Source organism: Bacillus sp. NPDC094077 (assembly GCF_050279465.1).
Lineage (GTDB): Bacteria > Bacillota > Bacilli > Bacillales > Bacillaceae_G > Bacillus_A.
On record NZ_JBNNUF010000020.1, the window covers coordinates 1 to 57,671 of the forward strand.

At 34.5% G+C, this 57,671-nt stretch carries 45 protein-coding genes, 8 pseudogenes and 1 riboswitch; of the genes and pseudogenes, 18 read left to right on the forward strand and 35 right to left on the reverse strand.

Features of this window, described 5'->3' with window-relative positions; all coding sequences use genetic code 11:
* Together ACQKNR_RS26180 and ACQKNR_RS26185 are read right to left on the reverse strand one after the other, a co-directional pair.
* Positions 1–1,509, reverse strand: a 1,509-nt coding sequence (locus ACQKNR_RS26180) for a reverse transcriptase domain-containing protein (protein WP_427321941.1), incomplete at its 3' end; no start/stop codon positions are given.
* Between the two features lie 558 nt (positions 1,510–2,067).
* Positions 2,068–2,440 (reverse strand): annotated as a pseudogene (locus ACQKNR_RS26185) (DNA repair protein); the annotation flags it as partial.
* Between the two features lie 321 nt (positions 2,441–2,761).
* Here ACQKNR_RS26185 and ACQKNR_RS26190 point away from each other — a divergent pair.
* Entirely contained in the window at positions 2,762–3,445 is a 684-nt protein-coding gene (locus ACQKNR_RS26190) for a GntR family transcriptional regulator (protein WP_427321943.1), read from the forward strand.
* Positions 3,446–3,466: 21 nt separating this feature from the next.
* Entirely contained in the window at positions 3,467–4,099 is a 633-nt protein-coding gene (locus ACQKNR_RS26195) for a sterol desaturase family protein (protein WP_427321945.1), read from the forward strand.
* 515 nt (positions 4,100–4,614) lie between these two features.
* Here ACQKNR_RS26195 and ACQKNR_RS26200 read toward each other — a convergent pair.
* The 9 genes from ACQKNR_RS26200 to ACQKNR_RS26240 all read right to left on the reverse strand — a co-directional run bounded on the left by ACQKNR_RS26200 (position 4,615) and on the right by ACQKNR_RS26240 (position 12,976).
* On the reverse strand, positions 4,615–6,129 hold the full coding sequence (locus ACQKNR_RS26200; protein WP_427321947.1) for an FAD-dependent monooxygenase: 1,515 nt from the start codon (positions 6,127–6,129) through the stop codon (positions 4,615–4,617).
* A gap of 428 nt (positions 6,130–6,557) precedes the next feature.
* On the reverse strand, positions 6,558–7,616 hold the full coding sequence (locus ACQKNR_RS26205) for an endonuclease/exonuclease/phosphatase family protein (RefSeq protein WP_427321949.1): 1,059 nt from the start codon (positions 7,614–7,616) through the stop codon (positions 6,558–6,560).
* Between the two features lie 337 nt (positions 7,617–7,953).
* On the reverse strand, positions 7,954–8,553 hold the full coding sequence (locus tag ACQKNR_RS26210) for a DJ-1/PfpI family protein (protein WP_427321951.1): 600 nt from the start codon (positions 8,551–8,553) through the stop codon (positions 7,954–7,956).
* Between the two features lie 96 nt (positions 8,554–8,649).
* Positions 8,650–9,480, reverse strand: a complete 831-nt coding sequence (locus ACQKNR_RS26215; protein ID WP_427321953.1) for a GNAT family N-acetyltransferase — start codon at positions 9,478–9,480, stop codon at positions 8,650–8,652.
* Positions 9,481–9,640: 160 nt separating this feature from the next.
* A complete protein-coding gene (gene arsC / locus ACQKNR_RS26220; RefSeq protein WP_427321955.1) occupies positions 9,641–10,045 on the reverse strand; it encodes an arsenate reductase (thioredoxin) in 405 nt (134 codons plus the stop codon).
* A gap of 25 nt (positions 10,046–10,070) precedes the next feature.
* Entirely contained in the window at positions 10,071–11,111 is a 1,041-nt protein-coding gene (gene arsB, locus ACQKNR_RS26225; protein WP_427321957.1) for an ACR3 family arsenite efflux transporter, read from the reverse strand.
* Between the two features lie 18 nt (positions 11,112–11,129).
* Positions 11,130–11,567, reverse strand: coding sequence for an ArsI/CadI family heavy metal resistance metalloenzyme (locus tag ACQKNR_RS26230; RefSeq protein WP_427321959.1), 438 nt, complete (start codon positions 11,565–11,567; stop codon positions 11,130–11,132).
* Between the two features lie 60 nt (positions 11,568–11,627).
* Positions 11,628–11,954, reverse strand: a complete 327-nt coding sequence (gene arsR, locus ACQKNR_RS26235) for an arsenical resistance operon transcriptional regulator ArsR (RefSeq protein WP_427321961.1) — start codon at positions 11,952–11,954, stop codon at positions 11,628–11,630.
* Between the two features lie 257 nt (positions 11,955–12,211).
* Complete coding sequence (locus ACQKNR_RS26240) at positions 12,212–12,976, reverse strand: SDR family oxidoreductase (protein WP_427321963.1); 765 nt, start codon at positions 12,974–12,976, stop codon at positions 12,212–12,214.
* A gap of 167 nt (positions 12,977–13,143) precedes the next feature.
* Here ACQKNR_RS26240 and ACQKNR_RS26245 point away from each other — a divergent pair, with 167 nt between their 5' ends.
* Positions 13,144–13,584, forward strand: a complete 441-nt coding sequence (locus ACQKNR_RS26245) for an Lrp/AsnC family transcriptional regulator (RefSeq protein WP_427321965.1) — start codon at positions 13,144–13,146, stop codon at positions 13,582–13,584.
* 115 nt (positions 13,585–13,699) lie between these two features.
* On the opposite strand, the gene ACQKNR_RS26250 is transcribed toward ACQKNR_RS26245, so the two are convergent.
* Both ACQKNR_RS26250 and ACQKNR_RS26255 read right to left on the reverse strand, forming a co-directional pair.
* Entirely contained in the window at positions 13,700–14,905 is a 1,206-nt protein-coding gene (locus ACQKNR_RS26250) for a M20 family metallopeptidase (RefSeq protein ID WP_427321967.1), read from the reverse strand.
* A gap of 88 nt (positions 14,906–14,993) precedes the next feature.
* Positions 14,994–15,095, reverse strand: a riboswitch (SAM riboswitch).
* Positions 15,096–15,171: 76 nt separating this feature from the next.
* Positions 15,172–17,481: an AAA domain-containing protein gene (locus ACQKNR_RS26255; protein WP_427321969.1), complete on the reverse strand. Its 2,310-nt coding sequence runs from the start codon at positions 17,479–17,481 to the stop codon at positions 15,172–15,174.
* 111 nt (positions 17,482–17,592) lie between these two features.
* Between ACQKNR_RS26255 and ACQKNR_RS26260 the strand changes: the two genes are divergently transcribed.
* A complete protein-coding gene (locus ACQKNR_RS26260) occupies positions 17,593–17,985 on the forward strand; it encodes a VOC family protein (RefSeq protein ID WP_427321971.1) in 393 nt (130 codons plus the stop codon).
* A gap of 156 nt (positions 17,986–18,141) precedes the next feature.
* Complete coding sequence (locus ACQKNR_RS26265; protein WP_427321973.1) at positions 18,142–18,465, forward strand: hypothetical protein; 324 nt, start codon at positions 18,142–18,144, stop codon at positions 18,463–18,465.
* Between the two features lie 418 nt (positions 18,466–18,883).
* On the opposite strand, the gene ACQKNR_RS26270 is transcribed toward ACQKNR_RS26265, so the two are convergent.
* The gene (locus ACQKNR_RS26270; RefSeq protein WP_427321975.1) at positions 18,884–20,362 is read right to left on the reverse strand and encodes a DHA2 family efflux MFS transporter permease subunit; all 1,479 of its coding nucleotides are present in this window, start codon (positions 20,360–20,362) and stop codon (positions 18,884–18,886) included.
* Between the two features lie 588 nt (positions 20,363–20,950).
* On the opposite strand from ACQKNR_RS26270, the gene ACQKNR_RS26275 reads away from it, so the two are divergent.
* Complete coding sequence (locus ACQKNR_RS26275) at positions 20,951–21,310, forward strand: septum formation initiator family protein (protein ID WP_427321977.1); 360 nt, start codon at positions 20,951–20,953, stop codon at positions 21,308–21,310.
* Between the two features lie 423 nt (positions 21,311–21,733).
* A pseudogene (locus ACQKNR_RS26280) lies at positions 21,734–22,374 on the forward strand (hypothetical protein).
* A gap of 401 nt (positions 22,375–22,775) precedes the next feature.
* On the opposite strand, the gene ACQKNR_RS26285 reads toward ACQKNR_RS26280, so the two are convergent.
* The 3 genes and pseudogenes from ACQKNR_RS26285 to ACQKNR_RS26295 form a co-directional block, all read right to left on the reverse strand.
* Entirely contained in the window at positions 22,776–23,771 is a 996-nt protein-coding gene (locus ACQKNR_RS26285) for a D-cysteine desulfhydrase (protein WP_427321979.1), read from the reverse strand.
* Positions 23,772–24,005: 234 nt separating this feature from the next.
* Positions 24,006–24,308, reverse strand: a pseudogene (locus ACQKNR_RS26290) (DUF4073 domain-containing protein); the annotation flags it as partial.
* A 21-nt stretch (positions 24,309–24,329) separates the two neighbouring features.
* Positions 24,330–24,497: pseudogene (locus tag ACQKNR_RS26295) on the reverse strand (aminopeptidase); the annotation flags it as partial.
* Positions 24,498–24,689: 192 nt separating this feature from the next.
* Here ACQKNR_RS26295 and ACQKNR_RS26300 point away from each other — a divergent pair.
* A complete protein-coding gene (locus ACQKNR_RS26300; protein WP_427321981.1) occupies positions 24,690–25,229 on the forward strand; it encodes a hypothetical protein in 540 nt (179 codons plus the stop codon).
* Between the two features lie 151 nt (positions 25,230–25,380).
* Here ACQKNR_RS26300 and ACQKNR_RS26305 read toward each other — a convergent pair whose 3' ends face one another.
* Positions 25,381–26,301 (reverse strand): class I SAM-dependent methyltransferase, encoded by a 921-nt coding sequence (locus tag ACQKNR_RS26305; protein WP_427321983.1) that lies wholly within the window; start codon positions 26,299–26,301, stop codon positions 25,381–25,383.
* 215 nt (positions 26,302–26,516) lie between these two features.
* Between ACQKNR_RS26305 and ACQKNR_RS26310 the strand changes: the two genes are divergently transcribed.
* On the forward strand, positions 26,517–27,080 hold the full coding sequence (locus ACQKNR_RS26310) for an ATP-binding protein (protein ID WP_427321985.1): 564 nt from the start codon (positions 26,517–26,519) through the stop codon (positions 27,078–27,080).
* Positions 27,081–27,412: 332 nt separating this feature from the next.
* Positions 27,413–28,450 (forward strand): LPXTG cell wall anchor domain-containing protein, encoded by a 1,038-nt coding sequence (locus ACQKNR_RS26315; RefSeq protein WP_427321987.1) that lies wholly within the window; start codon positions 27,413–27,415, stop codon positions 28,448–28,450.
* Between the two features lie 64 nt (positions 28,451–28,514).
* On the opposite strand, the gene ACQKNR_RS26320 is transcribed toward ACQKNR_RS26315, so the two are convergent.
* On the reverse strand, positions 28,515–29,186 hold the full coding sequence (locus ACQKNR_RS26320; protein ID WP_016512575.1) for an ABC transporter ATP-binding protein: 672 nt from the start codon (positions 29,184–29,186) through the stop codon (positions 28,515–28,517).
* Positions 29,186–30,250 (reverse strand): ABC transporter permease, encoded by a 1,065-nt coding sequence (locus ACQKNR_RS26325; RefSeq protein ID WP_427321989.1) that lies wholly within the window; start codon positions 30,248–30,250, stop codon positions 29,186–29,188. The genes ACQKNR_RS26320 and ACQKNR_RS26325 overlap by 1 nt, the downstream gene beginning before the upstream one ends.
* Before the next feature lie 184 nt (positions 30,251–30,434).
* Between ACQKNR_RS26325 and ACQKNR_RS26330 the strand changes: the two genes are divergently transcribed.
* Positions 30,435–31,058 carry an ArsR/SmtB family transcription factor gene (locus ACQKNR_RS26330; RefSeq protein ID WP_427321991.1) on the forward strand — a complete coding sequence of 208 codons (624 nt, stop codon included), beginning with the start codon at positions 30,435–30,437 and terminating at the stop codon, positions 31,056–31,058.
* A gap of 69 nt (positions 31,059–31,127) precedes the next feature.
* Positions 31,128–32,387, forward strand: a complete 1,260-nt coding sequence (locus ACQKNR_RS26335) for an MFS transporter (protein WP_427321993.1) — start codon at positions 31,128–31,130, stop codon at positions 32,385–32,387.
* A 150-nt stretch (positions 32,388–32,537) separates the two neighbouring features.
* Here ACQKNR_RS26335 and ACQKNR_RS26340 read toward each other — a convergent pair whose 3' ends face one another.
* The 3 genes from ACQKNR_RS26340 to ACQKNR_RS26350 form a co-directional block, all read right to left on the reverse strand.
* The gene (locus tag ACQKNR_RS26340) at positions 32,538–33,914 is read right to left on the reverse strand and encodes a sensor histidine kinase (RefSeq protein ID WP_427321995.1); all 1,377 of its coding nucleotides are present in this window, start codon (positions 33,912–33,914) and stop codon (positions 32,538–32,540) included.
* A gap of 1 nt (position 33,915) precedes the next feature.
* A complete protein-coding gene (locus ACQKNR_RS26345; RefSeq protein ID WP_427321997.1) occupies positions 33,916–34,593 on the reverse strand; it encodes a response regulator transcription factor in 678 nt (225 codons plus the stop codon).
* Between the two features lie 477 nt (positions 34,594–35,070).
* A complete protein-coding gene (locus ACQKNR_RS26350) occupies positions 35,071–35,910 on the reverse strand; it encodes a YitT family protein (RefSeq protein ID WP_427321999.1) in 840 nt (279 codons plus the stop codon).
* Between the two features lie 400 nt (positions 35,911–36,310).
* Here ACQKNR_RS26350 and ACQKNR_RS26355 point away from each other — a divergent pair, with 400 nt between their 5' ends.
* Together ACQKNR_RS26355 and ACQKNR_RS26360 are read left to right on the forward strand one after the other, a co-directional pair.
* Positions 36,311–36,886 carry a hypothetical protein gene (locus tag ACQKNR_RS26355; RefSeq protein WP_427322001.1) on the forward strand — a complete coding sequence of 192 codons (576 nt, stop codon included), beginning with the start codon at positions 36,311–36,313 and terminating at the stop codon, positions 36,884–36,886.
* A gap of 242 nt (positions 36,887–37,128) precedes the next feature.
* Positions 37,129–37,848 carry a hypothetical protein gene (locus ACQKNR_RS26360; RefSeq protein ID WP_427322003.1) on the forward strand — a complete coding sequence of 240 codons (720 nt, stop codon included), beginning with the start codon at positions 37,129–37,131 and terminating at the stop codon, positions 37,846–37,848.
* Between the two features lie 86 nt (positions 37,849–37,934).
* Here ACQKNR_RS26360 and ACQKNR_RS26365 read toward each other — a convergent pair whose 3' ends face one another.
* Positions 37,935–38,294: a 4'-phosphopantetheinyl transferase family protein gene (locus ACQKNR_RS26365; protein ID WP_427322005.1), complete on the reverse strand. Its 360-nt coding sequence runs from the start codon at positions 38,292–38,294 to the stop codon at positions 37,935–37,937.
* Between the two features lie 43 nt (positions 38,295–38,337).
* Here ACQKNR_RS26365 and ACQKNR_RS26370 point away from each other — a divergent pair.
* The 3 genes and pseudogenes from ACQKNR_RS26370 to ACQKNR_RS26380 all read left to right on the forward strand — a co-directional run.
* Positions 38,338–38,901, forward strand: a pseudogene (locus ACQKNR_RS26370) (DNA repair protein); the annotation flags it as partial.
* Between the two features lie 274 nt (positions 38,902–39,175).
* Complete coding sequence (locus ACQKNR_RS26375; protein WP_427322007.1) at positions 39,176–39,499, forward strand: heterocycloanthracin/sonorensin family bacteriocin; 324 nt, start codon at positions 39,176–39,178, stop codon at positions 39,497–39,499.
* A gap of 56 nt (positions 39,500–39,555) precedes the next feature.
* Positions 39,556–39,779 (forward strand): annotated as a pseudogene (locus ACQKNR_RS26380) (DNA repair protein); the annotation flags it as partial.
* 140 nt (positions 39,780–39,919) lie between these two features.
* Here ACQKNR_RS26380 and ACQKNR_RS26385 read toward each other — a convergent pair.
* The 10 genes and pseudogenes from ACQKNR_RS26385 to ACQKNR_RS26430 all read right to left on the reverse strand — a co-directional run bounded on the left by ACQKNR_RS26385 (position 39,920) and on the right by ACQKNR_RS26430 (position 54,418).
* Positions 39,920–40,393, reverse strand: coding sequence for an 8-oxo-dGTP diphosphatase (locus ACQKNR_RS26385; RefSeq protein ID WP_427322009.1), 474 nt, complete (start codon positions 40,391–40,393; stop codon positions 39,920–39,922).
* A gap of 813 nt (positions 40,394–41,206) precedes the next feature.
* A pseudogene (locus ACQKNR_RS26390) lies at positions 41,207–41,675 on the reverse strand (polysaccharide deacetylase family protein); the annotation flags it as partial.
* Between the two features lie 736 nt (positions 41,676–42,411).
* Entirely contained in the window at positions 42,412–44,259 is a 1,848-nt protein-coding gene (locus ACQKNR_RS26395; RefSeq protein ID WP_427322011.1) for an FtsX-like permease family protein, read from the reverse strand.
* A gap of 16 nt (positions 44,260–44,275) precedes the next feature.
* Entirely contained in the window at positions 44,276–45,037 is a 762-nt protein-coding gene (locus ACQKNR_RS26400; protein WP_427322013.1) for an ABC transporter ATP-binding protein, read from the reverse strand.
* A gap of 254 nt (positions 45,038–45,291) precedes the next feature.
* Positions 45,292–46,356, reverse strand: coding sequence for a histidine kinase dimerization/phospho-acceptor domain-containing protein (locus ACQKNR_RS26405; protein ID WP_427322015.1), 1,065 nt, complete (start codon positions 46,354–46,356; stop codon positions 45,292–45,294).
* Positions 46,353–47,039 carry a response regulator transcription factor gene (locus ACQKNR_RS26410; RefSeq protein WP_427322017.1) on the reverse strand — a complete coding sequence of 229 codons (687 nt, stop codon included), beginning with the start codon at positions 47,037–47,039 and terminating at the stop codon, positions 46,353–46,355. The genes ACQKNR_RS26405 and ACQKNR_RS26410 overlap by 4 nt, the downstream gene beginning before the upstream one ends.
* 788 nt (positions 47,040–47,827) lie before the next feature.
* Positions 47,828–48,052: pseudogene (locus ACQKNR_RS26415) on the reverse strand (DDE-type integrase/transposase/recombinase); the annotation flags it as partial.
* A gap of 82 nt (positions 48,053–48,134) precedes the next feature.
* Complete coding sequence (locus tag ACQKNR_RS26420) at positions 48,135–49,412, reverse strand: D-alanyl-D-alanine carboxypeptidase family protein (protein ID WP_427322019.1); 1,278 nt, start codon at positions 49,410–49,412, stop codon at positions 48,135–48,137.
* Between the two features lie 706 nt (positions 49,413–50,118).
* A complete protein-coding gene (locus ACQKNR_RS26425; protein ID WP_427322021.1) occupies positions 50,119–50,877 on the reverse strand; it encodes an ADP-ribosyltransferase in 759 nt (252 codons plus the stop codon).
* Between the two features lie 811 nt (positions 50,878–51,688).
* Complete coding sequence (locus ACQKNR_RS26430) at positions 51,689–54,418, reverse strand: EAL domain-containing protein (RefSeq protein ID WP_427322023.1); 2,730 nt, start codon at positions 54,416–54,418, stop codon at positions 51,689–51,691.
* 997 nt (positions 54,419–55,415) lie between these two features.
* On the opposite strand from ACQKNR_RS26430, the gene ACQKNR_RS26435 reads away from it, so the two are divergent.
* Positions 55,416–56,894 (forward strand): Lsa family ABC-F type ribosomal protection protein, encoded by a 1,479-nt coding sequence (locus ACQKNR_RS26435; protein WP_427322025.1) that lies wholly within the window; start codon positions 55,416–55,418, stop codon positions 56,892–56,894.
* Positions 56,895–57,048: 154 nt separating this feature from the next.
* Here the strand turns inward: ACQKNR_RS26435 and hlyIIR are convergent, their stop codons facing one another.
* Entirely contained in the window at positions 57,049–57,654 is a 606-nt protein-coding gene (gene hlyIIR, locus ACQKNR_RS26440; protein ID WP_427322027.1) for a hemolysin II regulator HlyIIR, read from the reverse strand.
* Positions 57,655–57,671 lie beyond the last annotated feature (17 nt).

Sequence of the window (57,671 nt, forward strand, 5' to 3'; positions counted from 1 at the left end):
TTTCTCAGATTTTGCCTGGTATTGAATAGCTAAATGTCCTTTAACCTTATACTTTGTCATCACCTTAGCTACAGACATTTTATGTTTTGCAGCTAGTGTTTTGGCGAAACTATATTTCATAAAGTAGTGGAAACTCTGGAGTGTACAAACGTTTTCTGCAAGGCTGTAATAATTGTACAATCCTCTTATTTCCATGTTGTACGTGTTTAGTATTTCTAGTTCATCGTTATTTAAGAGATAAGTGCGGTGTCGTATTCTCCATTTCCCATCTGCCATTATGCGCAATGCTCCATAATGTTTGAGCTTTTCAATCCATTTTTCCGAAGGAAGATACAGTTTACATCTCATAATTTGATGTCTGGTTAAGAAACCATTTTTATCACGTTTAGTATCTAACTTTCTACTTACCATGATGTCATATCCTAAGAATCTAGCTTTGTTTGAGCTATGCGTGATTAGTGTTTTTTCTTGTGACAATTCAAGTTTTAGCTTGTCTCTTAAGAAGTTCGTTAGATCTTCTTTAACTTTTACCGCATCCGCTTCATTACCAATTATCCCTACAAGAAAATCATCCGCGTATCTGACGTATTGGATTCTCTTGTATGAGTCGTCCATAGGGTCTCCATAAGGAATTTTAAGCGACTCTTTCTTTAAGGATTTATATTTTATAACACCTTGTTTCTTTTCTTGTTCTGTGAGTTGTTCCCAGTTTTCCTTTAGTTGTTTCCTGTGTTTGTATGTTAAGTACTCCTGACGTTTGTAGGATTTTGTGGTTTTCCTTTTATCTCCTTTAGAGAACTCTTTTTGGTACTCCTCCATAAATGTATCTAATTCTGTTAGATAAACGTTAGATAAAAGTGGGCTGATAATCCCCCCTTGTGGGGTGCCACTATAGCTACTTTGATATTTCCATTCTTCTAGATATCCTGCTCGTAGAAATTTCCATATTAGACGAATAAATTTCTCGTCAGTTATCCTTCTTCTTAATAGTGCTATAAGTGTATGGTGGTCGATATTATCGAAGAAACCACTAATATCGCCTTCAACGAACCATTTTACTCCAGTGAACGTTTTACGTACTTTGTATAAAGCAGTATGACAACTCCGCTTGGGACGAAAACCATGTGAACTTTCCTTAAAACTCTTTTCATATATGGCTTCGAGTATCATTCGAATAACTTCTTGTAGAAGTTTATCCTTGAATGTTGGTATACCTAAGGGACGCTTTGAACCATTCTTTTTAGGTATGAAGACTCGCTTGGATGGGTGTGGTTGATAACTCTCATCTTTCAACGATTCTATTAGGATATTTATTTTTTCCAGACTGAAACCATCGATGTTTTTGCTATCTGTTCCTTTTGTCATATTTCCTTGATTAGAACTAATATTTGTATAGGCTTTTAGATAAAAGGCTGGATTGTATAGATTTCTGTAAAGACGGTTATATTTATAGTTTTTATTGTTAGACTTTGTTACTAGACTGCCTAATACATCATCTGGATTTCTCATGAGCCTCACGCTCCTTCCATCGTGTATATAGCTGGATAAGCTGTTCTCCTTCGCCTTGTAATAGGCTTTCCCCATCTCTGACTACTACGAGAACTCCGTTACCATATCAGGTATTCAAGTTCCAGAAAACTATAGCCCTATGGGCTTCCTGATTTAGGTAATCCCCGTTTAGATGTATGTTGACATAGCAATTTGTAATGTCGGATGCGACTTTCACCTTTTATCCTTTACTAGGATTGCCTAATCTATCGTATTGCTGAGATTAGTAGAACTGCATTACTAATTTCCTAAGATTATACAGCGTTTGTAAGTACTTTCCGCTGTAGCCGGCGATGGGACTGCTTGGGTTATCGTTCAAGTAGTATAACTTTCATCCTTGTTTACAAGTCTCATCTCGCCATTCAGTCGTGGCTTAGTACTTAGCCAACTTATGGCTTTCCTAACATGCTACACTCCCCGTTTGGTTTCCCTCTCGGATAAGTTAGGTGATGACAGGCGTTGCAATATATCCTGCTGTCTTGCTATTGACAGATTCAAACATACCCCTTACGGGCGCACTAATTCTTCTCCTATTACACCGAAAGATTGCTTTACATATTTCAAAGGATACTGCGCTAATTCTCCAATTGTATGTATGCCTTTCCGATTCAATTTCATTTCAGTCTTATACGATATACCCCCATGGTCTAATACTACATAACTTCTCGGGTATATCGTCATACGTCCGCTACGCTATTCCATCTTTATTCTTTTTCGCCTCAACATCCATCGCTACTTTACTCAATAATAAGTTTGGACCGATACCAATCGTACTTTCTATTCGCGTACGTTCATATATTTCTCGCTTGAACTTTATTGCGAACTCCTATGGGTTATCCGCAAATAAATGAATACTTGCGGTCATATCCATAAAAAATTCATCGATTTTGAACAGATATTCTAACATACATTCTTATAAATTATGTGGTTGCTAAAACTAATAATTTTCATAAGGTTGAATAAAAAACTCCTTTAGATATGATACGGTTCTCCGTTGTATATCTAAAGGAGTTTTTTTCTCTTTTATAATTACCCTAACAACACATTTAAGCAATTATTTTCCATCCTACTACGTAGTTTACGGGCTTGTTCGATAATTCTATTTATAAAAATTTGCTCCTTTTCATTGACAGAAAATTCAAATTCATTATATAATTTTTGGTATTACCAATGTTTTTAACCTGTATTACCATAAAATAAAGGAGACGATAGCTTGAAAAAAAAGGAACGCTCCTCAGATAAAATTGAGAATGAATTAATTAGATCCATATTGGCTGGTGTTTATTCTGTAGGAAGTACTTTACCGCCTGAAAGAGAGCTTGCGAAAGAATTTGGTGTTGGTCGCCCAACTATTCGGGAGGCGCTTCAACGTTTAGGAAGGAGTGGATGGATAACAGGGAGAAAAGGCATGCCAGCGATTATTAATGATTATTGGAGCAATGGGAATCTAACGACACTTATTAATATTGTTGAGAATCATCATGCCATTACAGATGAATTTATTATGTACTTATTAGAATTTAGAAGTTCGTTGACTCCGACTTATATTCGTGATGCTGTTACGTTTAATCAACCTAAAGTGGTTGCTCTCCTTGCCAATCTTGAGCAGCTTGAAGATAGTGCAGAAAGCTATGCAGCATTTGATTGGGATTTGCAAAAAAGGTGTGCTGGGCTTGCTGCCAATCCGATCTTTCTACTCATTTTAAATAGCTTCGATTCCATTTATGTAGATATGGCGAAAAGATATTTTTCTGTAAAAGATCATCGTGGGTTGTCCTTCAACTATTATCACGAATTATTAAAAGCTGCATTAAAGGGAGATGCAATGGAAGCGGAAAGATTGAGTAAGACAACAATGGAGAAAAGCTTGGCTCTCTGGAAAGATAGAGAAAAATAAAGAAAGCTGGAGGCGTGATAAATGAAACTAAAATATTTTAAAGAATATTTTTCCTACCCTGATATATTGATCATGAGCTGTCTTTTCCTCATTAGCTTTGGATTTATGATTCTACATGTAAACTCTATCGGAATTTGGGGTACTTTTATTTTGGGAATGATTATGTATTCTTTAGCTGAGTACGCTACTCACAGGTTTATTTTTCATCTAAAGCCACCAAAGAATGCATTTTTATTAAAAATGCTTAAGCGCCTACATTATGACCACCATACAAATCCGAATGAATTACATTTATTATTTTTACCCTTATGGTATAGTGTGCCAAACATTGCAATTGCAGGCGCAATTTTTTATTTTCTTTCATCCAGCTTTGTCATGACAAACGCATTTATTGCGGGTATTATGCTCTTTTTATTATTTTATGAGTGGAAGCATTATATCGCGCATCGCCCCCTTCAACCAATATCACCATGGGGGCGCTGGATGAAAAAGGTTCATTTATGGCATCACTTCAAAAATGAAAATTACTGGTATGGTGTTACGAACCCCGCCTATGATTTTCTCATGGGCACCTTTAAAGACCAAAAGGATGTTGCCCAAAGTAAAACTGCTAAAAATTTAGAAAAACGTGGTGATCAGAAAATAGAATTATAAAAAATAATCCATTGTCATCACCCTGGAAATGTCGAATGAATTTTGCAGCTTCGACATTTCTCAGGGCGTGACAGGGATTTTTTCCTATTGTGTAGTAAGCATGGTAATAGATTGCATAAGGCTCGTTTGAAGGTTTTTCTTACCGAAAAATGCATCCGCTTTGTTCTCTATTTCTCTTAACATCGTGTCATTTTCCATATTAATTTAGCGGAACTAATTTCTTTTTCATTCCCCATAACTTTGTTCAATCTCCCTACATTTTAAGTATAAAATCACTAGAAGTATCTTTCTATCTACTTCCTGTTTCACATCCATTTATCAAATAAATGATTACCCTTTCTAACAAATCTACTATTAATAAAGTGAAACTTTAATCAGTGGGGGTTTTGTCCATCCCCCACTGATTATTAGTTGAACCAATCGGGCTTTTACGGGCAGTTAATCTCCCACCTAACTCCCTTGCGGTCGCCGAATTTTGAGGTGGGAGTCTTACTGCCCGCAAATAGCGGGATAAATTAAAATTTAAATTTATTTTTTCTAAGGTACTCTTCCATACTACTTATATTTTGAGTTTCATCTGCCAATGCGATATAACCGTCAGGTCTAATTAGAAAAACAGAACCAAATTTAATACCTGCTTTCTGTACTCCTTGAATATATGGGAATGTATGCAAAAGAAGATTATTATCTTTTGCAAAGTTACTTAAATCAGGAGTTACATCTCCATATACATGTAACTGCCAATCAAAAGATTCAAGTGGTGCAAAATTATCGGTATCCTCAAAAGGAATCCATGGTAAACGATCACCTCCGTGAATTTTACCTACATTCCCTTTAGCGAGCCTACTGTTTCGATAGTTAATCCGTATTTGCGAAACAACTTTAAACATCGTTTTCCTAACTATTGAAAACTTAGTCATCCTAGGGATAATAACTGGAATTAAGTATTTGCGATTGAACTTTTTACATACGCCGTTACCAACAATAGAAGTAAATACTCTATCTGTCGTTGCGACTAAAGTTTTGGCAAATTGTATTCTTTCTTGTTCATAAGAATCTAGAATAGATTCATCAGCTTTTCCTTGAATCACAGCCCCAAGTTTCCATGATAAATTTACTGCATCACCAATACCCGTATTCATTCCTTGTCCTCCTGCTGGACTATGTATATGTCCAGCATCTCCTGCAATAAAAACACGTCCTTTTCTAAAATGTTCACTTACCCTATGGTGTACTTTGTATGTTGAATACCAATTCACTTTCGTAATCTTTAATTCCGTGTTTTTCTTTATATATGGTTCAATTAAAGAAAAACCGGATTCTTTGTTTTCTTCTTTCATTAAATCCTCAGGTATTATTCCAATTAAACGTAAAGATCCAGAAGTACGAATTGGCATAACAATCATCAATCCATCTTCAAAAAGCCTCATTTGAAAACCAATATTTTCTCTGTTTTCAGTTTGTACATCTGCTACATAAAAAGTTTGTTTATATGTGCCACCAGGAAAATTCAAGTCTAATCCTTTTCTTACTGAACTATGTGCACCATCACATCCACACAAATAACTATAAACATTCTTTTCTTCAACACCATTCTGTATTGTAACGACGTTCACATGGTCATCTTTCTGATTAAATGATACAAGCTCAGTATTCCATTCTACATGGACCCCTTTAGCTTCTAACTGTTCAATTAAAAACTTTTCATGTTCATCTTGTGGGAAGCTTAGCATAAAAGGATATCGACTTTGGCCTTCCCCCATATTCTCAAAGTTAAATTTAGCCTTCAATGTTGTATTCCTATAAAATTGCATATTAACAAATTTAATTCCTTTTTGTACGACCTGATCTGCAAACCCAAAGTGACGATAGAACTCTAATGTTCTTGCTTGCACACCCATAGCTCTTGAAGTTTCTCCCGGACCTTGATTTTTATCGATAATTCTAAATGGGATTCCTTGTTTTGTAAGTCCAATAGCTAAAACTAATCCAGTTGGTCCAGCTCCAACAATTAACAATTGATTCTTCATAAACTTCCCTCCTCATTTTCAAGCAAAATAATGAACAACGTGTTGTTTTGTTTTACTTCAAATTATAATCTTGAATAAAACTCCTAACAACAATCAAAAATGATGGATGTGTCGTATATCCGACATTTTTTCTTAATGTGTTGAACAAATTCAGGTGGAATATTGCTTGCGTGATATATATAACGATTTACGAGTCGTTCGTACAAAAGAAGCCATCCGAGATGCATTTGTGGAATTGATGGAAGAAAAAGCCACTGTACCGTGAAGGGTTACCCCATCATTTCAGGAAACTGTGACACAAATTAACCGGCACCTTATACGTAGGGAACCGGTTAATGAAATGAATGAGCCTAGATTATTTATATTGTATAAAAATTCAGACAACATATGGTTACACTCTTCTTACACATAACCCGTTTCTTCCCTTGCTAATTTAACTTCAACACTGCGCTAACCGGATTATGATCACTGTTTTCAAACTTCAAATCATGCCCTTGTACGCTTACAATCTCCACATTTGGAGAGACTAAAAACCCATCAATAATCGTAACAAAGTTCTCATCTTCGACATAGCTCTTCACATTATCACGAACTGTCCAAACGGTATCATCAACAGCCCACTGGAACCCACCATCAGTGAAATCTTCTGGTAACTGTACTAACCACTCTGGCCAGTCCTCTTTAAACCTCGGGTCCTTTAACTGCACATCAGATAATAGTTGATTCCAGTCTCCACCAAGCACGATATAATCGCCATTTATGTAATGTTTATTCATATAATCTTTCAAAAACTCAACTTGCTGCTTTCGAATGTTTCCACCCTTATCATATGCAGATAAATGAACGTTCACCATTCGTAAATATTTTCCGTTATCAACCGGAACCTTATGCTCAACAATCGCTCGATCTACGTCGAATAATTGCCGAAGCCACATTTCTCTTCCAGGAAGCTGATATCTCGTCACTTCTTCTACTTTATATTTTGAAAACGAGCCAAGTCCACTGTTCGTATATCCGTGAGGCTTCTTAATTGGTACCGGCACCCACTGCACATTAAAGTTATCACCAAACGTAGACGCATGATCTTTCAGTCCATCTTGAAACACCTTATACTGATTCACATCAAATGAACGAAGTGACTTCTCATCCATCTCTTGCGTTAATATAAAATCGGAATCTTCCTTTTGTAAGAAAGTCAGCATATTACTAATATTCTTTTCTGTTTGCTCTTTACTACTAGAACGCGAACCTTTCCCTCCGTCTAAGAAGAAATCTTGATCTTTATCTAAACCGCCGTAGCCAATATTAAACGTTGTCACCTTAAACTCTTTTCCAACTTTAAGAACACGCACGTTATTATTGGTCACCTTCAATTTCTCAACATCCTTATGCTTCACATCCTTAATTGCCACATAAGTAATAAATGCTGTGAAAGCACCAAATATCGAGCCTGTCCCCCATAATAAACATTTCATTGTCTTCTTCAATCTCAGGGCTCCTTTATTCTCTTTTTATAGTTTGTATATGTAATATTTTAATATGTTTCTTTGTTTAAAATATATAGCGTAACTCTAAAGGCTTCAAGCACGATAAAAGGGATTAAAACGATTCACGCATTATATAAACGAAGCCGAACGCTGATTTGGTCGCAATTTCAATCGCTTGCTCGTCATAAGAAACAGCTGTGCCGAGAAATAAATATATAATATCCCCTATAGAATAGGCACTGAAAAAAATCTATTCTATAGGGGATTTCTTATGTAATAAGAGGATTCGATTGACTGAAGATACATATATACACTCAGGTCAAAAAAAGAATTCAAATTAACCCCAAACAACACCTCGCCTCTCGTATTCCATTCTATATTCAACGGCAGCTGCAATTTTGGAGCTTGCGAACCTTTCCGTGATCCAAAGTCCCAAATCAAGTCCTGAAGTGACCCCTCTTGCAGTGATAATATTCCCTTGATCCACAATTCTGTGACTAAGAAGCTCTGCCCCGTATTCACTCATTTCATTCTGCGCCAAATGGTGCATCGTCGCCTTTTTACCATTCAATATACCAGAAGTAGCTAGTAACATACCTCCTGTACAAACTCCTGCAACGATTGTTCCTTCATTGTGCATCTCCCTAATCATTTCGGTCAAGGCTCCAATCTCTGCTTGCTTACGTGCCCCATGTTCAGCTTTATGATTCCATCCACCACCAGGTACAATTAACAAATCTGGACGATTATCCATTCGTAAAAAATCATTTAGTTTAACCGTAACTCCAAACGAAGTAGTAATTTCTCGTTTTGGTTCACTTGATATTAGTTCAACCGTAAATGGAGCCCCTTCTTCTATCGCTCTTTTAAGTACCTCAAAAGGTGCGAAAGAAACAAGCTCTCCGAAGCCGTCAAACAATACAATTTGTATTTTCATTTTTGAACACCTCACATGCTTTTTTGGGGGAATCTTAGATATATAAAACAATTCGGCGATTTATTATCAAAGTGAAAATTGTAAGGTACGCCTAAATTATTCAAATAAAAAATAATACCCTACATAGTTAAATACATTTGTAAACCCTACATTTTCTACAACTGAGACAGAAGACTTGTTCAATTCCATACAGTCCCAATATGGAATAATGTCATTCTCCAAACAATCTTTTACAAAACTATGAGCTATCTTTTGAGCTAATTTTCTCCCCTGATGACCTTCTATTGTTTCAATATCTATGCAGTGTATATTTTCAAAGACAAATCCTGAAAAACATACACTTACAATCATATTGTCATAAACAATACAATAGCCTATTCCCTCATTAAAAAAACAATCGGGTGAAGACCAAAACTCTAAAATTTTTGACTGTAAAAACTCAATGTTCTTCAATGAATTTTTATTATTTTCATAAAGAGTTTTGCTCATTTTCAGCACTGTATACCCTTGTTCAATTTTAGATTCATGATTATCTTTATATTCCTCTTTTTTTAGCGTATACACCCTTTGATTCCAACTCTTTAATTGACGATGCTTAAACATCCTTTCGATTGTTTTATTCCACTTCGAATGATTACCGATTGCTTCAAAACAATTGAGTCCAATCTTCTTTGCTTCAGGTACTATCACTTTATCGATAAAATCATTTATTTTGTTATTAAACTCTTCATTTTCTGCATTCCCAATAAAAAAGAAGCCATCATTATTACCTAACCAAATAAGTCCCGAATTAGGAGAAGTAATGTTATCTACAAATATACGACCAGGATTCACTCCTGCAATTACAGCTTTTACTTCTAATTGACCTTGTTCATTTACTAAACTATTACATCTATAAAAATCATTCTTGTTTAATTCAGAAATCATACGTTAAACCGCCTTCCTGAAACTGTTCTATTCTAACTTTATCATTCCGGCAGAATATTCTCTATCTTTTCAATAATTTGTGTAAACCAATGCAGTAGTGACTATGTATAGTAAAAAGAGCCAATCACCTATATAATAGAAGATTGGCTCTTTACTTTATTTATTCACCTGTTTCAGAAAATCGTTTAATCCGTTCACCGATTTCATTACGAACACGTTGAAACTCAGACCACTCTTTTCCTGCCGGATCATCAAATCCCCAATGAACACGATTCACATGCGGAGGTGTAGAAGGACACACAGAATCAGCATGACTACAAAGAGTAACAACTAAATCAGCATGATTTAAAATGTCTGAATCAATCATGTCTGATGTTTGATTTGTTATATCGATATTTACTTCTTCCATCGCTTTAATAGCATTTGGATTTACTCCATGTGCTTCGATCCCAGCGGAATATACATTCCACTTATCTCCTAAATATTGTTTTCCCCAAGCTTCTGCCATTTGGCTTCGGCATGAATTTCCTGTGCATAAAAAGTAGATTGTCTTTTTGTTTTCCATGTTGTTTTCCACCTTTGTTTTAAATTTATACTGATTGATCATTAAAATATTTACGTTTAAACCAAAAAGCGACATTTACAAGTGCAATCATTACAGGTACTTCGACTAACGGTCCAATGACAGCTGCGAATGCGGCACCCGAATGAATACCAAACACACCAACTGCTACAGCAATCGCTAACTCAAAGTTATTACTACCTGCTGTAAATGCTAAAGTTGTTGTTACCGGATAATTTGCACCAATTTTTCTTCCCATAAAGAAAGAAACAAAAAACATCACAATAAAATAAATGAATAACGGAATTGCTATTCTTACTACATCTAGTGGTACGCTAACAATCATCTCCCCTTTTAAAGAGAACATAGCGATGATCGTAAATAGTAATGCAATTAATGTAATTGGACTAATCTTAGGTATAAACACCTTTTCATACCACTGTTTTCCTTTTAGTTTCACTAGTATAAAGCGTGTCAACATACCTGCTATAAAAGGAATTCCCAAATAGATAAATACTGATTTCGCTACCTCTACCATTGTAATATTAACGATAGCCCCTTCAATTCCTAACCATTCTGGAATTACTGTTACAAACACGTATGCATAAACTGAGAAGAATAACATCTGAAATACCGAATTAAACGCCACTAAACCTGCTGCATATTCTTTATCACCATCAGCAAGATCATTCCAAACAATTACCATTGCAATGCAACGTGCTAAACCAATCATAATGAGTCCGACCATATATTCTGGTTTATCAGGAAGAAAAATAATTGCTAAAACAAACATAAGTACCGGACCAATAATCCAGTTTTGTACTAAAGATAGAACTAACACTTTTACATCTTTAAATACCCGCCCCATTTCTTCATAACGAACCTTCGCCAATGGCGGATACATCATTAAAATTAAACCAACAGCAAGCGGAATAGACGTTGTTCCAACTTGTAATGTATTCAGTCCATCTACTACACTAGGAAACATAAATCCTAAACCAATTCCAACAGCCATAGCTAGAAAAATCCATATTGTTAAATATCGATCTAGAAAAGATAAACGTTTCATTTTATTCTCCATCTCCTATTAACAACAAGAATTTTTATCTACTACGTTAGAAGTTGTACAACAAGATGGATCTTCTATTTTGTGAACATCACTATCTGCTTTTGTATAAAAGAACTCCCACTCGTTACCATCTGGATCAGTTACCCAAAACTTATCTTGTACCGCATAGCAACAAGTCGTATCGATCTCATCACGCGCAAAGAAGCCTTCTTTTTCTAATCTTTCTTTATGAAATGTAATTTCTTCAGCTGTCTCTACTTGGAAACCAAAATGATTCACCTGATTTCCATTCACTTCATCTCGTACATTCAGCGTGAAATTAAGCCCTGGAGTCTCTAATAAAAACTTTGCATAATCTGTTTTCACTTTAGCTGGTGATACACCAAATACCTTTTCATAAAATTCAATAGACTTCTCTAAATTAGTAACGTTTATACCGACATGAACATATCTCATAGCTAATTTCTCTCCTTTACATGTTATTAATCAATTTTTTTTGATTAATAACGCAAAATTTTAACAACAGCTACCTTTGCCTGTTTTTCTAAAGATACAGCACAATTCTTCTGATAATAAATTATTCACTTCCGCATCATTTAAATCATAATAACTCCATGTACCTTTTGTTTCTTTGACAATTAAGCCTGCATCTAATAGGATTTTCAAATGATATGATAACTTAGATTGAGTCATTTCGAAAACCTCCGTTAAATCACATACACAAGTCTGTCCTCGCTGACAAAGTTCATACATAATCTCTAAACGCTTCTGATCAGCCAATGCTTTAAATTTTTTCTCATACAGTTGAAAATCTTGTGCCAATACAATACACTCTCCCTTCATCAAGTTTTTTTGATATTTATAGTATATACGCTGATGAGTTCTTTATGCAAATGATTAATCAAGTTTTTTTGATTAAAATACAACTCTCTTTTCCTATCATAAGTTTTCTGCGAATAAAAAGAACCGTAACCTTTCCAAAATCGAAAAATTATGGTTCATATCATAATTTGATATATTTTCAAACGGTAGTGCTCCATATTCATCAAACTAACAAAATACGAAACTTTAAGCTGATGGCTATGGCAGGCCCTCCTTTTCTATAAACAAAACCCTCCAGAAACATCTAAAATTTGACCCGTTACCCAGCGACTATCAGAAGAAGCAAGGAATGCTACTGCATCTGCAATATCTTCAACTTGCCCTATTCGTCCAAAAACAGAGGAATTCGTAGCAAAATTTCGTATTTCTGGATTATCTAGCAATTTCGCATTAATATCTGTCTTCGTATATCCGGGCATGATTGTATTAACCGTTATACCTCTTTCTCCAAGATGTTTAGCTAGAGGAAGTGTCATCGTATTTAGTGCACCTTTACTTAAACCATATGCAATTGATCCTATAAAACCAAGTCGTACTTCGGCTGATGATATGTTAATAATGCGCCCCTCTGCTCGCAGTAATGGTAATGTTTGCCGAATTAAGAAGAACGGTGCCTTAATGTTTACGGCGAGGATTTCATCAAAAACTTCTTCAGTCGTATTTTCAATCGTTCCTTGCGTACCTATCCCTGCATTGTTTACTAAAATATCAATCTCTGATGCACCAATTCTGGTTTGCAGTTCATTCTCTAATCTTTCTACTAGCTTTTTGACACCATCAATTGAGTTAAGTTCAGCTTCAATTAAGAAAGCTTTTCCTCCATTAGATTCAATCTCTCTAATCGTTTCATCTGCAGCTATTTTATTTCGGCCGTAGTGAACAGCAACTAATGCACCATCTTTCGCCAATCTCTTTGCAATTGCACGGCCAATTCCGCGACTCGCTCCTGTTACTAACGCTACTTTCCCATCAAGTTTCTTCATTTTTTCCATCCTTCCTAAATTTCCGTTTAATAAATCCTATACTTATATTTTTATGCAAATACAAGTAATTATAAATATAGATTTATAGGTAATTCAGTTAGTTAACTTATGATATTATAGTTATAATTGACGATTTGCTTTAGAAAATAAAATATGGAGGATACACAATGCAAAATGCAGTAAAACTGGATGAAATCGATCATAAAATTATGAACTTATTGTATAAAAATGCGAGAATTTCCGTTTCAGAAATAGGACGGATTATATCAATGACGCAGCCTGCGGTAAAAGAACGGATTAACAAGCTTGAAGATCAAGGAGTTATAGCGGCTTACCGAACGAAATTTGAGCCTTCCAAAATTAATAAAAACATTCAAGCATTCATCATGTTTAAAACGAGCCAATGCTCTGATTTTATTCAATTTTGTAATACTGCTCCTGAAGTAACAGATTTATATCGAATTAGCGGGGAGTTCAATTATATGATGAAGGTCATGAGTGATTCGATGGATTCTCTCGCTGCATTTTTAGATTCTTTAATGAAATTCGGATTATCATCTCCTTTAATTGTTTTAAAGAGTGAATTTGAAGAGAAATTGTCGTTCTGATAAAGGTATAAGAGCATTGACACCTCAATGTGAAAATGAACAATTTATTTAAGATGATAAGCACAAACTTTCCTTAAAAAAGAAAAAGGAGTGGATTATCCACTCCTTTAATCAACTACCCCTGATTCCTCTGCACCTCTCTAAACTCCTCCTTCACCTTCTCTAACAACCCTTCTTCCGTAATTAATCGATACGCTGTATTCGCTAATGTTTTTGCCGATGTAATTAATGCTTTGTCTCCAAGCTCTGAACGGGCTGCTTCTCTAAATTCATTCGTATGCGCAATTAAGTTATCTGGACCGATTTTAATGTACGGATGAATTGTGGGCACGACTTGGCTTACGTTTCCTGCGTCCGTTGAGCCGATGCCTACTCTTTCCTTACGGTTCACCTCTTCACCTAGTAGTTCTAGTTCTTCGGCTACGACGTCATTAAATGTTTTTGTTACGAGTAGTTCATCGATTTCATTTTGGAATTGATGAATTTTCACTTTTGTTCCTGTTGCTAATGCTGCTCCTTGTGCGATGTTTCTTACTTTTTCTGTTACTTCTGCACACCTTTTTCTCGTTGCTGCACGGATGAAGAACCTTGCTGCTGCGTAGTCGGGAATAATATTAGGTGCTTTTCCGCCCTCAGTAATGACACCATGTATTCTCACATCTGACGGAAGTTGTTGGCGAAGTGCGTTAATACCGTTATACAGCTGGATAACCGCATCTAATGCGTTAATCCCTTCTTCTGGTGAAGCTGCGGCGTGAGCTGTTTTTCCGTAAAAATGAAAATCAAGTGGATCGACTGCTAACGAAGGACTCGTTGTCGCTGTTTTTCCGCTCGGATGAATCATAAGCGCCGCATCAATGTTTTTAAATAAACCAGCTTTTACATAACTTGCTTTTGCGCTACCGTTTGGCCCGCCTTCTTCTGCAGGTGTTCCGAACACGACAACTTCTCCGCCGATTTCTTCAAGCGTTTCTGATAATGCGATTGCTGCCGCAACGCTAATTGTGCCAATTAAATTGTGACCACACGCATGGCCTAGCCCTGGTAAAGCGTCATACTCAGCTAAAAATGCGATAACTGGTCCTTGTTTTCCTGAACTTTTTCGCGCAATAAATCCTGTTTCATGTCCAGCTATATTGTGCTGCAGCTGAAAACCAGCACTACCTAGTAATAAACTTAACGTTCTTGATGCGTAAAACTCTTGATTACCAATCTCCGGATTCGCATGAATATCATGACTTGTTTCTATGTACTTTTCCTTATTTCTTTCTATACTCTCTTCAATTGTTTTTCTTTGTGACGTTACTCCTGTCGCTCCCATTTTTCTTCCTCCTTTTATTTTCACGTAAAAAAGCCTCTTTCTAAAAGATAGAAAGAGGCTTCTGTATATACAGTCAAAATGAGCTTCTTTCTTATCTTTCAAGTTACCTTGCTGGAATTGGCACAGTATTCATATAGAATCCGCTGCCGAGGTATCTTAGGGCCAGTCCCTCCACCTCTCGTGATAAGAATTTTCATAAAATTATATTAAATTATTTTTCATTCTAATTTCATTCCGACTAAAAGTCAAGGAATTCCTATCCGATTTTACCGAATATCCAAAAATCCTTTTAACACACCAATTGTTTCCGGCGCTTGTAGCCTTGCACATATATACGGGAATTCCGTACTACCTTCAAACATCATTTGAGATGTAAGGGGTGCCCCTGCCCAAAAGATTTCATCATCAATTAATAGGAACGGGAATGCTTTATTTTGCCTTTGTAACTTTACATTCTTTAACGGAACTGGTCCATCACTATAAACTGTTACTTGCGCCTTTGCACGCATTAACGCTTGCCATACTCGTTTATCTACTTGCTTCGTACTTGGAAGTGAAATGATAATTTTTCGTTTTGCAGCTAAAATATCTTTTAGTAGCCCTTTCGACTCTTCAAGATTCATTTCCATAAACCAGCGTAATCGTTTCGAAATCTTTCGCTCCCACAATTGACGTGACGTCGTACGATCATACATATCTCCGTGACGTTCTATATGAGCTGTTAATTGTGATAACGCTTGTTTTCGCGAAAGGTTTTTACGCATGTAGTGGCAATCCGATAATTGAATGAACTTCCCTCTTGCCCTTGTCACTGCTACATTGACGAGACGATGGTTTTTATGGTCAAAGAATAACACGCCAGGTCGTTCTTGCGGATAACTATCAACCGTATCAAAGATCATCATATCTCTTTCAGAACCTTGAAACTTATGAACTGTCGCCGCTAAAACTGGTATGTTTTGATATTTCGTTCTCTGCAACATTTCTCGAATACACGTTGATAAAAATCGGGACTGTGCTCGGTACGGTGTAACTACACCGATAGATTGAACACCGTCCAGCAGTCCAATTAAAATCATTTGCATCGCTACTAAACCAGACATAATATTAAAACGAGATCCTGAAGCAGCATCCTTTAATGAAAATGCCCCCATTAGGCTCGTATCAAATAAAACACTCGCCTCATTTGCGAATGGTTGTAGCTGTGCAAGTTCTTTACGCTCTGAAACAGATGGATGATCATATACTCTATTTTTATAAATAAATGAATTTGTAAACTTCGATATATCCGCATGCATACGTCTTTGTTCCTGTAACATAAAAAGGTTGGGATGTGCTTCTGATTTATTTACAGAATCAACAATCCCGGCATGGTAAAACATATCTTCACCGAGCCATTTTCGAACGAGTTCATGGTTCGCCATTGCGATCGGAGGCAACTGTAAAAAGTCACCACAAACGACGATACGTTTCCCAAGAGAAGCAGCTAAGGCGATTTGCGGAACGAACGCCATACTCACTTCATCTACGACAACTAAATCAAATGTACGCTCATAAATAAGTGAATCAATGGCACATTTCGATAAAGTCGCACCGATTACTTTCGCATTTTCAATATATTCTTTTTCTACTTCTTTAATTTTTGCTCGTTGTTTTCGAAGATCACTTTCAATCTCTTGCATACGTTTCTTATCAGCAGACGTTGCTTTATACGATAAAATCTTTTCACGAAGCTCCTGGCGTGTTTCCTCTAAATAGAGTCTTTCCTCACCCCATGATCCGTTCGTCGTTTCAACTAACTTCGACGCAAGTAACGTTTCATGATTTCGTATATGTTCATGCTGGCTAAAACCGTAACGAACAATTTCACCAGGGGTCCATTTCTTTTTCTTTTCAATTTGCTTCGTTACTTCACTCATTAGTACGTCTACAGCCGCATTACTATGAGCTAACACAAGTACCGATTTTCCTTTTTGATAATGCGCCGAAATAATGCGTGATAAATTGTACGACTTCCCTGTTCCAGGCGGTCCCCACACGTACGTTGTCGGATTATAAAATGAACGATATGCCAATTCATTTTTCGTATTTTTCATCTTCTCAATATGCTTCGGACTACTCGTCCCATCTACTAAGCGTTTAATTCTTTGACGTCTTTGCTTATCTTTACGAGCTTCTTTTAATCGCTCTTGTAACTGCTCTAGTAGTTGCCACGGCTCACTGTATAAAACTGCTTCTCGTATTTCACCTTGTATATAATCATTTAACTTCAGTTCTATTTCTAGCCCATGTACAGATAATACTTCCCCTGTCGCTTCCTCACCATCGAACTCAATTCGAATTGGTGAACCTTCAGGTATGCTTACTTCCGAAATAAGCTGAAAGACATATACCGTACTTTCATAATCTGTATATAAAAAACGACCATTCATGATAGAAATTTTACTACCACCTATCGTTTTCCAATGTTTAATTTCATATGCTAATGCATAATGCCACTCTTTCATCGTTTCCGATAATGAAGGAGTTTGAGTCGTTGTATTCATAAAATAATCTCCTTCCTTCTCCCCAAACATACTTTCTCACTATACCATATAACAAGCTAAAATTTGTAAGGTTTTTATCTTGCTTATTTTCTTAATTTTCAATATCATTTTATGTATAATTTTCAGAAAGAAGAATTGCACATGCCAGTTAGGAGAATTGAACACGTAGGACTTATGGTTGCAGATTTAGAAGCGTCTATTTCATTTTATGAAAAAGTTGTTGGCTTACAGCTCATTAAACGTATGGGCCATCCAAACCCAGACTTAAAACTCGCTTTTTTAGGTGTGGAAGAATCAAAAGAAACGATACTTGAACTAATTGAAGGCTACAACTCTTCCCTGCCGGCAGAAGGAAAAGTGCATCACATTTGCTTTAAAGTGGATTCATTAGAAGTTGAAATCGAAAGACTACGAAAGCACGAAGTAACCTTTTTACTAGGAGAAGAAATCGAAACATTACCAGATGGAACACGTTACATATTCTTCGCTGGCCCTGACGGGGAGTGGATTGAGTTTTTTGAAACGGAGAGATAAAAAGAGCCAGAATTCTGGCTTCTTTTTTATTACAAATACAAACCATCAATAATTTAACCTATATTCCAGTTCCTTAAATAACAAAAATTAGAATCAAATGTAAGAAAGAAGAACTCCACTCAGTTTTAGCAATAAGCATTAAGTTAGGGGGCTAGAATGATGAATATGGTCTATATTTTTGTTTTTTGGGTACTTATACTAATTCCAATCCTTTACTTAATCAAGATAAAAAATTGGAGTATAAAAGTGGCAGCCGTATTAGTTGGAAGAATCATATTGAGTATCGCCTTTTTCTTAAATGGAATTGATTTAGGACTGCGACGCAATTGGATAGATCCTCCCTATGAAAAAGAGTGGGATTTCTTTATAAAATCTTTGCAAAACGGGAAAACTGAAGCACTTATACACTTGTTACTTCTAATTATTGTTGTAACCTATGACTTAATTATTCTTATTTACTATAGAAATAAAAAGAAATAGGGTATTTTCCCCTATTTCTTTCCTTACTGGGGTCCATCAAGCTAATATTTTGAAGTATCCCCTAAACGGAAATTTTATGTTTTTTTAAAGCTTTTATTTATTTTCCGTATATGACGTAATACTTTTTAAGAAGATTCCCAACCCTGCAAAGAAGAATCCTAAGCATAATAAGCTGGCTGGCGTTCCCCAAGTAATTTGATCTAGCATTTTTATCCCCTCCCATTTATTATATATTGTTTATTAGGTATTATCCAGATTTTCCCTTAAAACATCCGGAGATAATAAAAAAAGAGCCTATTCAGATCACATCAAAATCCGAATAGGCCAACTCAAGAAGATGAATTAGGCTAAAATATCCATGTTTAACTAATCAACAAAAAGAACTTGTAGGAATCATTATCTAGAGTTTTGTTTTGCTCTACCGATTTAACTTCTCGACAGCTTCCTCGCTTGTATCTACACGTTTAACGAAAAAAACTAATAGTAGTGCAATAACATTCATGCCAAGCGCTACATAAAATGAATATTGAATTCCAGCTAATAAAGCTTTCTGAGTTAATAATGCCTTTGTGGCTGCTGTAAAGGTTGTTGGATCTACATCAGTCATTAAACTTTCAGCTTTTGTTTTTGTCACAGAATTCATAATCGTAACAAGAATAGCCGTACCAATCGAACCGGACACTTGTTGAGCAGTATTATTAATAGCTGTACCGTGCGGATTTAAGCGAGTTGGCAATTGATTAAGGCCATTTGTCATAAGTGGCATCATCACCATTGCCATCCCAAACATACGCAACGTGTAAATAAGAATAATATGTGTGTGACTAGAGCCGAGTTGCAGGTTTGCCAACATGTAAGTTGAAACTGCTGTAATGGTAAGTCCTACTATACCAAGAATCCGGGGGCCATATTTATCAAATAGTTTACCTGTAATTGGTGACATAACTCCCATTATTATCGCACCCGGAAGCATCATTAGCCCTGAGTTTAGCGGTGAAATACCGCGGACGTTTTGTACATAAGCTGGTGTTAGAATCATCCCCGAAAACATGGCCACCGCGTTGACAATTGCAATTACAGACGCAAGTGCAAACATTGGGTACTTGTAAACACGTAGATTTAATAAAGGCTCATTCATTTTTAATTGACGGATAATGAAGGCAATTAGGGTAATAGCGCCTATGATTAAGGTTGTTAAGACAATTTTATCCGTCCAACCATTTGAGCTTGCAGAACTGAACCCATATAACAAACCACCAAAACCAATAGAAGATAATAGTACTGAGAGATAATCAAGTTTTGCATTTTTGTTTTGTTTCATGACATTCTCAGATTTCCAAATCCCTAACAGTAAGCTAATGATCGCTAACGGTAAAATCATCTCAAAAAGCAAACGCCAGTCATAATATTCTACAATATAACCTGATAGTGTTGGTCCAATTGCTGGAGCTGTAATCATAACTAATCCAAAAATCCCCATTGCTGTTCCCCGTTTTTCTCTCGGGAAGCTTACTAGCATAATATTCATTAACAAAGGCCCCATGACCGAGGAACCAGCTGCTTGAACCATCCGGCCGGTAAGTAATAAACCAAAGTTCGGCGCTAAAGCCGCTAAGGCAGTACCAAGAATAAAAATCACCATGGATGTAATAAATAAGCTCCTATTTGAGAAGCGGGTTATTAAAAATGCTGATGCCGGAATTAATATACCACTAACAAGCATATAGCCTGTAGAAAGCCACTGGATCGTTGAATAATCTTTAATGTTTAAATCTTTCATAATTGATGGCAAGGCTACATTTAAAAGCGAGTTATTTAGAAATGAAACAAATGCCCCAATAAAAAGAATTACAAGCATTAAATATGGTGGTTTTCTTTTATGTAATGTTTCACTCATATATTTGTTTGCTCCTCCATTATAAACTTCATCGATTAGTTTAGATTGTTTACGTATCTGTACAAAAATGCTTTATTCTTACAGTATTTTGCCAAACTCTTCAAATAGATATTCTCTTTTTAGCAATTCTATTTGCTAAACATAACATTAAAAAAAAAGCGTTATTGTTCAAAACGATGACCTTATCCATTTGGACATATTTACCAGTATTATTACCAAAAAATTCATGATATGGTTAATTAGTCGAGTACGTCATTACTTGACGATTACCCTTAGAAACCCCGCAGACAATCGGGGTTTCTTTTATTGATATTCAAATTTTAATATATAGTTTCTAAAATAAGCAGTTAAGTGTCAAACTGTCATAGATACTCCTAAGGGAGCTCTCATGTAATTAAGCAAGAGTTTAAAAACTATCGAATCTCAGCCCCTTGGAGTGCCCTTCAAAGGGCTGAGTCAATTAAAATAAGGATTTTATTTGAACTTCATAAAGCCTCTCTTTACCTAAATAGGTTCAAAATTACCTATTTAGCATATATAATACTTTTAAGCAATTTAAATTCTATAATTAGTAATGGAGGCATCAAAATGAGTAGCATCCCAAATATACCACCACAACAATCTATCCCTAAAAAACAAATGAATCCTGATAAGCACCTACAAACGAATAAAAAGCTACGACGTCGTCTTTTATTAGCGCTAGCTTTTATGCTACCTATGGTTATTTCCATTCAAATCTCCATTTATAAGCAAGAACAAATGATTAAAGGAAAACAAATTACACTTAATAATGAAAAACAAAAATTATCTTATTTAAAGAATGTTGGACATTCTTTTGAAAATGATAGTAAGACTTTAACAGAAAGTGAAGAAGGTATTTTAAAGTTCGCAAGGAAATTATATGGATTTTCTAAACCTGATGAAACTATATTTCATATAGCCGAGTAACCTTTCAATATTCATCTTCCACCTAAAATGTAAAGGTGTGGAAGATGAATATTGGTAGACGTCGAAAAGCTATTTTTTTGTATAATAAAGAGAACACAAAAGAAAATGAGGTACAATTCATGTTAATCCATAAGGGGTTTAAATTTAGTGTCTATCTCAATCAAGAAAACCAATTTTTTGGGGTAACATCTGGAACATGCGAATTTACAACGTTAAAGAAATGATAATTTTAAAAATCCTAATTTCTCAACATTATATTGAGAAATTAGGATTTTTTTGCTGCTCTTGATAATAAATCAACAAGACCACGCACCCATTCTTTTAAATATGGGCTTGTAGATCTAGTTATTTAACCATCCATAAAAAGGAATATTACATAGGCTAAGTCTAACATTATATTTTTAAAGTGAGGGGAATAAGCGTATGCACCAGTATTGGTATGTGAATTCAAAGGGGAACGGGCAGCTATATAATAACCAAATTTCAATACCGCCATTATATTCACAGCTCCAAATACCCAAACCTGAAGGAATAAATGGTTTTGGGATTCCTGAGGATTGGAGTTTTAGAATCTATCCGGTTGGTTGGGATTCATCAGCCGATCATACGGGTTTCAATCCCCCACCCCCCCCTCCCCTTGGGCCCAGCCAATCCATTATGCAGGGATGATGCCCCAAGGACATCCTGCTAGTTGGGCTCCATTAGCCGGCCATGCAGGCTTCAGTTTCCAAAAACACCCCTTCCCTTGGGGTCAACCAGTCAATCATACGGGGATGTTCGCGCAAGGACATCCTGCCGCTTTGCAATCGCCGCCAGCCAATCCTTTTAGTTTTAGTACCAATGAGCAACAGGTGAACTGGGACATTTTTGGAAACCCTGCAGGCTGGGGAGGACAGGTAAATCCCATGGGATGGAGTGGCCCGTGGGCCCCAATGGGATGGGGGAATAACGGCGGTAACGGCCAGCCGGGAATGCTTGGAAACCTACTTACAGTGGGAAAAAGCACCATGAATGGAATCGGAATGATTAGTAGTCTAATCGGTATGGGAAAGTTCTTCTTTTAGTGAATTAGGTCTAGGAAATAGGTCCGCAGCCCAGACATTTCAACTAAATATTCCCTTTCCCATTGATTTAATTTCCTCAAACATGCACCCCTCAATGTATTTATTATATGCTTCCAATGCTCCCTCCAAGTTCGTTTCCTCGTCTTTCAAGTAAAAAAACATCTATTACCTTGTATCTGACATCTGTTCATTAAGAAAGCTTTTGTTAAAAATATACCTAAACTGAGATGCCCGCATGTTTTTGTGATGAAATTGAGGGCTGACTAGAATTTTTTTGTTTTGAGATAATTGATTATGATATATACGATACATTTTAAATTTGAACTCATATAATCCTCCTCTCACACCTGTCAATTCCAGCATATAACAAAAAAGCATTGGATACCCAATGCTTTTTATACTTACGCAAATAGAGAAGTATTCGCATATAAAGCTGGTGAACCACCTGAATGTACGAATAAAATGTTATCTTCTTTATTAAATTTACCTTTTCTAATTAAATCGATTAATCCCGCTACTGCTTTACCCGTATACACTGGATCAAGTAAAATACCTTCTGTTTTCGCAAGTAACTGAACTGCCTCAACCATTTCCGGCGTTGGTAACGCGTAACCTGGCCCTACATATTCATCAAAGCACGTAACAGCTTCGTGCGGAATACAGTTTGGAATACCAACGTGAGCTGAAGTTTCGTCTACAAGTTTTGCTACTTTCTCTTCCTGCTCAGCTTTTCCTCTACTTACGTTAATTCCGATTACAGGGATTTTACTTTGCGTTCCGGAAAATCCAGTAATTAAACCAGCGTGCATACCACCGCTACCACTTACGCAAACAACTGAGCTAAAATCAATTCCTTGCTCGAATGATTGCGCCATAATTTCTTGTGCACAAGCAACGTATCCCATTGCGCCAGTAGGATTTGATCCACCAACTGGTATTACATATGGTGTATTACCTTTTTCACTTACTTCTTTCGCTACTTTATGCATCTCTTCCATAAGATCTGCTCCGTTCGGTACAACAATTACGTTCTCAGCACCTAGTAAGTGATATAAGAAATAGTTTCCGTTAAAGTCTGGCTTCTCTTCTGGCTCAAGCCCTTCTTCTAACACAAGAATACATTTCATCTTTTCTTTTACCGCAGCTGCAAGAGTTAAACGGCAATGGTTAGACTGAATTCCGCCAGCTGTAATTAACGTATCCGCACCTTTTGCCTGTGCATCCGCAACTAAAAATTCTAACTTTCTCGTCTTATTACCACCAGCTGTTAAACCAAGTAAATCATCTCGTTTAAAATAAAGAGTTGGCCCACCAAGTGCTTCAGAAAAATTATTTAACTTTTCAATTGGTGTATATGATTCTGTATATTTTTTTCTAGGGAATTTAGCTAAATTCATTAATAACGCTCCTTTATACTCTTTCACTGTAAATGTAACCATTCTATTATTACATGGAAAAATGATGAAGTCATCTTTCCGAATTAAAAATGTTAATGTAATTTAGTTTCGGTACATGAAATTTATATCGCCGTTTTTTTAATATATCAGCTATTTTTCAAATATATCGACTTACCGACAAAAAAACGACAACAAAAAAGGAGCCCACTCATTAAAAAGTAGGCTCTCTTCCAATCACGTATTTACCGAAAAACGAAGCAATTGCGTTAATCCCGGCTGTAAATTCATTTCTCCTTTATGGCGAACGTATACAATTTTGTCCTCATCAAATTTTGGAGGGTTTCCTGGATTATACGTATGCCACTCATTCGTTCCTTCTATAGAATACTCCATATATTCCGTTGCACCGACGATTACGTTTTTACTGTCGTCAGCTGTTACATTTGGTGCCATTTGTGCAACTTTTGAATGACTAATTAATAAGTTTTTAATGCCCTTATCACGTTTATAATCGTAAGCCGTTACGACAACATCGTTACATAACCACAACAAAATACTCTACCTTTTTAAGTTCTCTTCATTTAATCCAAATAACTCTGATAAAACAAAATCCCTGATTTTTCTAATCGGTACATCATCAAACCAAATTTCACCACCGCCATACTCTGGCCTTTGAATATTTAATAAATCCCAATGTATCGCTAATTTATTCCCATTTCCTGCACCTTATAATGAATCTCGCATGCTATGGATTAAAAGCTAGAGTAAACTCTACAACGAGATAGATTTACTAAACGAACTAATGAAATACTTTTTCCTGCAGATCGAAAAAATATTTAGAACTGAATTTTCTGTTTATTACTCTCTTTAAGTTATATAATTAGGTAGTAATATAATTTACAAAAAAAGGATGGCGTTATGTATATGCAAAAGGAAGAATGGGTTCAAAGATTAAAAGAAGGACGATATTATGTAGCTTCTTATGAAAGCATCATGAAAAAGATACACAAACGTCCTAGCCGCATACCTGGGATATTAATTGCATTCGTATTATTAATGATCTTACCAGGAGGACTATTTAGTTATAATGATACAAGTAGTATGTTTATTATGTGGTTTTTTTTAATTGTATTTGTTACTTTGTGGCCATCTATGATACACATATTTAGAAAATTTACTGCTTCTAAATATGACCCCCAGATTCAAGAATATGATCAAGAATTTCAAAAGAGTGTGCCGATTCCAATTAGGTATTTTTCAGTCAGAAAAATTGATAAATGTATAGTAGCGCTAGAAAGCGGAGCAGCAGACGATTTAAAAGAAGCTTTAGCAATCTGGCAAGTTACTGAAACGAGTAAAGTGCAGCATACTTTGTTAGAAGAACAAAATACTCTTTTGAAAAAGCAAATACGTGCGACAAAAGATGCGGCAGATGCTGTAAATCATCTCCGCCGTTAGTAACAGAACACATAAAAAAGATTCCTTCTGACAGTAGTACTCTAAATCCCCCTTTCTAACTCAGGACTTTTGACCAACGTGAAAAGTCCTGAGTTCGGTTACGTCATTAGAAAAAAAGACACAGAGATTCCTCTCCATGCCCACTAATTCCCTACTTCTTCACCGCATGTACATAATGCACCGTCTCAAAAGCTTCTAAATAATCGTTTCGTCCTTCAAAATATAATTTATTTATGTCCTCTGTTGATAGGTGCTCATAAATGAGTAAGCCCGACTTCTCTAACATTGCTTCCATTTCTCTATAAGAAAAACATGCTTTCATCGGTTCTCCGCCTACAACAGCCATTTTCACCATATTTTCAACTCGATTAGACAGTCCCTTTTCCGTAAATAAGTTTTCATCAGGGTAATCGAAAACGATAGAACTTCCTGCTGGAACCAAATCGAATAAACATTCTATTAAACTGGAAAGCTCTCCTTTCGTTAAATAGTACGTGACACCTAAAAGACTAAAGAAAGTCTTTTTATTTTCAAATCCTTCATTACGTAACTGTTCATAGGAAAATCCTTTCGTAAAATCCATTGAAACAAAATGAAGATTATTTGGAATTTCAAGTTCAGCTTCTTTCATTCTTTCCTTCTTTAACTGTTGCGTAGAAGGATGATCCACTTCAAATATTTCTATTTTATTTTCTAATTCTCGGTGTCTAAAACTGAACGTGTCTAAGCCTGCACCGAGTATGACGTATTGTTTTGCTCCTAGTGTAATTTCATGCAGTAATACTTTTTCACAATATGCTGCACGAGCTAAAGGTGTTGGTGATAACTGAACTTGGGTAACCCATTTTAATATTTCTTTTGGATCATCTTGAAACTGCTCTGCAATGTCTTTATTGAAAAAATGTATTCCCTGAATCATGTTCATTTCAATATCATGACGTTCTTTTGGCGAAATGAACTCTTTGGCGATATAATCATCAAAAATTTTAGGACTATCAAATTCACTATGATACGCCCTGCCGAAAGCTGATACTAACGACGTTATACTTGCTTCACCTTGTTTCACGCACATACACTCTCCTTCATTTTCACAACAAAAATAGGGTTCCCCTGGCCAGGAGAACCCTATTATACACTTTATTTTTATATTGGTAAATTATAGCATAAATAAGTTTTTTTGTCAAGTTTTCAGCTCGTCATCACTCTAACAATTTGTGTAATTTCTAGCAGGAAGATTTCCCCCTGCACAGAAAATTCCTGTTTATAACGATATTAACGGAGGCAGTCATGAAAAGATTAGTCATTATTACAATAGGAAAAACCCACAGCGGAAAAACTACATTCGCTAGAGCACTAGAAAGAGCGTTACCTAACTCTTTTATTATGGATCAAGACAACCAAGCTGAATTTATTAACACGCATTATGAAAAATTACAACTGACAGAAGGACCAAATATATTAAAGCACGGACTTTCTAAATTCACTGTTGATTATGCAAAAGAGCATACAACTTTACACCTTATTATTTGTAATTCCAATCGCAGCAAAAACGGAAGATTATATTTACTAAATGAAGTGTTTCCACAACATAAATATGTACGTATATTAGTCCATTTTGACATTCCAGATGATGTTCTTTATGAAAGAGTGGCACGTAGTAAGCGAAGTACAAATATATTTCGAGGTAACTACTCCAGTTTCGAAGAAGTATTCAATCGCCAACAGGCTGAATCACTACATGAAGATGTAATGGATCCTATAGAAAATGAAGCTGATTATTTGTTTGTTATTCGAGATAATACGGAAACAGATTCTGTTATAAAGGAAATCATTCATATAACAAAAGACTGATCAACTCCCCTACTCTATGAGGAAAATAAGTGATTTTAAAAATTACCTAACCATAGATTATTATGCAAATACTTCCACTAGGCACCGCACATGGTATATAATAATAAAATAATCTACTTCTATATGCTCAACTCTACACAAAACAGCTCATGCATATAAAGTGAAACTTTAATCAGTGGGGGTTTTGTTCATCCCCCACTGATTATTAGTTGAACCAATCGGGCGTTTACGGACAGTTGATCTCCCACCTAACTCCCTCGCATTCGCCAGATTTTGAGGTGGGAGTCTTACTGCCCGCAAATAGCGGGATAAAAGAAAAGAGGTACAAAAATATGAAGACAAAACAAACAATCGCTACGTCTACACTAGCTTTAGCAATGATTGCTGGCGCGAACCCGGCTCATGCGGAAGTAAATGATGCTACTACTCAGCAAAGTACTGGAGATCGATTAGCTGAAATTAAGCAACATAAACAAGAGTTAGATGCGAAACTACAGCAGCATAAAGAAAATGTGGATCAAACGTTAAATGAACTTAACCAAGTTAAGAAAAATGCTGATGAAAAAGTAAACGAAATTAAGCAGCATAAACAAGTTGCTGAGGACAAAATCGGCGAAATTAAACAACATAAACAAGAGTTAGATGCAAAACTTCAGCAAGACAAACAAATCGTCGATGAGAAAATTGCTGAGATTAAAGAGCATAAAAAACAAGTAGATGACAAAGTTGCTGAAATGAAAGAGCATAAACAAAATATCGATACAAAGGTTAATGAGGTTAATGAACTTAAGGAAGTAAAAAAACAGGTAGATGAAAAATTAGCCGAGTTAAAGAAAGCGAAACAAACTGCTGAGGACAAACTGGCTGAGCTAAAAGAACAAAAGCCGAATGTTAGTAACTCGTTAGAAGAACTAAAAAAAATTAAACAAAATTTAGATAGTCTTTCCTCTAACTTAGAACTAGCTAAACAAGATGTAAAAAATAAACTAGCTGAGTTACAAAAGGCTAGACAAGACTTAGAAAATAAATTAAATGAAATTAAGCAATCGAAACAAACTGTTTCAGACGATTTAACACAGAAAAAACAAGACTTAGATATTAAAATAAACGACTTTAAACATACTGAGAAAAAAATTGAAGACAAATTAGCTGAGTTACATACAACGAAGCAAAATGTAGATAACAAGATTAATGAAATATCGCAATCTAAACAAGCGCAAGCGAATACTAGTACTACAAACAATAAAACGAGAGAACTTCCTAACGCTGGTAGTGAGCAATCAAGTAATATAGCTTTAGGAATGTTATCTATTCTAGGTGGACTTTTATTAGTAACACGAAATAAAATTAAAACGTTCTTCTCAAAATAACGCCATTATAAATATTTTTATAAAAAGGACAACAACGCCTATATGCGTTGTTGTCCTTTTATCTTTATATTAACTGTCCATCTCGAAGCGTCAATATACGATCACATACATCAAGCATTCTTTCATCATGTGTAATCATAATGGCTGCTTTTTGGCTTTCTTTCACTTCACGTTTCATCATTTCCACGACTTCACGTGCGCGTTTTGAGTCTAAGCTTGCAGTCGGTTCATCAGCTAATATTAAATCTGGATTGTTCATGAACGCACGAGCGATTGCTACCCTTTGTTTTTCCCCACCTGATAGTTGATTTGGATAATGATTTTTTCTTTCCCCTAATCCAAATGCTGCTAATAAATGATCCGCACGTTTTTCAGATTCTTGTTTGTTTTCTTTTTTTAGCTTTGCAATGTAAAGCAATTGTTCTTTTACATTTAAGTACGGAACAAGATTTGCGAATTGGAAAATGAAGCCGATTTTTTTCAAACGAATGTCTGTCATTTCCTTTTCTGATAACTTCGTAATATTTTGCTCACGAATGTAAATATCCCCTTTTGAAGGTGATAGTAATGCACCCGCGATTGATAATAATGTACTTTTTCCTGATCCAGAAGGACCAACAATTCCGATAAACTCTCCAGCTTTCACATCAAGCGACATCGGATGAAGGGCTGTTACTTCAGTATTCCCTTCTCCGTACACTTTACTTACTTTGTCTAATTTTAATAATGAAGTCATTACATCCCGCCTCCAATTGCTTCTAATGCATCAACTTTTAATACTTGGTATAACGAAATAAGTGTTCCTAAAATACTAATTACGATAAAGATTGCTGCATATTGTGCAATCATCGGTGTTGTTAATAAGAACGGCATACCCGCTGGTAAGATTTGTTCCAATCCTTGTACAAGAACAATACTGATTACCATCGCAACAACTGATAAGAATAACGCCTGCACGACTAAGCTATTTGCTAAATAAGAATTTTTCGTACCGATTGCTTTTAGTACACCTAATTGCTGTGTTTTTTGCAACGTAATTACGTAGAAGAATACCCCAATTAGTAACGCAGCGATAACAAGTAAGAACGCAATGATCATCGTTAATGTTCCTTGCTCTTCTTTAAATCCTGGAATACTTTGCAGTACTTCTTTTTTATCAATTACGTGTGCATTTTTCACTTCTTTATCTGTATTAAGTGCAATTGCACTATAATCTTTTTGGTTTGGTTGTGAGATAGCGCCCCATACATCTTCATTTACATACACGACTGGTGTATGGCTAAACATTTGATCTTTCGTAAATCCAACGATTTTAAATTCTTTCTTTGAAACAGGATCGATAATTGTATCCCCAATATCGACTCCTTTTTCTTTAATTGATTCGTCAGCAACCATTTCGTTATTTGCTGTACCTAATTTCTCACCTTTTACAATTTTCGGTTCTAAAAATGAATCACGTTCACTTGAGAAAATAGCGACATCAACTTTTTTCGAGCTATCTTTCTTTTCATAAGTTGAAACTTTCACGCGAAACGGAACTGCCTCTTTCTCGCCTGCTTGATTTACTACGTTATCTACATCTTCTTTCTTAATTTGTGAACGAAGTAATTTATTTTCCGCATCATCTGCTAATACAAACTTATTCGCATCCATATTTTGAATTGACGATGCATTATCATACGACAACCCATTTGCTAATCCTGAAATTACAAGGACTAAAAATGATAATAACACCATAATAAGTCCGATTAATCCGTATCTTAATTTTGATTGTTTTAATTCACGCAGAGCTAAAAACATTTCGCTCGCTCCTTCCTCTTTCTTTCTATGCACTTATAATAAAAAAGAAATATGAACGGAATATGAACAGAAGATTACAGAGGAAAGATTAAATTTTCAGAAAGTATTGAAAATATCTAAAATCCTTGATACAATTCAGTCAAATAATCTTGACCGAGTAATTTCATTTGAGGAGTTGATCATTTTGAAGCCCATGTTAACACTAACTACTTATAGCCAACTAAAAGCAATAAGCGATCCACTACGTGTCGAAATGATGATGCGTCTATGCGAACGTCCTTATACAGGACAACTACTATCTGAGAAATTCGGCATTCCAAGGGCGAAAATTCATTATCATTTAAAAGAATTAGAAAAGAATGGTTTTATAGAGATTGTTTATACAGAAGAAAAGAATGGCATCGTTCAAAAGTTTTATCAATCTGTCGCTAGAGGCTTCACCCCTGCCGCGGACCTATTACCTCATTTAGAAATATTAAGCGAATCAGGTCGCCAAATCTTTTTACAAATGACAGAAAGAACGAAAAGCCATATTCTCGCTGCACCAGAAGAAGCTTTTACATTACGAAAAGTAAGCGAAGATCCAGCTGAGTGGAATTACGTTTCATCCTGCTGGGAGTTTGATGCCACGCCAGAACAATTTCAAGTGTGGGTGAAAAAGTTTTATGAATTGATGGCTGAATTAAACGAGATCGCAAAAGACGCGGATAAAGATCCAAATAGTAAAGCTTATTACATTTCTACTACTGCACTACAAATCGACGAACGAGCAATGCAGCGATTTGTTAAAAAAGAAGAAAAATCGTAATACGATTTTTTTTACACCAACGGTCAAATTTATTTTACCGAATAAATTTAATATAAAGGAGTAGATAAAATGGACGTATTAAAAAACCGGAATTTCCTCTTATTATTTTTAGGGAGAATTTTTACAAACATAGGAGATAGCTTGTATTATGTAGCCGCGATGTGGCTCGTATATAAACTTAGTGGCAATCCTTTTTATTCTGGATTGGCTGGTTTCCTTACATTATTACCTTCTGCATTACAATTTCTTACCGGTCCATTCGTTGATAGATGGTCAATAAAAAACACCCTCGTAATCACACAAGTTTTGCAATGCATCCTTATATTAATCATTCCTATTACACACTATTTCGATCTACTAACAGTTCAACTACTACTCATCATTATGCCCATCGTATCCTTTATCGAACAATTCGCCTATCCCGCACAATCAAAAGCTTTACCTCTTCTACTGAATAAAACACAATTATTAAAAGGAAATTCACTCTTCTCGTTTGCTTATCAAGGCATTGATTTAATTTGCACGACTCTTTCCGGAATATTAGTAGCACTATTTGGTGCAATTACTTTATATGTGGTCGACTCCTTTACATTTGCGATTACCGCCCTTTTATTCTTTTCATTAAAAATGCCGCAACAAACCGCAACAAACACAGCACTTTCAACTAAGCAATATTTCTCTGATTTAAAAGAAGGTTTTTCAATCGTCTTTCGTTCATTAATGAGCGTCTTCTTGATCGGTTCAGTTGTTGCTAATTTTTCTATCGGTATGACGATGGCGATACTTCCTTCTTTCGCTGATTCTTTAGGCGGTGTGAAATTATATGGTTTCTTTTTAGCCGCTATATCAGCCGGCAGTTTAATTGGAGCATTATTAAGTTCATGGGTTGGTAAACGTAATGTTGGCCGTGTCTCCATTATTGGCTTTGCGGCTGGCGCTCTCTTTTGGTTTCTCTCTACGATTGTACCGTTTCAATGGTTATCTATTTTTTTATTCGGCTTAGCTTGGATACCAATTGGTGCGATCAACATATTATTTGCGACGATCAGTCAAATTGCAATTCCAAATCAATATCTTGGACGCATCAATTCAGTCACACGAAGCATGGGTACAATCGTTATGCCGTTCGGCTCTTTAATTGGCGGATACACTGCAAATGTATTTAGTAGCCAGCTCATTTTCGCGCTTGCTAGCATCGGGATTTTATTCATTTCTCTAGTATGGCTACTTCATCCGAAATTACGTTCATTGCCGAAAGCTGATGAAATTACAGCGGATACTTTTGGAGTGCGGTTTAAGGAAGAACGGGTGAAAGATGCTGCTTTGTAGCAAAAAGAAAACATTATCTAGAGTAAGTAAGTGAAATTTTATCGGCGATTTTTCGAATTTATCAGCGATTCGACATGGAATATCGACTTACCGACAAAAAATGACAACAATAAAGAGAGGCTGTTCCAAAAACAGCCTCTTCCCCTACATCTATTTAGGAAGCTCCACCCGAACAGTTGTCCCTTCCCCTTTCGTGCTATATACCGAAACTTTTCCATAGTGCAGTTCAACGATTTTCTGCACGATTGATAATCCTAATCCGCTACCTTCTATATTTCTCGTTCTTGCTGTGTCTACTTTATAAAAACGATCAAAAATACGATCCATTTCTTCTTTTCCCATACCGATTCCATTATCTGATATAGAGATCATAACGCTAGATTCTAATTCTTCTACAACAAATTCAATCGTCCCGCCATCATTCGAAAACTTAATACTATTCGTAAAAATATTGCTCCATACTTGATGAAGTAAGTTTTCATCACCTTTTATGACGATGTCTGGTACATCAAATTCAACGGCTATATCTTTTTCACGCCATTTCCATTCAAGCATAAAAATAACATCTTTAATTTGCTTCTGTAAATGGAATTCTTTTATTTGTAGAACCTTCTCTTCTTTATCTAAAGAAGCTAGCGTAAGTAACTGTTTACATAAACTAGACATTCTCTTACTTTCGCCCTCAATAATTTGTAAGTAATGATTTCTTTCTTCCTCACTCATCTTTTCTGTTTGTAATGTTTTAGAAAAACCTTGTATGGAAGAAAGCGGTGATTGAAATTCATGCGAGACGTTCGAAACGAATTCTTGTCTCATTTCGTCTAGTTCCTTTATACTTTTCGTCATCTTCTGGAAGCTCGTAGCTAACGTACCAATTTCATCTTTTCGATTTTCATCTAATTCAATATCATATTCACCACTTGCAATCTTTTTGGTAGCTTTTGTAAATGTTCGAATTGGACGAACGATATAACCTGCTGCAATTGCTATAAAAATGATACTTAATAACACGATAAACCCAAGTAATACCGCCAAGAAAATTCGCATCTCACCAAATTGCTGCTGAATGTCAGGACGAATAAATAAAGCGTACTGTTTATCACCGTGCTTTAACGGTACACCTACGCTATTAATTAATTCGTTATCAAAGAATCCTGTAATAAAAAGACGCGTTGGATACGTGGAAACACCATTAAACGTCTCACCTTGCAACACTTTATGAACGGTATCATCACTAATAGTTATCTTGCGAAACGCATTCCCGATACGCTTTCCATTCTTTTGATCATCTACAATATAAATTTCATATCCTAATTTCGCAATAGATTGTAAGTATGCCTCTTTATTTTCTTCGCTTTGCTTTTCGTATAACGATTTTACTTCTTCAGCATACTTTAAAATCTTTTCACTATTGTACGGTTTTAACTTCACTTGATAGTACACATTCGTTAATAAAAAACCGATAATACTACTAAGTAGCATAATGCCAACTGTCATAAAAACAAATCTAGAATATAGTGATTTCATTTTACTTCAACTCCAACTTATAACCGAGTCCACGTACTGTTGTAATTTGAAAGTCATCTGTCCGTTTTGAGAAACGATCTCTTAGTCTCTTCACATGAACGTCAACTGTTCGTTCATCCCCTTCGAAATCCATTCCCCATACTAATTCAATTAGTTCTTCTCTTGAAAATGTTCTTCCAGGATAACTAGCAAGTTGTGATAATAATTCAAATTCCTTTAATGGAAGCAAAATTGTCTGACCGTTACACTTCACTTCAAACCCTTTTCTGTCAATTGTCGTTCCGTGGAGTGTAATAATGTCAGCACTCAGCATTTGATAACGACGTAATAAAGCTTTCATACGAAAAATCACTTCAGCTGGTTCAAATGGTTTTACAATATAATCATCCGTACCAGAAATAAACCCTTTTTCTTTATCCACTAATTGATCTTTCGCAGTTAATAAAATAACAGGTATATCATGATATTTGCGAATCTCTTCACATAATGTATAGCCATCAACAAACGGCATCATAATGTCTACTATCGCAAGATGAATATTTTCCTTCTCTAAAACGCCTTGAGCTACCTTTCCATCTTCAGCCTCAAAAACTTTAAACCCCTCTTTTTCTAAATGGTAATGTAATAACTCTCTAATATGCTTGTCATCATCAGCTAATAAAATATGTATCATCTTCATTAAACCCTCTCTTGTTCATCTTTCTACATTCTTACATTAAGAAACAATTGGATTTTTTGCAAGAAAAAGAAAAAAACAAAATGCTATGCCACAGTTGTTTGGAATACAGTTAGATTAAAATGATGTTACGAAAATTAATTTTTTTAAAAGAAGGAACTCACCCATTTTTGAAAAAAGATTGTTTAGATATAGGTGAATTTTTATTTTAGTATGAATCAGTTTGGTTAACATCAATCAAAAACTTTATTCCCAATCAAAACAAACAACAACTTCATTATTTTAAGAGGATTGTCAAAAACAAAAAAAATGCAATAACAATAAAGATATATTAGTTGATTACAAGATTTTACGATAAATAAAAAGAATCTATTTTGAAAAAAGATGTTCAAAATAGATTCTCATATTTTAGCATTAAGATTAATTTCCATAAAAACATTAATCACTTTCTGCCTTTTTAAAAACAATTTCTAACTCTTATTAAGCCTTAGAAATATCTACAAATCCTTCTCCGAACACATCACGAACATCGTGTATAGCGATGAAAGCACTCGGATCAGTAGTTTGAACTATCCGTTTTAACTTCATTACTTCTTGCTTATTAATAACAATATAAAGAATGTCCTTCGGGGTTTTTGTGTAATAACCATGACCTGAGTATACGGTAACCCCTCTGTCCATTAATGTAGTTACCTGTTCGGCAATTTCATTCGGTTTATCAGAAATAATTGTAATGGCCTTTTTCGGATTCAAGCCTTCGATTACAAATTCCATTACTTTCGTTCCTACATATAGCATAATAATTGTCAGCATCAGTTTTTCTGCACCAATGATGAAATAAGATGAAAAAGCAACTATTAAATCAAAAAACAATAGACCATAGCTAATGCTCCAGCCTAAATACTTATGCGTCATTCTTGCTAAGATGGTAGTACCTGCTGTTGTTCCGCCAACACGAATGATTAGACCAATCCCGCACCCTATAAATACTCCTCCGAAAATGGCATTTACCAGCATTTCATCCGAAGCAATATGCCAGCCTTCTGTCAAATGAAGAAATAGCGAGTTGGTAACTACAGCAATAACCGTATAAATTGTTGTTACCTTATTCAAAAATTTATAGCCAACGATTAACAAAATCGCATTTAAAATTAAGTTGACTAAGCCTGGTGACCACTCAAATAAATAATAGGTAATAATCGTGATACCTGTTACCCCGCCTTCACCGAACTCGTTCGGGATAACAAACAAATTCACACCTAACGCAAAAAGGAATGCACCAATAATAATAAAAATAATGTCTGCCGTTCTTTTCTTCATACAGTACCTCACTTCTTTTAAAAATATTTATTCAAACATAAACTCTCACCATTATATCGTGGAACATTTAAATCGAACAGTAGTCTGTTTTTATTTTAATATAGGATTTTAATCAAATTTTATTCTATATCTGTATATAAACTGACTCACACAAAGTTATTAAATCGAACATTTAGATTATCTTAAAAGTTGTAAGCACATTACTATTCTCTTATATAAATGAGAAGGAGTAACATGCTTTTTTTGAATATAAGTCAGAAGCCAAAAAATTTTTATTGTCAAAGAATCATATTGATATATGACAACAGCTCATTTTTTAAAATTCCTTGTCAAAAACAAGCATATATAGTGTAGAAAACATATTCTACACTATATGTTATCAAAAAGTGAGGAAACGTATATGAATTCACATCATAAGAAAGATTTCATTAATATAAGCGCACCTTATTTACCACATATCGATTTATCGGTATTTTCGAAAGTTCAAAACCCAATAAAATCATCGCAATCCCTAAAAACTCAAAAAACAAAACAAGCATTGCAAACTCCAAAATCCCAAACGATGTGTTGCAGACAAATTGTTGAGCATAAAATCCAGTTAGCTCCTCCCGCAAAAAAAGGAACCGTCAAAGTTGATAAACAGATATTCACTACGATTGAAAAGGTGTGTTCAGAAGTAGTCGTCATTATTGGATATATCCGAAAAACTGTTACTTATACAGCAGTAACTCATAACAGAGAGATTCCAAATCATAGCATTCAAGATGATGTTCCCTTCCAGTGTCTTATAGAATCAATGGACATTAAAGAAAATCATCAATTTAGCATCGTCGAGAAAAAAATATTCGGGGAAGTTTTTGCACGTGAAGCTAACTTTGGAAGTTCAAATGATTTTCGATCGTATAGACAAAACCTTGCTTTCAATTTTATAGAGAAAGATGTAATAAAAGTTTCTATAAAAATGATTACTAAGTAAATCTATATCTATTCATCATAAATATGAAATTAGGTTATTTTAGAGACTAGATTTGTAGTTACGAATCTTTCTAACATGAAACAACTTAATTATTTGTTGAAAATTAGGAAGCTTATCCAAGATATCCTCCTATACAAGCTCTCTATCTACTTCATAATCTATAGTAGAAACAATAGTAGCGTTCTATTTGACTTCGAAATGTACTGAGAGAATATATTGATAGAATTAAGGAGGAATACTAAATGGTTTGCCCACTTATTAATCCAACAACTTGTTGTCAAGTTGTTGTTGAGCGAACAACTCAGCTTGTACCCCCAGCACTTGCAGGTACCGTTACCTTTACACAAACTGTTGAAGCGGATATTGAAAACGTAGTCCCAGAAAAAGTTGTAATTTGCGGGGTAGTTCATAAAACGTTAACTTACACTGCTGTTTTAGAAAATGGCACTCTAGTGCCGGGTTTTCAAGTTTTTGATGATATCCCTTTTCAATGTGTCATTGATCGTGAAGATGCCAATGAAGGGGACCTTTTCGAGGTCACAGGTGTAGCAATTCTTGGACAAGTTTCTGCCCAAGAACAAAATTTTGGATTTATAGACGGATTACGAGTTGCTTTTAAATTCAAAGAAAAAGAGATCATTAAAGTCTGCATTAGGAGATTGCCGGTCACTGGTACAGAAGTGGGGATTGGACTAGGATTTACAAGTGCAGATTGTAACGTTCCTGTTGTAGCATCCGGTCGTTTGTTAGTAAATGGCATAGGATTTGCAGGAATACCAGTTACGTTCACAATAGAAGGTGCAGCAACTGTTTCCCCAACTACAGTATTTACGGAAGCTGATGGATTCTTCCACACTAATGTTACTGCTTTTGGACCTGGAAATATAACGCTTATAGCTGCAGGTACAGTAAATGGGGTTCCTTTTTTCGGAGAAGTAACTACTATGTCACCTTGTCCATAATAAAGTGAAACTTTCATAAGGGTAGCACCTCATTACTATCAATTTAAAAATAACCCACCTCAAAGCGAGAAATATGAATTTCATTGCTATAAAAGGCATAAATTTCTCGTTTTGGGGATATTGGCATTTATTAGCTTGATGGCGATGGGGTAACTTGTTTTCTTAGCTTGATGGGTATGTATGGTGACCCCTATTGGATAATATAGTCTAGTACCAACTAGTTTCACAAAAGATTCTTTTAACGTCCAAAGGGAATAAAAATATGTTAACTTCTGTTCATAATCATACTTTTGTAATTGAGCGTATTCCCTTTGGAAACAAAAAGTCTTAGCAATTGAGAAACCTATGGGTTTAATTCCCTCTACATCTCCCCCGATTTTCCCACATTCAGAAACCGCTAAATTTATCCAATTTCCAGAATGTGAGATATTAAAGTCGCTTTCCATTTTAGATTGGAAACAAACGTCCTTATTATTAGGAAGAATTATGGTGTATGACTATTCTATTTTACCGAATAGAATCATTTTATGTGTTGACCTTCGAAGCTTTTATGCTTCAGTTATTTGTATTAAATTGGGCTTTGATCCACTTCATACCAAATTAGCTGTAGTCGGTGATGTGAATAGGACTAGCTCCATTGTCTTAGCCGCAACTCCACCATTAAAAGCAATGGGTTTAAAGAAGATGGCAAGGTTATACGAGATTCCTCGACAAAAAGAAATCCTTATTGTGAATCCAATTATGGGAACTTATATTAAGTGCTCCAATTACATAACGAAGCTAGCTCTACAATATGTCCCTATTGAAGACTTTCATCACTACAGCATCGATGTGTTTTTCATGGACATTACGGATAGTATCCATTTATTCGCTGAAAATCCATATGAATTCGCTTTGCAGTTTAAACAAGAAATATATGAACATACACGGATCGAATGCACCATCGGGATTGCTCCTAACCCATTAATGAGTAAGGTTGCTTTAGATATTGAAGCGAAGAAAAATAAAGATGGGATTGCTTATTGGAAATACGAAGATGTCCAAACAAAATTATAAAATATACGACTATAGAACTAGAAAATGATGACATAAATCTAAATGTTATTGTTTAAATTCACATTTTTTAATTTCCATTTATAAAAATGTGCCCATAGTAAAAATAACCTATAAATAGGCATATGAACAAGGTGCATCATCTAGTGATAGGTCATATTTTGTTGGTGTACGTATTGAACTTAGTTTATAGCGCTATTTCTACTTAGATTTAACGAACAGAAATATAGGAAAGCATCGATGTGTTTTTAATTTATAAACGGAGGTCATGAAAATGAATATGTTTCAACAAGAACTACAAGCATTAAGCCTTAATGATTATCAGTCTGGAAATGTTGTGTATTGGGACCAGCAAAACCAATATCCATATTACTATATTAATGATGATGCTCGTCGCTGTGGCGGTTGTGGTCGCTGTGGTGGTGGTGGATTTCGTTGTGGTGGATTCCGTTGTGGTGGATTCCGTTGTTTTGGTTGCTTCGGTTGCTTTAATTGCGGTGGTTGCGGTGGTTGTGGTGGTTGTGGTGGTTGTGGTGGTTGCTCTAATTGTTTTGATGGTTTTGATGGTTTTAATGGTACTACTGTAACATTTGTATAAAGTTTGATTAGACATGTTTTAAAAATCCTTATTTAGTGAGAACCGAAAAGAATTCAATTAGAAGTATTACTATCTCCCTAACAAACTTAATTCGTGAAGGAGAAGAACAAATTTCCCTTTTTGATAACATCATAAAACGAGAAAAAAAATAAAGCTAACGAAAGTAATGGATGAAATACGCACAAAGTTTGGAAAAAATAGCATATTAAGAGGAATTTCCTATACAAATAATGCAACAGCAAGACACAGAAACACACTGTTATGGGGACAAAAAGCATGAACAACGCTAATATGCCAAAAGGAAGAGGAATGGTAAAATGGACGCCGTTCGTTATCAAGACCTAAATTTATAAATGCTTAAAATCAAAAGGTCTACACATATTAGATATGACTAATATGTGTAGACCAGCATTGTTATGTCTATGTTTTCTTTATAGTAACTAGTCCTTCTTGATTTTTTTCGTGATCCCATTCCACTTGAATTTCGAATGTTCCTTCTTCAAAGAACAAAGGGAATCTTCTACGAATAGATTTTTGCATAGGAAGATTGTAAGCTTCATTGATATTCACCCAAACAGCTTTTCCTTCTGGCGAATCTTTAAGTAAATCCCCCTTAAAGTCCTTTGTAAAATAGTTAAATATCATATATCGGTCTTTGGCAATCGGATTAACATATTCATACAGGCCTTTATAAACAAGGTTGCTAACTTCAAGACCAGTTTCCTCTTTAACTTCTCTAATGGCACTATCAACAATACTTTCCGGAAATTCTACTTTTCCTCCAGGAGGAATGAATCCTTTGAAATCATCATGCTGTCTATCGAGGAGTAAAACCTTGTCCTCATTTTGAATCATACATACCGTCCAAATTTTGTGATTTACGACATTATTCATGCTGTTTCTCCCTTATTTTCCATTTCTTACATTATAAACATACTATACTAGATTATTTACATATAAGACATCAGAATCGTTTTTAAATAGACCATCTCATCTCAATCTTTTAGGTGCTAACACGAATCAGTTAGTCTCCTGCAGTTTTATCACCTTAACGAATAGCGATCCCTGCAAATTCTTCAAGAGTCATACCGATATCCATGTATTTTTTATGATTAGTGAATATTCAACTAAGTCATCTTTCGTGAAGGTTATAAATTCATCAAGTTTGTCAATTGAATTTTACTTTAGTACTACTCCTGCAGCCAAAACCATATAGGTGAAAGCGCTCATTAAATCGGACAGTCGCTTACCGATTTGTACGGTATCGGTATCAATAGTATAGGCACCCAGTCTAGCGTCAAACTTTTTCTTGAATTGAGCGAATTCTCGATGGATCGTGTGATTTGCAAGTTTAGTTTTCTCAGCTTTTTTGCGTTTACCTGCAATGGTTCACCTGTAAAAAGTTTTACACTTGTAAGACTAACACTCAGTATTTCCACACACATCCCTATTTTTAATACCCTTTCATTTTTCGAAATAATCCGTAATTTCATATTTTTTAGGATTACACTTAATAGACAATCTAAGTAATACATTTCACATTTACAAAAAAATCAAACCAGTGTGCACCGCATATGGTGGTACCCTATTAAAGAAAAGGTATATAAAGTTTATCAAATCCATATGAGAATAGTTTCTTGGTTTCTATAAAACGCTGAGAACCATTACGAATCTTTTTAGTATGAGGGTTTTTATATTATTTTCAGCTTACAAACGTGCGTCTTTTTGGAAATTCAAGTGAAAATGGTCAGTATCCTGATAAACACCAAACTCATACCTTTTTTTATAAAACTTTACGATTTCTAGAAGTACTTGTAGTGTGTGTGGCTTTTCATGCATAAGAATGACTTCCAAGTCATCTACTATTGCTTGTTTACATTTTCTATAATTTGATTTGAATTATCCTTTAGCTCCCAATCGTAAGGATCAATTGTCCAATCACAAACTTTAATACCGGCCTCTAGAATTGGTTGGTCCTTCAATCCTGGTGATGACCATACGGAGGAAGGCCCAACGTAGGATTTGTTCCTGTAGTATTATGGATAAGTGTTAATATTTCTTTCATCTCTGATACAAATTACCCATCAGTGTATAATCTCTTACTATCATGTATCATACTATTTTCAACGATATAATGATTTTCTTTTATCGCTCGTTTACTATTTTCTTTAACTCCCGCTTTTATCACTTTCGGCGCATTTACTGTTATAAGGGAAAGTTTTCTCCATATGATACATCCATTAAAAGCGTTCTTTTTTCTCAAATACCTTACTTTCTTTTACTCCATTGAAAATAAAGAATAACTATATACATAGGAATAAACGCAATAAAAAGGTACTTAGATTTCTTTAAAAAACTCATTTTCTAGCCTCCATTTCTTCATTAAATTACTTTATAACAAAATATTTAAAAGGAATGAAAGATAAAATAAAGATTTTATAAAGAAAAAGGAAACTTCTATATAAGAAGTTTCCTTTTTTAAAAGTATATAAAACCATAGCTTGATAGCGATGGGGTAGCACCAACAAAACGCGATTATTTTAACTAATCATTACGTATGACTTTACAATATTCATTGTAGAGTCATACGTTTTTTTATTTCTTTAAAGACTATTTAACCATACTGATTTTTTATAGTGTGTATAGTAAATAAAGAAGGAAGAATATTAGGAGGTTAAAGCTTTCTTCATATTCTATTATTTTTGCACCAGAACCACAAAAAATGAACAGACTATTGAAATAGTCTGTTCTTAAGTAAAAGATAAAATTTTAGAGCTTTTGCACTAGAACCAATTGTTCATGGACCCTAGTGCTAGTCCATTTATTATTTCCAAATTTCTTGTACCCATTCAGAATGATCAATAAAACGGAGTCCGATTATGTTGATACTTCGTATAAATAACATCATTACATTAATCTTTTTTCGGAAGTACAATTCCTTTATATAATTGAACTGTAATGAGGTAATAAATCGAGTAAATCACTACGAAAATAACAATTGGTAACCAAATACGAAAGTACGGATCAATTAAAAGAGGTCCGAACATATTCATACCAACTAATATGTGAGTAATACCCACAATTGCTGGGACTAAAAATACGAAGAATAACTCATTATAAATCGATTGTATTAATAACTCCCGGCGAACACCGATTTTACGAAGCATTTGATAACGTGTACTATCTTTGGCTGCACCGGATAGAATTTTAAACATTAAGCAACTTGCCATCATTGCTAAGAATGCAATTCCAACGAAGAAACCCATAAACATTAGTCCGCTGGCAAGACCATGATTCATATTATATGTTTGATACTTACTATCCAGTTCTTCCGCTTTCACATTTTTATATTTCGCTACCTGTAATTCATCAAGTTTTTTCCATTCTTTTATGTATGATCCAAAATCATCTGTTTTCCCAATAAACACCGTATTTTCTGTACCTTTCATACTATCGTATATGTTTTGATCGACAATTTTCACTTTATGATCAGGATACATATACTTTGGCTGGATTGTTTGGAAAGCGTCGCTCCATTGTTTTGGTTTTCCATCATCTTTACCCCATTGTCTTGACAATGCAAATGCATCCATGGGAATTCCCTCTGAAACTTTCATCGTCTCACCATTTTTTCTATCTTTTACCAAAGGACGATTTTTTTCTAAATCTTCTTTTATATAATAAACATACTTATCATCTACTTTGTAGCGATATTCAAGCTTTTCTTGGAATAAGATACCACTCAAAATGCTCTTTTCTTCCGCTGTTGGATTATGAACTACCGAATCGTAAATTGTTCCTTTATCAGTCTGCTTTAGAACGTCGTTTTTAAATGCCAAACCACACGCAATTCCACCAGCGCCAAGAGCCACTAGGATTGCTACCGTTGCAAGCACATTTGTTAGGCCATTAATGCGGAAGTTTAATTGAGCAAAAGTAAAAGCATTAAGCCCTTTTTCACTACATTTTTTATTACTCTTTAACTTTCTAATCATAACTGGGAAAAGTGATCCAAATAACATGTAAGTACTAACTGTTGCTGTGATTAATCCAAGAGCCATTAATTTAGGAACGGTTCCTAGATCTTTTTCATGTGGTATATAGATCAGTGATGCATAACCAATACCTAGCAAAATCAGACCAAGGAATGCAACTACAGCTGCCATTCTTCCTTTTACCGCGACATGCTCTGTTTGTGCATCTGCATGTACAAGTTGTAATACAGAAATACGTGATAATTTAATACTATTCATACTTGCTGATAGTACAAATAGTGCAAAAAAGAAGATACAAGTAAAAGTCATAGATGGAATATACAATGCTTTATATCCTTTGCCAGAAAATTCCAGCTGTTTCATTAATAACCGACCGATACACTCTGCAAGTCCTACACCAACTGCAATTCCAATTACAAGAGATGCGGCACCTAATACGATTGTTTCGATAAACATAAGTAAGGTAACTTTATGCTTTTTTGCTCCTAACATCATGTACATGCCAAACTCTTTTTGGCGAAGAGATAATAAGAAAGAGTTTGCATATAAAATATAAAAAAATGTTACAATTGCTAATAAAAAGGAACCAATGTGGAATATAAATACAATAGGTCCCACATGTGCATTAGATTCAAGGAACCCTTTATTTAGTGCTAACGTTTGAAACATATAGAAAATTGAAATAGATACAACAAGACCAACAAGTAAGACAATATAATCTTGTAACTTACTTTTTAACCCTGACATGGAAAGTTTAAATAACATGCCCAACCCCCTTTTCTTACGCTTTTTGTGTGCCTAATTTTGCAAGCACGTCTAAAATTTCTTTATAGAATTCTTCACATGTACCACCGCGATGAATTTCTTTATATAGCTCACCATCTTGAATGAATAAAATACGCTGACAGTAACTTGCACTGTACGGATCATGTGTAACCATCATAATAGATACACCTTGCTCTTTATTTAAGCTTGTCATGGCATCAAGTAAACTGGTTGCATTTTTGGAATCAAGAGCTCCAGTTGGCTCGTCTCCTAAAATAATTGCTGGTTCATGAACTAACGCACGTGCTGCTGCGGAACGCTGCTTTTGTCCACCAGATACTTCAGATGGATACTTTTGAAGTATCGCTGAGATTCCTAACATATCAGCTACCTTTTCTACTTTCTGTCCAATATTTCGTGATGGGACACCTTGAAGAGAAAGTGGAAGTGCAATGTTTTCGTAAATAGATAAATTCTCTAATAAGTTAAAGTCTTGGAAAATGAATCCTAATTTTTGAGAACGGAAATCAGAAAGTTCACCTTGCTTCATTTTCGTAATATTTGTTCCTGCAATTTCAACAACGCCGCCTGTCGCTTTATCTAACGTTGAAATTACATTTAATAATGTTGTTTTACCAGAACCAGATGGTCCCATAATACCGACAAACTCCCCCTCTTGAATTGAGAATGATACACCTTTTAACGCGTGTGATTGATTCTCACCTTTTTTACCGTACAATTTTTGAATGTTTTTTACATCTACAACTGGTTTTATCATATATATCCTCCTACGTTTGTTTTTGCATTTCTTTACAATAAGCTGCTATTCTTAGTTGCTTTTAATAAAATTTTCATGTTTCATCCACCTTAAAGCTACAATGAAAACTTTCTTTTTTATCTTCTTCACTCACCTCATCACTTTGAATACATACATGATAAACTATGAAAATTAGGAAACACCCCGTAAAACCCTTAAGAATTCTTAAGTTTTATAAAAAAAAGCTTATGGAATCTATAATTCCATAAGCCATTCTATTTAATTGGATGTTCAACAATAAAGGACATCCATCCGTCTTTATACTCCGCATGTATATTACCATGATGAAGTTCAACAATTTTTTTTGAGATAGCAAGTCCCAGTCCATTTCCTTGATCATCTTTTCTTGCCTTATGCCCCCTGAAAAACCTTTCAAACAATTTATTTGGATTGCTAACAGGTGGCTTCTCGACTTTATTTGATACTTTCAAAATTGCTTTGTTACCTATTAGTTCAAGACATATTGATAATTCGGATGGTCTCATGCTGTACTTTATCGCATTCATAAACAGATTTTCATAAACACGTACCATTTTTTCTACGTCTATGAAAATAGGTATTGTTTCTTCCGTTATTGATTTTTGAACGATTAAACCTTCCTTTTCAAATATAGGAATGTATTCTCCAACTATTTGTTCTAACAAACCTGATAAATCAACTTCATTAAGGTTTAACATAGCATCTATGCCTGATAAACGGGTATATTCAAACAGTTCATCAATTAAATATTTCAATCTCTGTGATTTTAAATAAGTGGTTTCGAGGTATTCCTGTAATTGTGCTTTACTGTCGTATTGCCCTCTTTTTAATAAACCTACATAGCCGATAATAGATGTCAACGGTGTGCGTAAGTCATGAGATACGTTGGTTATGAGCTCATTCTTAGTACGTTCCAATCGTCTTTCCTGTTCAAATGTATGCTCCAATTCCTTGGACATATAATTAATATTTTGAGCAAGTTGGGTCAATTCGTCTTTCCCCTCAATTCCAATTGACATACCCAGTTTTCCATTGGCAATATCATTAACACTATCAGAAATGAGTTTCAAATATATTATTTTCTTTCGGACCAATATCAAAAAAATGATGATAAAAGTAAAGATTGCGAACGTGAATAAGAACAATATTACCCAATTTAATTCAAGGTGGTAATTTCTATCTATTGGTATTATGATATATTGAAAAACAAGGATTGTTAAACCAAACGAAGCAAAAAAACTAACTGCAACAGCACCAAGAAGTTTTATAATTATCTTATTTCTAAAACTAACCCTCTTCATATTTTATACCCTATCCCCCAAACTGTTTTAATATAAATGGGATGTTTAGAATCCTCTTCAATTTTGTCTCTTATTTTTGTAATATGCACCATGACGGTATTATCTGATTTATAAAACACCTCTTTCCAAACTGCTTCATATATTTTTGCAACACTCAGGACAATCCCTTTGTTACGGGCAAGTAGTTCGAGAATATCAAACTCTTTTGGAGTTAACCTTATTTCCTTTCCTCTTACCCATACTTGACGTGTATCTGTATTTACTGTTAAGTCACCAATTTCTAGAATGCTTTTATTATGTTCTATTGACGTATTGTATTTTTTAAACCTTCTTAATTGGGATTTTACCCTAGCGATTAATTCCAATGGGTTAAACGGTTTTGATAAATAATCGTCTGCACCAGAGGCTAGACCCTGAATTTTGTCTATATCCTCAGATTTTGCAGACAGCATAATGATAGGCATATTGCGGTCTTCCCTAATCTTCATACACGCTTCAATACCATCCATATTAGGCATCATAATATCTAAAATAATCAGATCAAACTCCTTTTCTTCTAACAGTTGTAAAGCTTCCATAGCATCTTCTGCTTTTTGTGTTTCCAGGCCTTCATTTTCCAAATAAACAAAGATAAGATTTCTAATTTCCTTATCATCATCAACAATAAGAATTTTTGACTCCATATTATTCCTCCACATTTTTTCTCATATTGAACAATTAAAGACATAAGTAGGTGAGACATTTCTAACTTCTTTTTATTGTAAACCTGCAAACGGAAAACAAGAAATAACATAATGGATATAAGTGATATCGTTCCCCTAATATATTGTTCAATATTTACTGCTGAACCATATACAATTAATAAGTCTCCTTAATCTTCCAATTTATTTTTTCTTCAAATACACCTGTACTTGGTCCATATTTGACAGTGTAATTTACTTTCTTCAAATCAGTTCCTTCAATCATTTTGTCTCCAATAAATCTTGAACTTGGAAGGGCTGCACCAACTGATTTTTAGTTCATTATATACAGAAATAAGAAAGCGAATTGTTTTCATACTTAATCACTCCGCTTGTTTGAATTCATAATCATACTCTAGAGTCCAAACCTTAAGAAGAAGGGGCAAAAGTTCTTAAGAATTCTACAGCAGTTTGTCTTAAAAATATATGGCCACCCTTGAAATGTTCGCTATTAGCTTCTCATTGTAATGGTATTTACTAACAACAGCTAAAAAAATATAGTAAAGTATTAGATTTAACTTCCAATAATCCAAGAGGGAGTCCATTCATCGTTCAATAGGTATTATATTATAAGAGTCCATAGTAATTTATAGAAAATTCTAGGGGGACATTACATTAAATAATATCGGTAAAGAAATTCGTGAATTTAGAAAGATTTATAAGCTAACCCAAAAGGGGGCTGGTGCAAAGTTTCTTAACAGATAAAAAGTTGGTATGATTGCAGTTGGATTTTATGCGATTGTTAGTAAGTAATGTAATTTATTGTGCATTGAAAAAACGAAGTTTGGTTGTTGCAAACTTCGTTTTCGTTTATATAGAGCATGAAAGGCTTCAATGTCTTTCATGGTACATGAAGCATGGCGAATACTTTCAAATCCTACAGATTTGAAAAACCGCCTTTTTACATGTCTATGGTCTTGTTCGATGAGATTGTTCAAATATTTGACTGTACAATGAACTTCAACAATTACTAGCTACTTCTTAAACATTATTCCTCATTTACCAACCTGCTTAGTTTTTTCAAACTTTGCAACAGGACTAGCTAAAGAAAGATATGATTCCGCGAATAGAACGTGTAAACCAATTTGCTTGTTCTACTTCAGATTTCGTCACAAGGTCTACTTGTAATGATTTACCTGATAAGAATCCAGGATCGTTACTATCTTTAGGCGAAATAATCATTTGACTAAGTGTTACACCTTTTTTAATAGGTGCTTCTTGTTCCTTATTCGATACTTTAAATTCTTTCTTATAAACGTCTTTGCCGCCCTTTGGCATTGGAAGTGAAACAGCTTGCTTCGTTTGAACTGCTACATCTTTTTCTTTTGCATTTTCTACCCGCACTGTTTCATGCCCTTTTAATGCTGAATCTTTTTCATAGGCCTTCTTCACTTCAAAATTCGCAAATCCATAATCATATAATTTCCTTGTTTCATCAAAACGTGCTGTATGAGATTTTGTTTTAATCACTACAGAGATAAGACGCATACCGTTTCTTTCTGCTGTGCCAGTGAAACAATCCCCAGCTTCTGGAGTTGTTCCAGTTTTCAAGCCATCTACACCTTCATATTGCTTAATTAAACCTTTTAACATCCAGTTCGAGTTCACCATATCAATTGGATATTTCCCGCCCTTTTGGAATGTTTTTTTCGAGATTTTTGCTGTATCTAATATTTGCGGGAAATCTTGAATCAGACGTTGTGCTAAAATCGCACAATCTCTTGCAGACATTTTATTTTTCTCGTCTGGAGCTGTCCCTTCAGGATGCTGTCCTTTTAAATCATTGTTTGTTAAGCCTGTAGAGTTTACAAATTTATAATTTTTCAATCCAAATTCTTTCGACTTATCGTTCATCATTTTTACGAAATCGACTTCTTTTCCAGCAATTGCTTCAGCTAAAGCAATTGTCGCACCATTGGCAGAGCAAATTGCCATTGCCTCGTATAGTTCTCTTACTGTATAATAACCACCGTTTTCTAGGGGCACATTTGATAATGAGCGATCTTGTGAAACTTCGTGTGCGTATTTAGAAACTTTAATTTTCTGATCCCACTTAAGTTTCCCTTTAGCTATAGCTTCACTAACTATGTACTCACTCATCATTTTTGTCATACTAGCAATCGCTAATAGTTCATCCGCATTTTTTTGATACAAAATTTTCCCGGAATCTGCTTCTACTAATATCGCTGCACCTGCTTCAATATTTAAAGCAGATTCTGTTTCTGCTGATACACTTCCATATGTAACAAACATGCTACAAGCGAGTGTAAGCACTGTTACTATAGCAATGAACCTCTTGCAAAAAATCCCTTTCACTTCTGTTACCCCCAATATCTTTCTGTTCACATAATTATCATTCTAATATAAAAAAAATGAGATATAGTTATTAAATCCTATTCACATATAAAACATTAGGATAGCTTTCACTCCCATCCTTTTCGACGCCAACACACATTCCTATTTGTAGTATCCTTGTACTTTTCAAAATGATTATTCCTTTCAGATTTTTAATACTTAGAATAAATGTTAAATTAGATAAAAGGTATCCAGTTTGAACACCAGTTTTCACCCTTACACTTAATAGACAATTTGAGTAACAATATTGTTCCATAACTAAAAAAACAATTTAACCTTAAGATAAAATATATGATTCTGTTGCAAAGTTTTCTAGGCGAAGACGCAGTCTTTTCGGTGTACTAGGAATTACAACAGCTATTAGTAATCCCCTAAACTATCCCAAATTTATAGACCTATTTGGCCCGGCACGTCCTAAAAAAGAAAATTGTACGTTTAATAAATATATTCTAGAAAATCCAATTTTTAGTTATGTAAATTCCATGGTGTTCTTTATTTTCACGAGTAAACCATCCCAATAGAGTCTACTCTATTGGGGCATTTCTATAAGTCTGGTATAATGGTATCTAGGATTATCCCATATATCATTCTACTCATTTTGTTTTTTGGAATTTCATTTAACTTTCAAAATAATTCACAAAAAAACTATATTATGGATTCAATTGAATTAAGCTTTCATGATGGAAGCATCAACTAGTACATAATTGCTATTGCCATTTTTAACGTATGAAATACCATTTACTTTATAGGTCGTATTTCTCGGCAATAACATCTCCATTTCCCATGGAGATGGGCTTAACGATGCAAGATATGCTCCATGATTTCCCTTAGGTACCGTTAGACGGATCAAAATAGGTCGCCCACTAAAGCTTTCTGAGGCATCTTTAAGAATAGATGTACTCATATACGTATAATCTGTTTGATATTTCCCTAAGAATTTATTTTTGAATTTTAAAAATTCTTGTTTATTCAGTTTATTATCTTTTATAAGCGTGCCTTTCTCTAAGCCAAACGCACTTTCATTACTCCTACGATATACCACTATGTTATTAGGTACACTGGACACACTAAATGCTCGATCTAAATGCTTTATTTTTTGTTCCATTTCAATATCTCTTCCTGGTAATTGACCTTTATTCTCCTGAAGATAAGCATTTAAATGAAAATATCCTAGATCCGTATATGACACGAACTCTTTTTTCTCTGCACTACTAACGTTTGGAATCCACTGATTATAGAATTTGTTTCCCCAAGCAATAGCAAGAGGTTTATCGGCCGAACGATTAAAATCTAAGACCTTTTGGATATTTTTTTGTACTACAGATTCTGTATACGCATGAACTGTTGAATTAAAAAATACTGTACTTCCAGTAACCATTGTACTGAACGCTAGGACAACTGGTAAAAACTTTGTCTTGATTTTCATATTACATCCTCCTTTCTTCTTTCTAGTAAAAACAGACACCCTTATACACCAATTACTCATTCAAAAATCTATATAGAGTATACAACTCATTATAGATACTATTTATTAAATAAAAAGAAAGATAAAATAAAGATTCCATAAAGAAAGAGGAAGCTTCTTATAAAGAAGCTTCCTTTGAAAATACATGTAACTTTACTGTGAAAGTTGTTTTGTCTACATATATCTGTAAAATTTTAAAATGATACTTATGAAGGCTTATTTTTCTTATAGCTATATACCCATCTGTAAAAGTGTTTCTAAAGGTACTCCTTTTGATGTAGTATGTTTTCATTAAGGGATACCACTTCAAAAGATATAGAAATATATTTTAGAATCACTTCATAAATAAGCCGACCTTTTGATACACTTTTGTTTATATATTATGGTTTATCCGACTTAAAAATTCATTTGATTCTCTATTGGAATTTCCAAAAACAAAATAGATTGGTTGGATTCAATATAAATATCAGGAAATTTAATTATATAAGAACCATTACAAAAGAACACAACGAGAAACGAAAAATTGAGTCAATAAAAAGACTTGTAAAAAATGGACGTGATATTTTTATAAACAAAGCGTTAGGGATTTTAACCGAAAACAATACCCACCAATAAAATATTCCTTTTAAATCAGTCCTAATACCAGAAATATAGATCCTTATTTTACTGAAACCTAGCTGCATATCTATTGAAAATAAACATAAAAAAGACGTTCTACTCCATATGGGTAGAACGTCTTTCACTTTACTTCATAAATATACAGATTTTTCATTTATTTATATTGCATTGTACCTAAAAAATTGATAAATTCATCTTCATTTACAGGTTTACTGTAGTAATAGCCCTGAATTAGATAACATGCATTACGTTGTAGCGCTGTTAATTGTTCCTTCGTTTCTACTCCTTCCGCTATCACTTTCATGTTTAAAGTATGGGCAAGTGAAATAATGGTTTGTATAATTTCATCTCCATCATTAGAAGCTCCGATCCTATTAACAAATTCTCTTGGAATTTTCAAAGTATCAATTGGATACAAAGGAAGGTATGCTAATGAAGAATATCCTGTACCAAAATCGTCAATTGATAAATGTATACCATAGGATTTTAATGCTTTTAACTTCAATAAGGTTTCTTTTTCATCTACCATTGCTATTCGCTCTGTTAATTCCAAATCAATCAAATTAGCAGGTACTCCTATTTCTTCTATGGTAGATATAATCGTTTGAACAAAATCTTTCTGTTCAAACTCTATAGCCGATAAATTAATCCCCATCTTTAGATTTGAATAGCCTGCAGAATGCCATTCTTTCAGTTGTCTACACGCTTCCTGTAACGTCCATTTCCCAATTGAAATAATCTGCGATGTTTCTTCCGCGATAGGTATAAACTCAAAAGGTGAAATCAGCCCCAGCTCTGGATGTTGCCAACGTATTAAAGCCTCTGCACCAATAACCTTACCTGCCTTACTATCAATTTGTGGTTGATACAATAAAAACAACTCATTATTTTCAATTGCATTTGGTAAATCCTGTTCTAATCGTAATCGCCTTGTTATTTTTTGAGATAATGTCTCGTCATACATACAAACAGCATTGTTACCTTTTTCCTTTGCGCTATACATAGCAATATCAGCACGTTGTAAAAGTGTAGTGGAATTTGTTCCTCCAAATGGATACACCGCTATTCCTATACTAAAAGATAAATAAAAGCTATGTTGATTTACTACAAACGGTTCTTCGGTTATACGAAATAATGTTTCACACAAATCTAACAGCTGTTGCTCTGTATGGTTATGGACTATGATTGCAAACTCATCTCCTCCTATTCTCGCTAGAGGAATATCCGGTGACAGCCATGTCCTAAAACGTTTGGCAACTTCTTTTAAAACCCTGTCACCAATTGAATGGCCTAGTGTATCATTAATGCTCTTAAAGCGGTTTAAATCTATATACAAGAGCCCAAACCCATCCTGTGTTTTTTTTGCGCGCTCAATGGATCTGTCTAATTCTTTTTGGAAGAATATTCGATTTCCAATCTCCGTCACCGTATCATGAAATGCTAGATAGTTTATCTCATCCTGTTGTTGCTTCATCCTCGTTATGTCTTTTACCATTACATAACTCCCAAAAGTTTGTCCTTCTATCATAATAGGAACAATAGTGACATACCAAAAATGTATATTCTTCTCATTATCATCTTTAACACGTAACTGTAACGAAGACGAACTACATCGTTTCCCTTTTTTTATAGCCGCTTCCAATTCAGATTTATCTTCATCTAAAAAAATAGAGAAGCACTCTTTCCCTATTAATGCTGCACTGTCTTTTCCTAATAACATACTTCCAGCCTGGTTTATATTTAATACCGTACCATTTGAATCAATTGTTAAAATAGGATCTGGATGATACTCATATAAAGACTTAAATCTCTCTTGATTTTTTACCAAATCATTAGATTTGTTTATTAAATCAGCTGTTCTTTGAGACACTTTTTGTTCTAATTGATTATTAAACACCATTAATGTTTCGGTTAAATCTTTGTTTTGCATTCGTACGATTGTATGACGAATCAGTACAAACACAAAGGCAATACAATTTCCCGTAATCAGTGTAGCCGAGGAAGTTTGCTCTTTAAGAGTAAAACCAATTAAGACTGCAACTGCAAGATAAGGGAATATGACAAGAAGTTTCTTTCCAAATGTCGGATTAATAATAAAATAATTTCTTTTAGAAGATGCATTCTTTGGGATTGTAGCAGCAATAGCGATAAATAATAGGAAAACCCTATACAAACACCGTAATAATATAACTGAACGCTCTGACAAAGCATCTTGTAAGTAAAAATACAAGTAGTCCGTAATAGCAAATCCAGTTAATACTAGGATAAAAATAAACAATTTACTTTTTGCATTGAAAATAGCAGGTCGAAAGATTAGGGTAACTCCAAGTAAAAGAAGTAATAAATCTATAATCGGAAAAATAAATGAAAGAAAAACATCTCCAATTGATAAGAATAAGATATTTGCAGAAGGCTTATTAAATAAGTACCACTCTAATGTAAAAATAGCAGTAACAACAATACATAAATCACAAAGTAAATACGCTTTCTCCCACTTATTACATTCCATCATGATTTTATAAAAGAACGCAAAGAGAAAGAAGAATAAGAAAAACAACAAAAATACATCAGAGATATTAAAATTTTGTATTGGTAATTCTACATTAAGTACTTGAAAAGCGGATATAAAATTCCCTATCAAGAAACACCCTATTGCAATAGTAATGCAAACCCAGAATACTCCTAATTTAATTTTTCTGGATAATATAGAATACAGTAATGAGATAAATACAGTAGTTTCAACCACTAAAGATGATAGTCGGATATTAAAATCTGATACGAAATACTGATTCGGAAAAACAAATAAAAATATAAAGCAAAAGCTTATATAAGCCATTAAAGCCAATATCAATACATAAAATTGCACATATGTATGTTTACGCAATGGACTCACCTTCTTGAGTTTTTTCTATATCTTTATAAAAATGTCTTGATGGTGGCACATCTCCTATTAATTAAGTGGGTGCTACCTATTATCCATATTATGACCTTTTTAAAAGATTTCTTTCTACATACAACAGTCTTACTAACTTTCTGTAGATGTTTACTATTTTTTATACCGCGGATGTCAAAAAGTATAAGTTGAAAAATGTGGTTTTTTAAGTATTTACGCATCGTAACTTTGAATGATACAACTTAACTGCTCTTTGAATATGAGATAGAATCTAAGCTTCCATTGCAACATAGTTAGTCGCTAATTGTCACACTTAGAAAGAAGGAAAATATACTGTCATTAACTTAGAATTTCAAATTAATTTACCGAAATCACTGTAACTATTATAGTTACAACTAGAGGCGATGTCAATTTCAAATAGCTCCCCTTTTAATGGACAAAAGACGTGACATTTCAAAAAAATGCGATGTTATATCTACTTAATCAAAGAATTATAAATGAGCTAGGATTAGGTGAAGATAATTCAGATATTGCATCTCCCTAAAAAGAATGTTACTCTAAAAATAGAATTATGAAAGGAATGATGGATGAATAATGATTAACTAATTTATATTTTAAGTTGAATTTTATAACTTCAAACTACAAAATATAGGGTTAGTCTATCCATTTTTATAATTCATTTCATACTTTATTTGTCATGATTCAAATGATTAATAAGTACTTATTAAGTATAAGCGACAGACTAATCCTTCCGATTACAAATTGGGGGATTTTTTTATTCCCTTTTATGTAAGTTGAAATTTATTAATCGTTAAATTTACCTAACAAATAAAGGAGCGAGAAAAATGACTAATTCAGATACTATTGTTACACATGTAATGCTCTATATAAGTCGTTAATATCCATCAAACTTATATAGAGGAATAACAAAATGGATGGATGTTCCGACTTTATATGAAACGTTTCGATATATAAAGGAGGAATTATTATGTCAATGATAAAAGTCCAAGACTTAACTTTTTCATACCCAGGTAGCTTTGATAATATTTTTGAAGGTGTAAACTTCCAAATAGATACGGATTGGAAATTAGGATTTATTGGTAGGAACGGACGAGGTAAAACAACATTCTTTAATTTATTGTTAGGGAATTATGAGTATAGTGGGAAAATCCTTGCCTCGGTAGAATTCAATTACTTCCCCTACCCTGTTGCAGATAAGAACAAATTTACTCATGAAATCCTTGAAGAAATTTGTCCCCAAGCAGAAGATTGGGAATTTCTACGTGAAATATCCTATTTAAATGTTGATGCCGAGGTCATGTATAGACCCTTTAAAACATTATCAAATGGAGAACAAACAAAGGTGTTGCTTGCTGCACTGTTTTTAAATGAGGGCCAATTTCTATTAATTGATGAACCGACAAATCACCTAGACACTGATGCACGAAAGATAGTCTCTGATTATCTAAGGAAGAAAAAAGGATTTATTTTAATTTCACATGACAGAATCTTTTTAGATGGATGCGTTGACCATATCTTATCTATAAATAGAGCAAATATTGAAGTGCAAAGTGGGAACTATTCTTCTTGGAAATTAAATTTTGATAGGCAGCAAGAGCACGAAGAGGCTACAAATGAGCGTCTACAAAAAGACATCGGGAGATTAAAACAGTCTTCCAAGCGTTCAGCAAGTTGGTCTCATGATGTGGAAGCTTCAAAAAATGGAACGAGGAATTCAGGCTCTAAGTTAGATAAGGGATTTGTGGGACATAAAGCAGCCAAGATGATGAAAAGAGCAAAGAACCTTGAATCAAGGCAGCAAAAAGCTATTGAAGAAAAGTCAAAATTACTAAAAAATGTGGAGAAAACTGAGTCATTAAAATTAGAACAATTGAAATTTAAGTCAAATGAATTAGTTACTTTGGTTGATGTGTCCGTTAAGTACGATGACCAAATTGTGAATGAATCGATTAGCTTCATAGTCGAACAAGGTGACCGAATTGTACTTGATGGCAAGAATGGGAGTGGGAAAAGTAGTATCCTAAAACTAATTCTGGGACGTCCAATACAGCATACAGGCTTAGTTACATTAGGTACAGGACTCATCATTTCCTATGTCCAACAAGATACTTCTCATTTGAAGGGATCGCTATCAGACTTTATTGAAGGATACAAGATTGATGAGACGTTATTTAAATCCATCCTACGTAAGATGGACTTTGACCGAATTCAATTTGAGAAAGATATATCTCATTATTCTGGTGGACAAAAGAAAAAATTGCTTATCGCTAAAAGTTTATGTGAAAAAGCTCATTTATATATATGGGACGAACCACTAAATTTTATAGATATCTATTCGCGTATGCAGATTGAAGAGCTTATTCAACAATTTAATCCCACAATGGTTATTGTTGAGCACGATAAGGCATTTCAACAAACAGTTGCAACGAAAACTATATCTATGTAGCTCAAAGCGAACACTTGAAAATATAATCAGTAAATCAAGTCATTAATCTATAAAGCACTTTAATGAAGTGATGAAAAAAGCCTAATTTCTCTACAAAACATTGAGAAATTAGGCTTTTTAATAGGAAAGGTAGGATTCATAAACAATGAATAATTTACATGTTAGGTTTATCTGTTAAAGCAGTAACAATCCTGTTCACTAAATCTTCTGGCATCCATTCATGATTAGTATCATTCGTTTCATTTGGCCCTAAAGAATCAATAAATTTTTTAAACTTTGGAAATAAAACAATAGAAGTGATCCAATGTATCGTATGATTTATGGAGAAGAAATGAAAAACTCCTTGCTTTTCACCCTCCTGCAATATTTCTTTTAACTGTTCAAAATTACCTATGAAATACGGTTTAATCTTTTCTAATCGTGCACTTTCCTTAATAATCTCCTCATATGCCAATGATCCAATTTCAGGGTTTTCTTTTATATGTGTAGTAAAAACAGTTAAATATTCTCTAAGGGCATTGATAGGATTAAATTGATTCTTCTCAAGAAAATTGGGTAGCTCATTAGCAAGTCCATATTTCTTAAATACCTCATAATACAGGTTTTCTTTCCCATTAAAATAATAAGAAGCCATAGCAACATTCACTTTCGCTTCTTTTGCAATTTCTTGTATGCTCGTACCTTCGTAGCCACGCTCTCCAAATTTTTTCTTAGCAGCCTTTAAAATATTTTCCATCGTCTGCTCTCGAGATTTCCCCATTTCACACACCTCAAATA

Excerpts from the sequence above, each read along its gene's own strand:
- ACQKNR_RS26405 (WP_427322015.1), bottom strand. The coding sequence starts at position 46,356 with ATGAAGAGGGTTAGTTTTAGAAATAAGATAATTATAAAACTTCTTGGT.
- ACQKNR_RS26340 (WP_427321995.1), bottom strand. The coding sequence starts at position 33,914 with ATGAAATCACTATATTCTAGATTTGTTTTTATGACAGTTGGCATTATG.
- ACQKNR_RS26310 (WP_427321985.1), top strand. The coding sequence starts at position 26,517 with ATGAAAAGATTAGTCATTATTACAATAGGAAAAACCCACAGCGGAAAA.
- ACQKNR_RS26260 (WP_427321971.1), top strand. The coding sequence starts at position 17,593 with ATGCCAGTTAGGAGAATTGAACACGTAGGACTTATGGTTGCAGATTTA.
- ACQKNR_RS26240 (WP_427321963.1), bottom strand. The coding sequence starts at position 12,976 with ATGAAGAAACTTGATGGGAAAGTAGCGTTAGTAACAGGAGCGAGTCGC.
- ACQKNR_RS26200 (WP_427321947.1), bottom strand. The coding sequence starts at position 6,129 with ATGAAGAATCAATTGTTAATTGTTGGAGCTGGACCAACTGGATTAGTT.
- arsB (WP_427321957.1), bottom strand. The coding sequence starts at position 11,111 with ATGAAACGTTTATCTTTTCTAGATCGATATTTAACAATATGGATTTTT.
- ACQKNR_RS26335 (WP_427321993.1), top strand. The coding sequence starts at position 31,128 with ATGGACGTATTAAAAAACCGGAATTTCCTCTTATTATTTTTAGGGAGA.
- hlyIIR (WP_427322027.1), bottom strand. The coding sequence starts at position 57,654 with ATGGGGAAATCTCGAGAGCAGACGATGGAAAATATTTTAAAGGCTGCT.
- ACQKNR_RS26400 (WP_427322013.1), bottom strand. The coding sequence starts at position 45,037 with ATGATAAAACCAGTTGTAGATGTAAAAAACATTCAAAAATTGTACGGT.
- ACQKNR_RS26210 (WP_427321951.1), bottom strand. The coding sequence starts at position 8,553 with ATGAAAATACAAATTGTATTGTTTGACGGCTTCGGAGAGCTTGTTTCT.
- ACQKNR_RS26195 (WP_427321945.1), top strand. The coding sequence starts at position 3,467 with ATGAAACTAAAATATTTTAAAGAATATTTTTCCTACCCTGATATATTG.
- ACQKNR_RS26305 (WP_427321983.1), bottom strand. The coding sequence starts at position 26,301 with ATGTGCGTGAAACAAGGTGAAGCAAGTATAACGTCGTTAGTATCAGCT.
- ACQKNR_RS26355 (WP_427322001.1), top strand. The coding sequence starts at position 36,311 with ATGAATTCACATCATAAGAAAGATTTCATTAATATAAGCGCACCTTAT.
- ACQKNR_RS26395 (WP_427322011.1), bottom strand. The coding sequence starts at position 44,259 with ATGTTATTTAAACTTTCCATGTCAGGGTTAAAAAGTAAGTTACAAGAT.
- arsC (WP_427321955.1), bottom strand. The coding sequence starts at position 10,045 with ATGGAAAACAAAAAGACAATCTACTTTTTATGCACAGGAAATTCATGC.
- ACQKNR_RS26250 (WP_427321967.1), bottom strand. The coding sequence starts at position 14,905 with ATGGGAGCGACAGGAGTAACGTCACAAAGAAAAACAATTGAAGAGAGT.
- ACQKNR_RS26285 (WP_427321979.1), bottom strand. The coding sequence starts at position 23,771 with ATGAATTTAGCTAAATTCCCTAGAAAAAAATATACAGAATCATATACA.
- ACQKNR_RS26245 (WP_427321965.1), top strand. The coding sequence starts at position 13,144 with ATGCAAAATGCAGTAAAACTGGATGAAATCGATCATAAAATTATGAAC.
- arsR (WP_427321961.1), bottom strand. The coding sequence starts at position 11,954 with ATGAAGGGAGAGTGTATTGTATTGGCACAAGATTTTCAACTGTATGAG.
- ACQKNR_RS26425 (WP_427322021.1), bottom strand. The coding sequence starts at position 50,877 with ATGAAAATCAAGACAAAGTTTTTACCAGTTGTCCTAGCGTTCAGTACA.
- ACQKNR_RS26215 (WP_427321953.1), bottom strand. The coding sequence starts at position 9,480 with ATGATTTCTGAATTAAACAAGAATGATTTTTATAGATGTAATAGTTTA.
- ACQKNR_RS26270 (WP_427321975.1), bottom strand. The coding sequence starts at position 20,362 with ATGAGTGAAACATTACATAAAAGAAAACCACCATATTTAATGCTTGTA.
- ACQKNR_RS26365 (WP_427322005.1), bottom strand. The coding sequence starts at position 38,294 with ATGGAAAGCGACTTTAATATCTCACATTCTGGAAATTGGATAAATTTA.
- ACQKNR_RS26275 (WP_427321977.1), top strand. The coding sequence starts at position 20,951 with ATGAGTAGCATCCCAAATATACCACCACAACAATCTATCCCTAAAAAA.
- ACQKNR_RS26385 (WP_427322009.1), bottom strand. The coding sequence starts at position 40,393 with ATGAATAATGTCGTAAATCACAAAATTTGGACGGTATGTATGATTCAA.
- ACQKNR_RS26345 (WP_427321997.1), bottom strand. The coding sequence starts at position 34,593 with ATGAAGATGATACATATTTTATTAGCTGATGATGACAAGCATATTAGA.
- ACQKNR_RS26325 (WP_427321989.1), bottom strand. The coding sequence starts at position 30,250 with ATGTTTTTAGCTCTGCGTGAATTAAAACAATCAAAATTAAGATACGGA.
- ACQKNR_RS26315 (WP_427321987.1), top strand. The coding sequence starts at position 27,413 with ATGAAGACAAAACAAACAATCGCTACGTCTACACTAGCTTTAGCAATG.
- ACQKNR_RS26350 (WP_427321999.1), bottom strand. The coding sequence starts at position 35,910 with ATGAAGAAAAGAACGGCAGACATTATTTTTATTATTATTGGTGCATTC.
- ACQKNR_RS26300 (WP_427321981.1), top strand. The coding sequence starts at position 24,690 with ATGTATATGCAAAAGGAAGAATGGGTTCAAAGATTAAAAGAAGGACGA.
- ACQKNR_RS26360 (WP_427322003.1), top strand. The coding sequence starts at position 37,129 with ATGGTTTGCCCACTTATTAATCCAACAACTTGTTGTCAAGTTGTTGTT.
- ACQKNR_RS26410 (WP_427322017.1), bottom strand. The coding sequence starts at position 47,039 with ATGGAGTCAAAAATTCTTATTGTTGATGATGATAAGGAAATTAGAAAT.
- ACQKNR_RS26435 (WP_427322025.1), top strand. The coding sequence starts at position 55,416 with ATGTCAATGATAAAAGTCCAAGACTTAACTTTTTCATACCCAGGTAGC.
- ACQKNR_RS26375 (WP_427322007.1), top strand. The coding sequence starts at position 39,176 with ATGAATATGTTTCAACAAGAACTACAAGCATTAAGCCTTAATGATTAT.
- ACQKNR_RS26255 (WP_427321969.1), bottom strand. The coding sequence starts at position 17,481 with ATGTTTGGGGAGAAGGAAGGAGATTATTTTATGAATACAACGACTCAA.
- ACQKNR_RS26320 (WP_016512575.1), bottom strand. The coding sequence starts at position 29,186 with ATGACTTCATTATTAAAATTAGACAAAGTAAGTAAAGTGTACGGAGAA.
- ACQKNR_RS26265 (WP_427321973.1), top strand. The coding sequence starts at position 18,142 with ATGATGAATATGGTCTATATTTTTGTTTTTTGGGTACTTATACTAATT.
- ACQKNR_RS26230 (WP_427321959.1), bottom strand. The coding sequence starts at position 11,567 with ATGAGATATGTTCATGTCGGTATAAACGTTACTAATTTAGAGAAGTCT.